Source organism: Microtetraspora sp. NBRC 16547 (assembly GCF_030268965.1).
Lineage (GTDB): Bacteria > Actinomycetota > Actinomycetes > Streptosporangiales > Streptosporangiaceae > Microtetraspora.
Map to the genome: position 1 here is coordinate 1 of NZ_BSSE01000018.1, position 56,442 is coordinate 56,442.

Annotated in this window: 56 protein-coding genes and 1 pseudogene (1 of these 57 only partly in view); 32 read left to right on the plus strand and 25 right to left on the minus strand. The window is 68.3% G+C overall.

What is annotated here, in order from left to right:
- Nucleotides 1–573 precede the first annotated feature (573 nt).
- The 4 genes from QSK17_RS22880 to QSK17_RS22895 all read left to right on the plus strand — a co-directional run bounded on the left by QSK17_RS22880 (nt 574) and on the right by QSK17_RS22895 (nt 3,794).
- A complete protein-coding gene (locus QSK17_RS22880; RefSeq protein ID WP_285707156.1) occupies nt 574–936 on the plus strand; it encodes a DUF5994 family protein in 363 nt (120 codons plus the stop codon).
- A gap of 74 nt (nt 937–1,010) precedes the next feature.
- Complete coding sequence (locus QSK17_RS22885; RefSeq protein ID WP_285707157.1) at nt 1,011–1,475, plus strand: STAS domain-containing protein; 465 nt, start codon at nt 1,011–1,013, stop codon at nt 1,473–1,475.
- A gap of 120 nt (nt 1,476–1,595) precedes the next feature.
- On the plus strand, nt 1,596–2,687 hold the full coding sequence (locus QSK17_RS22890) for a ferredoxin reductase (protein WP_285707159.1): 1,092 nt from the start codon (nt 1,596–1,598) through the stop codon (nt 2,685–2,687).
- A 6-nt stretch (nt 2,688–2,693) separates the two neighbouring features.
- Nucleotides 2,694–3,794 carry a fatty acid desaturase family protein gene (locus QSK17_RS22895; protein ID WP_285707161.1) on the plus strand — a complete coding sequence of 367 codons (1,101 nt, stop codon included), beginning with the start codon at nt 2,694–2,696 and terminating at the stop codon, nt 3,792–3,794.
- Between the two features lie 315 nt (nt 3,795–4,109).
- Here QSK17_RS22895 and QSK17_RS22900 read toward each other — a convergent pair whose 3' ends face one another.
- A complete protein-coding gene (locus QSK17_RS22900) occupies nt 4,110–4,793 on the minus strand; it encodes a TetR/AcrR family transcriptional regulator (RefSeq protein WP_285707163.1) in 684 nt (227 codons plus the stop codon).
- Nucleotides 4,794–4,917: 124 nt separating this feature from the next.
- Here QSK17_RS22900 and QSK17_RS22905 point away from each other — a divergent pair, with 124 nt between their 5' ends.
- Nucleotides 4,918–5,436: a hypothetical protein gene (locus QSK17_RS22905; RefSeq protein ID WP_285707164.1), complete on the plus strand. Its 519-nt coding sequence runs from the start codon at nt 4,918–4,920 to the stop codon at nt 5,434–5,436.
- A 103-nt stretch (nt 5,437–5,539) separates the two neighbouring features.
- On the opposite strand, the gene QSK17_RS22910 is transcribed toward QSK17_RS22905, so the two are convergent.
- Nucleotides 5,540–6,187, minus strand: coding sequence for a TetR/AcrR family transcriptional regulator (locus QSK17_RS22910; RefSeq protein WP_285707166.1), 648 nt, complete (start codon nt 6,185–6,187; stop codon nt 5,540–5,542).
- 112 nt (nt 6,188–6,299) lie between these two features.
- On the opposite strand from QSK17_RS22910, the gene QSK17_RS22915 reads away from it, so the two are divergent.
- The 3 genes from QSK17_RS22915 to QSK17_RS22925 are packed head-to-tail and all read left to right on the plus strand — an operon-like array spanning nt 6,300 to nt 7,201.
- Nucleotides 6,300–6,488: a hypothetical protein gene (locus QSK17_RS22915; RefSeq protein ID WP_285707168.1), complete on the plus strand. Its 189-nt coding sequence runs from the start codon at nt 6,300–6,302 to the stop codon at nt 6,486–6,488.
- A gap of 43 nt (nt 6,489–6,531) precedes the next feature.
- Nucleotides 6,532–6,921 (plus strand): VOC family protein, encoded by a 390-nt coding sequence (locus QSK17_RS22920; protein ID WP_285707169.1) that lies wholly within the window; start codon nt 6,532–6,534, stop codon nt 6,919–6,921.
- Between the two features lie 55 nt (nt 6,922–6,976).
- A complete protein-coding gene (locus QSK17_RS22925; RefSeq protein ID WP_285707170.1) occupies nt 6,977–7,201 on the plus strand; it encodes an LbetaH domain-containing protein in 225 nt (74 codons plus the stop codon).
- 203 nt (nt 7,202–7,404) lie between these two features.
- On the opposite strand, the gene QSK17_RS22930 is transcribed toward QSK17_RS22925, so the two are convergent.
- Nucleotides 7,405–7,998 carry a hypothetical protein gene (locus QSK17_RS22930; protein ID WP_285707172.1) on the minus strand — a complete coding sequence of 198 codons (594 nt, stop codon included), beginning with the start codon at nt 7,996–7,998 and terminating at the stop codon, nt 7,405–7,407.
- Nucleotides 7,999–8,739: 741 nt separating this feature from the next.
- Here QSK17_RS22930 and QSK17_RS22935 point away from each other — a divergent pair.
- The 6 genes from QSK17_RS22935 (at nt 8,740) to QSK17_RS22960 (ending at nt 12,244) form a co-directional block, all read left to right on the plus strand.
- Entirely contained in the window at nt 8,740–9,189 is a 450-nt protein-coding gene (locus tag QSK17_RS22935; protein WP_285707173.1) for a hypothetical protein, read from the plus strand.
- Between the two features lie 153 nt (nt 9,190–9,342).
- Nucleotides 9,343–9,681: a PadR family transcriptional regulator gene (locus QSK17_RS22940; protein WP_285707174.1), complete on the plus strand. Its 339-nt coding sequence runs from the start codon at nt 9,343–9,345 to the stop codon at nt 9,679–9,681.
- A gap of 382 nt (nt 9,682–10,063) precedes the next feature.
- Entirely contained in the window at nt 10,064–10,309 is a 246-nt protein-coding gene (locus QSK17_RS22945; protein WP_285707175.1) for a hypothetical protein, read from the plus strand.
- The gene (locus tag QSK17_RS22950; RefSeq protein ID WP_066939821.1) at nt 10,306–10,695 is read left to right on the plus strand and encodes a type II toxin-antitoxin system VapC family toxin; all 390 of its coding nucleotides are present in this window, start codon (nt 10,306–10,308) and stop codon (nt 10,693–10,695) included. Before QSK17_RS22945 ends, QSK17_RS22950 begins: the two co-directional genes overlap by 4 nt.
- A gap of 66 nt (nt 10,696–10,761) precedes the next feature.
- Entirely contained in the window at nt 10,762–11,076 is a 315-nt protein-coding gene (locus tag QSK17_RS22955) for a hypothetical protein (RefSeq protein WP_285707176.1), read from the plus strand.
- 4 nt (nt 11,077–11,080) lie between these two features.
- A complete protein-coding gene (locus QSK17_RS22960) occupies nt 11,081–12,244 on the plus strand; it encodes a hypothetical protein (RefSeq protein ID WP_285707177.1) in 1,164 nt (387 codons plus the stop codon).
- 509 nt (nt 12,245–12,753) lie between these two features.
- Here the strand turns inward: QSK17_RS22960 and QSK17_RS22965 are convergent.
- Nucleotides 12,754–13,269: a hypothetical protein gene (locus QSK17_RS22965; RefSeq protein ID WP_285707178.1), complete on the minus strand. Its 516-nt coding sequence runs from the start codon at nt 13,267–13,269 to the stop codon at nt 12,754–12,756.
- A 233-nt stretch (nt 13,270–13,502) separates the two neighbouring features.
- Between QSK17_RS22965 and QSK17_RS22970 the strand changes: the two genes are divergently transcribed.
- Complete coding sequence (locus QSK17_RS22970) at nt 13,503–14,021, plus strand: serine hydrolase domain-containing protein (protein WP_285707179.1); 519 nt, start codon at nt 13,503–13,505, stop codon at nt 14,019–14,021.
- A 259-nt stretch (nt 14,022–14,280) separates the two neighbouring features.
- Nucleotides 14,281–16,134, plus strand: a complete 1,854-nt coding sequence (locus QSK17_RS22975) for a serine hydrolase domain-containing protein (RefSeq protein WP_285707180.1) — start codon at nt 14,281–14,283, stop codon at nt 16,132–16,134.
- 168 nt (nt 16,135–16,302) lie between these two features.
- Here QSK17_RS22975 and QSK17_RS22980 read toward each other — a convergent pair whose 3' ends face one another.
- The gene (locus QSK17_RS22980; RefSeq protein WP_285707182.1) at nt 16,303–17,535 is read right to left on the minus strand and encodes an RNA-guided endonuclease InsQ/TnpB family protein; all 1,233 of its coding nucleotides are present in this window, start codon (nt 17,533–17,535) and stop codon (nt 16,303–16,305) included.
- Nucleotides 17,536–17,557: 22 nt separating this feature from the next.
- On the opposite strand from QSK17_RS22980, the pseudogene tnpA reads away from it, so the two are divergent.
- Nucleotides 17,558–18,000: pseudogene (gene tnpA, locus QSK17_RS22985) on the plus strand (IS200/IS605 family transposase).
- 261 nt (nt 18,001–18,261) lie between these two features.
- Here tnpA and QSK17_RS22990 read toward each other — a convergent pair.
- From QSK17_RS22990 to QSK17_RS23020, 7 genes are all read right to left on the minus strand, one after another.
- Nucleotides 18,262–18,624 carry a YybH family protein gene (locus tag QSK17_RS22990; protein WP_285707184.1) on the minus strand — a complete coding sequence of 121 codons (363 nt, stop codon included), beginning with the start codon at nt 18,622–18,624 and terminating at the stop codon, nt 18,262–18,264.
- A gap of 339 nt (nt 18,625–18,963) precedes the next feature.
- Nucleotides 18,964–19,362 carry a hypothetical protein gene (locus QSK17_RS22995; RefSeq protein ID WP_285707185.1) on the minus strand — a complete coding sequence of 133 codons (399 nt, stop codon included), beginning with the start codon at nt 19,360–19,362 and terminating at the stop codon, nt 18,964–18,966.
- A complete protein-coding gene (locus QSK17_RS23000) occupies nt 19,356–19,796 on the minus strand; it encodes an acyl-CoA thioesterase (RefSeq protein ID WP_285707186.1) in 441 nt (146 codons plus the stop codon). Before QSK17_RS23000 ends, QSK17_RS22995 begins: the two co-directional genes overlap by 7 nt.
- Nucleotides 19,797–19,798: 2 nt before the next feature.
- Nucleotides 19,799–20,431, minus strand: a complete 633-nt coding sequence (locus QSK17_RS23005; RefSeq protein ID WP_285707187.1) for a TetR/AcrR family transcriptional regulator — start codon at nt 20,429–20,431, stop codon at nt 19,799–19,801.
- Between the two features lie 302 nt (nt 20,432–20,733).
- Nucleotides 20,734–21,315: a GNAT family N-acetyltransferase gene (locus tag QSK17_RS23010; RefSeq protein WP_285707189.1), complete on the minus strand. Its 582-nt coding sequence runs from the start codon at nt 21,313–21,315 to the stop codon at nt 20,734–20,736.
- A gap of 314 nt (nt 21,316–21,629) precedes the next feature.
- A complete protein-coding gene (locus QSK17_RS23015; protein WP_285707190.1) occupies nt 21,630–25,334 on the minus strand; it encodes an FHA domain-containing protein in 3,705 nt (1,234 codons plus the stop codon).
- A gap of 49 nt (nt 25,335–25,383) precedes the next feature.
- Nucleotides 25,384–25,827, minus strand: coding sequence for a CBS domain-containing protein (locus QSK17_RS23020; protein WP_285707191.1), 444 nt, complete (start codon nt 25,825–25,827; stop codon nt 25,384–25,386).
- Nucleotides 25,828–26,013: 186 nt separating this feature from the next.
- Between QSK17_RS23020 and QSK17_RS23025 the strand changes: the two genes are divergently transcribed.
- Nucleotides 26,014–26,352, plus strand: a complete 339-nt coding sequence (locus tag QSK17_RS23025; RefSeq protein WP_285707193.1) for an alpha/beta fold hydrolase — start codon at nt 26,014–26,016, stop codon at nt 26,350–26,352.
- 81 nt (nt 26,353–26,433) lie between these two features.
- On the opposite strand, the gene erm is transcribed toward QSK17_RS23025, so the two are convergent.
- The gene (gene erm / locus QSK17_RS23030; protein WP_285707194.1) at nt 26,434–27,246 is read right to left on the minus strand and encodes an ErmE/ErmH/ErmO/ErmR family 23S rRNA (adenine(2058)-N(6))-methyltransferase; all 813 of its coding nucleotides are present in this window, start codon (nt 27,244–27,246) and stop codon (nt 26,434–26,436) included.
- 622 nt (nt 27,247–27,868) lie between these two features.
- Here erm and uppS point away from each other — a divergent pair.
- Together uppS and QSK17_RS23040 are read left to right on the plus strand one after the other, a co-directional pair.
- Entirely contained in the window at nt 27,869–28,573 is a 705-nt protein-coding gene (uppS, locus tag QSK17_RS23035; protein ID WP_285707350.1) for a polyprenyl diphosphate synthase, read from the plus strand.
- Between the two features lie 49 nt (nt 28,574–28,622).
- The gene (locus QSK17_RS23040; protein WP_285707195.1) at nt 28,623–30,104 is read left to right on the plus strand and encodes an oxygenase MpaB family protein; all 1,482 of its coding nucleotides are present in this window, start codon (nt 28,623–28,625) and stop codon (nt 30,102–30,104) included.
- A gap of 104 nt (nt 30,105–30,208) precedes the next feature.
- On the opposite strand, the gene QSK17_RS23045 is transcribed toward QSK17_RS23040, so the two are convergent.
- Both QSK17_RS23045 and QSK17_RS23050 read right to left on the minus strand, forming a co-directional pair.
- Nucleotides 30,209–31,759, minus strand: coding sequence for a trypsin-like serine peptidase (locus QSK17_RS23045; RefSeq protein ID WP_285707196.1), 1,551 nt, complete (start codon nt 31,757–31,759; stop codon nt 30,209–30,211).
- A gap of 304 nt (nt 31,760–32,063) precedes the next feature.
- Entirely contained in the window at nt 32,064–32,432 is a 369-nt protein-coding gene (locus QSK17_RS23050) for a nuclear transport factor 2 family protein (protein ID WP_285707197.1), read from the minus strand.
- A 34-nt stretch (nt 32,433–32,466) separates the two neighbouring features.
- Between QSK17_RS23050 and QSK17_RS23055 the strand changes: the two genes are divergently transcribed.
- Nucleotides 32,467–33,480 carry a P1 family peptidase gene (locus QSK17_RS23055; RefSeq protein ID WP_285707198.1) on the plus strand — a complete coding sequence of 338 codons (1,014 nt, stop codon included), beginning with the start codon at nt 32,467–32,469 and terminating at the stop codon, nt 33,478–33,480.
- Between the two features lies 1 nt (nt 33,481).
- Here the strand turns inward: QSK17_RS23055 and QSK17_RS23060 are convergent, their stop codons facing one another.
- Nucleotides 33,482–33,934, minus strand: coding sequence for an SAM-dependent methyltransferase (locus QSK17_RS23060; protein ID WP_285707201.1), 453 nt, complete (start codon nt 33,932–33,934; stop codon nt 33,482–33,484).
- Nucleotides 33,889–34,065, minus strand: a complete 177-nt coding sequence (locus QSK17_RS23065; RefSeq protein WP_285707202.1) for a hypothetical protein — start codon at nt 34,063–34,065, stop codon at nt 33,889–33,891. Before QSK17_RS23065 ends, QSK17_RS23060 begins: the two co-directional genes overlap by 46 nt.
- Between QSK17_RS23065 and QSK17_RS23070 the strand changes: the two genes are divergently transcribed.
- Together QSK17_RS23070 and QSK17_RS23075 are read left to right on the plus strand one after the other, a co-directional pair.
- Complete coding sequence (locus QSK17_RS23070; RefSeq protein ID WP_285707203.1) at nt 34,064–34,186, plus strand: hypothetical protein; 123 nt, start codon at nt 34,064–34,066, stop codon at nt 34,184–34,186. The two genes, QSK17_RS23065 and QSK17_RS23070, sit on opposite strands and share 2 nt — an antisense overlap.
- Before the next feature lie 117 nt (nt 34,187–34,303).
- Nucleotides 34,304–34,858: a hypothetical protein gene (locus QSK17_RS23075; RefSeq protein WP_285707351.1), complete on the plus strand. Its 555-nt coding sequence runs from the start codon at nt 34,304–34,306 to the stop codon at nt 34,856–34,858.
- A gap of 650 nt (nt 34,859–35,508) precedes the next feature.
- On the opposite strand, the gene QSK17_RS23080 is transcribed toward QSK17_RS23075, so the two are convergent.
- Both QSK17_RS23080 and QSK17_RS23085 read right to left on the minus strand, forming a co-directional pair.
- On the minus strand, nt 35,509–36,744 hold the full coding sequence (locus tag QSK17_RS23080) for a lipase family protein (RefSeq protein WP_285707204.1): 1,236 nt from the start codon (nt 36,742–36,744) through the stop codon (nt 35,509–35,511).
- A gap of 195 nt (nt 36,745–36,939) precedes the next feature.
- A complete protein-coding gene (locus QSK17_RS23085; protein WP_285707205.1) occupies nt 36,940–39,342 on the minus strand; it encodes an ExeM/NucH family extracellular endonuclease in 2,403 nt (800 codons plus the stop codon).
- 220 nt (nt 39,343–39,562) lie between these two features.
- On the opposite strand from QSK17_RS23085, the gene QSK17_RS23090 reads away from it, so the two are divergent.
- The gene (locus QSK17_RS23090; RefSeq protein ID WP_285707206.1) at nt 39,563–39,739 is read left to right on the plus strand and encodes a hypothetical protein; all 177 of its coding nucleotides are present in this window, start codon (nt 39,563–39,565) and stop codon (nt 39,737–39,739) included.
- Here the strand turns inward: QSK17_RS23090 and QSK17_RS23095 are convergent.
- Nucleotides 39,729–40,136, minus strand: coding sequence for a RidA family protein (locus tag QSK17_RS23095; protein WP_285707207.1), 408 nt, complete (start codon nt 40,134–40,136; stop codon nt 39,729–39,731). The two genes, QSK17_RS23090 and QSK17_RS23095, sit on opposite strands and share 11 nt — an antisense overlap.
- 143 nt (nt 40,137–40,279) lie before the next feature.
- Here QSK17_RS23095 and QSK17_RS23100 point away from each other — a divergent pair, with 143 nt between their 5' ends.
- Nucleotides 40,280–40,660 (plus strand): winged helix-turn-helix transcriptional regulator, encoded by a 381-nt coding sequence (locus QSK17_RS23100; RefSeq protein ID WP_285707208.1) that lies wholly within the window; start codon nt 40,280–40,282, stop codon nt 40,658–40,660.
- A 99-nt stretch (nt 40,661–40,759) separates the two neighbouring features.
- Here the strand turns inward: QSK17_RS23100 and QSK17_RS23105 are convergent, their stop codons facing one another.
- Nucleotides 40,760–41,854: a TetR/AcrR family transcriptional regulator gene (locus QSK17_RS23105; protein WP_285707210.1), complete on the minus strand. Its 1,095-nt coding sequence runs from the start codon at nt 41,852–41,854 to the stop codon at nt 40,760–40,762.
- A gap of 106 nt (nt 41,855–41,960) precedes the next feature.
- Here QSK17_RS23105 and clpX point away from each other — a divergent pair, with 106 nt between their 5' ends.
- From clpX to QSK17_RS23130, 5 genes are all read left to right on the plus strand, one after another.
- The gene (gene clpX, locus QSK17_RS23110) at nt 41,961–43,253 is read left to right on the plus strand and encodes an ATP-dependent Clp protease ATP-binding subunit ClpX (RefSeq protein ID WP_285707211.1); all 1,293 of its coding nucleotides are present in this window, start codon (nt 41,961–41,963) and stop codon (nt 43,251–43,253) included.
- Between the two features lie 66 nt (nt 43,254–43,319).
- On the plus strand, nt 43,320–44,093 hold the full coding sequence (locus tag QSK17_RS23115; RefSeq protein ID WP_285707212.1) for a hypothetical protein: 774 nt from the start codon (nt 43,320–43,322) through the stop codon (nt 44,091–44,093).
- 179 nt (nt 44,094–44,272) lie between these two features.
- Nucleotides 44,273–45,394 carry a hypothetical protein gene (locus QSK17_RS23120; RefSeq protein ID WP_285707213.1) on the plus strand — a complete coding sequence of 374 codons (1,122 nt, stop codon included), beginning with the start codon at nt 44,273–44,275 and terminating at the stop codon, nt 45,392–45,394.
- Nucleotides 45,395–45,488: 94 nt separating this feature from the next.
- Nucleotides 45,489–46,835 (plus strand): hypothetical protein, encoded by a 1,347-nt coding sequence (locus QSK17_RS23125; RefSeq protein ID WP_285707214.1) that lies wholly within the window; start codon nt 45,489–45,491, stop codon nt 46,833–46,835.
- Nucleotides 46,832–48,238 carry an AAA family ATPase gene (locus tag QSK17_RS23130; protein ID WP_285707215.1) on the plus strand — a complete coding sequence of 469 codons (1,407 nt, stop codon included), beginning with the start codon at nt 46,832–46,834 and terminating at the stop codon, nt 48,236–48,238. The genes QSK17_RS23125 and QSK17_RS23130 overlap by 4 nt, the downstream gene beginning before the upstream one ends.
- 56 nt (nt 48,239–48,294) lie before the next feature.
- Here QSK17_RS23130 and QSK17_RS23135 read toward each other — a convergent pair whose 3' ends face one another.
- The 4 genes from QSK17_RS23135 to QSK17_RS23150 all read right to left on the minus strand — a co-directional run bounded on the left by QSK17_RS23135 (nt 48,295) and on the right by QSK17_RS23150 (nt 52,455).
- Nucleotides 48,295–49,665, minus strand: coding sequence for a hypothetical protein (locus QSK17_RS23135; RefSeq protein ID WP_285707216.1), 1,371 nt, complete (start codon nt 49,663–49,665; stop codon nt 48,295–48,297).
- The gene (locus tag QSK17_RS23140; protein WP_285707217.1) at nt 49,662–50,144 is read right to left on the minus strand and encodes a SigE family RNA polymerase sigma factor; all 483 of its coding nucleotides are present in this window, start codon (nt 50,142–50,144) and stop codon (nt 49,662–49,664) included. Before QSK17_RS23140 ends, QSK17_RS23135 begins: the two co-directional genes overlap by 4 nt.
- 137 nt (nt 50,145–50,281) lie before the next feature.
- Nucleotides 50,282–50,704 carry a hypothetical protein gene (locus tag QSK17_RS23145; protein ID WP_285707218.1) on the minus strand — a complete coding sequence of 141 codons (423 nt, stop codon included), beginning with the start codon at nt 50,702–50,704 and terminating at the stop codon, nt 50,282–50,284.
- A 182-nt stretch (nt 50,705–50,886) separates the two neighbouring features.
- Nucleotides 50,887–52,455 (minus strand): trypsin-like serine peptidase, encoded by a 1,569-nt coding sequence (locus QSK17_RS23150; RefSeq protein WP_285707219.1) that lies wholly within the window; start codon nt 52,453–52,455, stop codon nt 50,887–50,889.
- A gap of 631 nt (nt 52,456–53,086) precedes the next feature.
- Between QSK17_RS23150 and QSK17_RS23155 the strand changes: the two genes are divergently transcribed.
- Nucleotides 53,087–54,406, plus strand: coding sequence for an ROK family transcriptional regulator (locus tag QSK17_RS23155; RefSeq protein ID WP_285707220.1), 1,320 nt, complete (start codon nt 53,087–53,089; stop codon nt 54,404–54,406).
- 110 nt (nt 54,407–54,516) lie between these two features.
- On the plus strand, nt 54,517–56,442 hold the 5' portion of the coding sequence (locus QSK17_RS23160) for a family 20 glycosylhydrolase (protein WP_285707221.1). The gene runs 540 nt beyond the window's last position; 1,926 of the gene's 2,466 nt are visible here — the first part of the coding sequence; it begins with the start codon at nt 54,517–54,519; its stop codon lies off the right edge, out of view.

Below are 56,442 nucleotides of genomic sequence, written 5' to 3' on the forward strand. Positions count from 1 at the left end.
AACGCTGGACCGCCTTGCAGCACACCACGCTCGGCCCCAGCCGGATCGGGGACCTTGCTCGGGCCGCCCTCGTCCTCGTCCACTTCGAGCACAGAAAGATCAGCTGAAAGTCGGTGAGAAAACGTCATTGAACTGTGCGGAACTACGGCAAGCCGAGCTTTTAATCCGTAGGTTCAGGGTTCGAATCCCTGGCGCCCCACCACGCTGGCCTGGGCCACGATGCTGGCGTGTCCAACCTGGTCCTGGACCACCGGTAGATCCACGGTCACATCCAGCGAGGTGGTGCACGAGCTGCCACCACGTGATCCGTTCCTGCGGGCGGGGACGCCCCGGTGCAGCGACCGCAGACGTCGCCTCACGGCAGGCCACCGGATCATGTGAAGATCTCCGCCGCATTACCCAAAGCGCCCCCTCCGAGAGGCTTTTGGGGGGATAGTCTTAAAGCACCGAGGACATTTCGTGCGTTGGCGTCAGGGTCGGCGTCGCCCGCGGCGATAGAGATCGCGGTCCGCGAAGACCGAGACAGACCGGTCGATCATGACGCCGAAACTTCTTTACCGCATCCAACCGTCCATGCCCTTCTCGGCCACCGTGATGGCCGGCTCGTACGCAGTGCGGCTGAATCTCGACTCAGTGCCCGACAGCCGCCGCGCCGTGGACGGCATGTGGCACCCGAGCACACGGGACGCCGCCGCGGAACTGCCCCCTCTCGTCGCGGCCGTCGACCAGCGGGTGGGACGAGTGACCCTGAGGGTGGACCTCGATCCCGATGTCTGGGACGACATCCCACGCAGCTTTCCGGCCCGAGGCCGCCTCGTCGAGGTGAACGGCTCGCGGGACATCGACTCCCGCCTGGTCGTACTGACCACAACGGGCGCAATGCGCATCAGCCTGCTCCTGACGGCGTCGGGTGCCGCGAGCGCCCCTACCGCCTGACCACCAGGTCGAGCCCGCGCTCCAGGCACCACGCCTTTCTGTCGACTTTCAGCTTTCTCGTAATTGGAGACATCATGATCGCCACCGCCCACTCCAGTGCCCGAACTCAAGCGAGCCTTCTGGCCGCGTGTCGGCCCGCTCACACCGTCATCGGACTCCACGGCGAGATCGACATCGCCACCAGCCCGGCGCTGCGCCAGCGCCTGCGCAACGCGCTGCAGCGCAGTGAGGATGTGCTCATCCTCGACCTGTCGAGGGTGTCCTTCTGTGACGCTTCCGGGCTGGCCGTGCTCGTCGGCATCAAGCGCCGTACCAGGCAGGTCGGCATCACACTCCGGCTCGCGGCACCTGGGCCCCGCATGATCGAATTGTTGCGCGTCACGGGGCTGGACCGGAGTTTCACGATCCACCCCACGTTGTCCAGCGCGATCGCCTCCAGGGATCGCGACACGGCCGCCAGGCGCCGCTCCATCCGGGAAATCGCGGGCGTTGTCCGGCGTGGCCTGCCCGGTGGGCTGGAGCACGGCGGTGGAGCGTGATCTTGTAGCCGTCGCTGGTCGATGTACTTACGAGGATTGATGATCTAAGCCCTCCTTGAGGAACCCCGCCCGTGGCCAAGGGCGGGCACGGGTAGTTCCCGTCTGGAAGGAGGGCCCTTTATGACTGGCCTGGCCAGAACTCCGATCGACGATGTCACGCTGCGCCTGGCGGACACGGCCGCCTGGCTGACGACGCCGCTCATGCCCGAGGACTACCTCACTCTGATCAACCCTTTATGGTCCTCACGAGAGCTCCGCGGCCGCGTCGAGGCGGTCCACCCTGAGACCAAGGACGTGGCGAGCCTCGTCATCCGTCCCGGCCGTAGCTGGAGCACACATCGAGCCGGCCAGTTCATCAGGGTGGGCGTCGACATCGATGGCGTACGGCACTGGCGCACCTACTCGTTGTCTTCGGCGCCGGAGCGCGGCGACGGTCGTGTCACGATCACGGTGAAATCGGTCCCCGGCGGTGTCGTCTCCACTCATCTCGTTCACCGGACCACGCCGGGGACCATCGTCGGCCTGACCCGGCCGGAGGGCGGCTTCGTGCTGCCGGAGCCGGTTCCGTCCCGCCTGCTGTTTGTGACCGCAGGAAGCGGAATCACGCCGGTGATGGCGATGCTGCGCAGCCTGGCGCGGCCCGGGGAGATGCCGGATGTGATCGTCCTGCACTCGGCGCCCACCCGTGAGGAGGTCATTTTCGGGCCTGAACTCCGCACGTTGGCGGGCCGGTTCCCCCACCTGCTCCTGCACGAGCAGCACACCAGGTCGAGCGGTCGGTTGAACCTGTCGCAGTTGCCCGACCTGTGCCCGGACTGGCCCGAACGTCATGTCTGGGCGTGCGGGCCGACCGGGATGCTGCGCGAGGCCGAGACGTACTGGCGCGAGGCCGGCATCGCCGACCGGCTGCGTATGGAGCACTTCCGTCCTGCCGTGACGACGTCGGCCGCAGGCGGCGGCGGACATGTCCGTTTTCTTGTGAGCGGGCGGGAGGCGGACGCGGACGGCGCAACCCCGCTGCTGGTGGTAGGCGAGAACGCGGGGGTCCTCATGCCGAGCGGCTGCCGCATGGGCATCTGTTACAGGTGCACGGGACGGCTGCGGTCGGGCCGCGTCCGTGACCTGCGGACCGGACGCGAATACGGCGAAGAGGGAGAACTCATCCAGACCTGCGTTTCGGCCGCCGACGGCAACGTTGAAATCGAGCTGTGAGGATTCATGAAGACCATCAGTGAGGCGGAAATCGAGGAGTTCGGCCGCGAGCTGGACAAGATCCGCGACGATGTGATCGCGAGCCGGGGCGAGGACGACGCGAGGTACATACGGCGCGTCATCGCCGTACAGCGTGCCTTGGAGGTGAGCGGTCGCGCGCTGCTCTTCGCCTCCGTCCTGCCTCCGGCCTGGCTCGCCGGGACCGCCGCGTTGGCCACCGCCAAGATCCTGGAGAACATGGAGATCGGCCACAACGTCCTGCACGGGCAGTGGGACTGGATGCGCGACCCCGCGATCCACTCCAGCACGTGGGAGTGGGATCTGGTGTCCCCGGCCCGTCACTGGAAGTACACCCACAACTACCTGCATCACAAGTGGACGAACGTGCTCGGCAAGGACCGGGACATCGGTTTCGTCCTGCTGCGTCTCAGTCCCGAGCAGCCGTGGCATCCCTACTACCTTGGGCAGCCGCTCTACAACGCGATCCTGGCGCCCTTTTTCGAATGGGGAGTGGCGCTACACGATCTCGAGGTGGAGCGCCTGCGCGGCGGGGACAAGAGCTGGGCCGAGGTGTTCGCTCAGGTCCGCGAGATTCTCCGCAAGGCCGGACGCCAGGCCGTCAAGGACTATGTGGCGTTTCCCTTGCTCGCTGGGCCGTTGTTCTTGCCCGTTCTGATCGGCAACTTCACCGCCAACATGACGCGCAACGTGTGGGCGCACACCGTCATCTTCTGCGGTCATTTCCCCGACGAGGCCGCGACCTTCACCGAGGAACAGGTCGAGGGCGAGACTCGCGGCGAATGGTACCTGCGCCAACTGCTCGGCTCCTGCAATCTCACTGGTGGCTCGCTCTTCCACATCATGGCCGGCAATCTCAGCTACCAGATCGAGCACCACCTCTTCCCGGATCTCCCGAGCAATCGGTATGCCGAGGTAGCGCCCCGCGTGCGCGCCCTGTGCGAGCGGTTCGGGCTGCCCTACAACACCGGTTCACTGCTCCGCCAGACCGCCCGGGTCTGGAAACGTGTCTTCCGGCTGGCACTGCCCACGCCCACACCGAAGTCCCGAGCCGGATGCCCCACGCCTGCCCTGACACAGGCGGCGTGATGGGAGAGGGAATGGCACCGGTTGCCCCTACGAACTGACCAGGACGGCAAAATGCCCAGTGGACCGGACACCGTTCTACTCGTTGAGGACCACGCCCTGTGCGAGGACGGCGAGGACCCGCGGCGCGCCGATGCCCTCCTTCCCGCCTCGCTCAACCTGCACCTCCTGGGCGCCTTCGCTCCGTCGGGTTGCGGAAGCAATCCGCACCATCCTCCGGGCCGCCTGAACGCCTGCCGGTTCGTCAAAAGACGAACGTTGACGACCCCCCCGCCTGTCGATATCCGAAGTCGTGTGCACGGATGTCCGCAGTTCTCTTCATCGCGGTTGTGGGGCGAGTTGCCGTTCCAGGCCGTCGAGGAGGGCTTGGAGGCCCAACTCGAAGGTCTTGTCGGGAGATGCGGCGTAGTCGGTCGCCGCTGGGGTTTCGAGCCGGGCGCGTAGGCGTGGGTAGTGCATGGCGATCGCCTGGGCCTTGGCCATCGCGTCCTGGAGTTGCTTTTCGGCGGTGGCACCGTCCTGGTTGAGTCTGCGGGTGAGTGAGGCGGTCGCGGCGGCACCGGCCGCGTTGCCGAGGACGTAGGTGAAGACGGCGGCGGCGGCTTGGTCGGCCTGGTCGGCGGTGAAGCCGGCGGCCTCGTAGACGGCGAGGCTGTGGTCGTCGTGGCGGGACTTGCCTTCGCCGTAGAGGACGTGTGCGGCGAACGCCTGCACCAGCCAGGGGTGCTGGGTGAACATCTGGTACAGGTCGGTGGCCATCGTGACGGCGGCGGTGCGCCAGTCGGCGGGGTTCAGATCGGGCTGCGCGAGTTCGCTCCACACGTGGTCGGCGGCGAGCAGGACGAGGTTGTCCTTGTTCTTGACGTGCCAGTACACGGCGGTCGCGGCCGAGTCGAGTCGCTTGCCCAGGGCGCGCATGTTCAGACCTTCGAGGCCCTCGGCGTCCAGGAGCTCGACGGCGGCGCGGACGATCTGGTCCTGGGTGAGGGTGTTGCGTGGCATGTCCCTACCGTACGCGGCGACTTGCACAAAGTTCAAGAAGGGACTTGCACAATGTTCAAGTCATGGCTTAGCGTTCTTCCCGTCATCCAGTTGAACTAAGTGCAAATCGAAGTGGAGCCCCCCGATGAACACCCTCGCCGCCGTCATGCAGCTGCTCGTCGCCGTCGCCTTCGTCAGCATCCCGGTCGTCCGCCACCGCTACGGGCCCGCCGCCAAGGCCGCCGCGGTCGCCGAGCTGCGCCGCCAGAACGTTCGCCCGGAGGTGCTGGAGGAGAACAAGCTCCGCTTCGACGCCGGAGGCCACGAGACCGCCGCTCCGGCCACCGTCGCCACGATCATGACCGCGACCGCCGCCCTGAACTTCGCCGACGCCGGTCTGGCCCCGCTGACGACCTGGATCTTCTCCTCGCTCGTCCTGCTGATGAACGCCGGGATCGTCTACAGCAACTTCACCGCGGTGAAGTCGGTGCAGGCCGCCTTCCGTCGCAAGGGCGACCCGGAACTGGCCCGCGTCGAGGTCGCGCCGTTCCTCAAGGCCGCCGAGAACGCCTTCCCCCGCTGGGTGCGCGCCCAGACCTACATCCGCAACACGATGGTCTTCGCCGGCTCCGCCATCGCCCTGGTCGCCGTCTCCTTCGCCTGACAACCCTCCTGGGGACTGTACGAATATGCGACAGAGCCCTTTTCTTGACACTCCCGCCCGCTACGGCCTCCGCGCGGCGGCAGAGCCGGGTGAGATGTTGGCATCAGGCCGTGGCGTAGTCGGACAGTGCGGGCTCCAGCAGGTCGAAGGCTTGGGTGGCGTCGATGGCGACAATGCGGGCGATCTGGTCGTTGGGGCTGCCGGCGAGGGTCAGCGCCTGGATGCGGTGGAACAGGACGCGGTGAAGGGTGCCCAGCAGTCCGGCGGCGGTCTGGACGGTGATGTCGTCGGGTTCGGTACCAGTGACATCGGCGAGTGCTTGGGCGAGATGGTGTTCGCGTTGGTCGTGCAGGCCGCGCAGGCAGGCGGTCAGGGTGGGGCTGTCGGCGACCATGCGGGCGAACTGTTCGCCGGAGAACCCGGCGACCGGGTCCTGGGCCGCGACGGCGTCGGCGAACGCGCGGCGCAGCGCGGCCAGCACCGACTCGCCCGGGCGCCGGGCGGCGACGGTGTGGGCCAGGGAGGCGGCGAACTCCTCCTGGTGGTCCAGGGCCAGGTCTTCCTTGCGGGGGAAGTAGTTGGTGACGGTCTTTTTGGCGACGCGGGCGGCGGCGGCGATCTCGGCGATGGTCGTCTGCTCGAAGCCCTGGGCGATGAACAGCCGGGTCGCGTGGTCGGAGATGAGCTGCCGGGTCTCGTGCTTCTTGGTCTCGCGCAGCCCGGTGGCCGGGGCGGGTGTCTGGGTAGCCATGACGCAATCTTACCCTCGTAGCATCTTTATGTTGACACCCCCGGACGCCTTGGGCTAAATTTACGTCCGTCGCAAGTTTGCGACGATGGAAGCCAAAATGAAGGGGACGCCCATGCGCAAGCACACCCACGATCTCGCCGCCCCCATGACCGACCTCGCCCAGCTGCTGACGCGACAGCAGCAGCCCAAGCGGCCCCAGCTCCGTGGCATCGAGCAGCGTCGTACGCCCTCCGAACACAGCATCCGCGCACGGCAGCAGCCCAGGGTCGTCCGCACCGTCCCCCGCCGCCGCAGCTACTGACCCCTGCCCCAGCCTCCGCCCCAACCCCCGCAAGGAGACCGCCGTGCAGTTCACCGCCTCCACCGTCTCGCTGACCGTCGACGACGTCACCGCCTCCCAAGCGTTCTTCACCACCCACCTGGGCTACACCGTCCAGCAGGCCGCCGACGGCTTCGCCTCCCTGACGCGGCCCGACGCGGTCGACATCGTCATGCTCGCCCGCGGCACCCAGGTACTGCCGCCCGAGCAGCGCGACCAGCACGCCGGCGGCCTGATCCTGGCCTTCACCCTGGCCTCCGGCCTGGCCGAGCAGGAGAAGCGGCTGCGCTCGGAGGGCGTGGAGATCACCATGCCGCTGCGCGAGGAGCCCTGGGGCGAACGCCTGTTCCAGGTCACCGACCCCAACGGCGTGATCATCCAGTTCGTCGAATGGGCCGCCCCCGAACACCGCTGACCCCTCTCGCCCACGGCAAAGGACCCTGAAGCTTGTCGCCCGATCCGACCACGCGGTGGCCACCAGCGACGTCCCGCCCTACACCGTCGTCGGCGGCAATCCGGCCAGAGTCATCCAGCAGCGCTTCACCGACCACGAAGTCCAACGGCTGCTGCGTGCCGCCTGGTGGGACTGGCCCGCCGACCTGGTCACCGAACACGCCCGCACCATCGTGGCCGGAACCCCCGCCGACATCGAACGCATCGCCGTCCGGCACCAGCTGATCGAACGCGACCGATAGACCCCGCGCGACAAGACCTGTCGTGTTAGGGGTCGGACCGGGGCGCCCTGTCGTGATTGCAATGGTGATCCGGACGCCGTCCTTCGCCCGTGTCCGGCCCGGCGACCCCAATCTGGCAGGGCCGTCGGCCGCCTTCGATCGGCCACGGTCCGTGGCTGGTTATGAGCGATCCAACTCATCGCCGGACCGCCGCGCGACGTCGCTCAGGCGACGGAGTGCATGACGGTCCCGGTGTAGACGCCCGGGGCGGCGGTGGCTGGGATGGTGACGACGAGCGTCGGCGCCCAACTGGTCGAAGTGGAAAACCCCGTCAGCTTGCGCCCGCAACTGAACGCGGTCACCGTCGAGGACAGCGGAACCCGCTGGGCGGCGGTCGCCTGCCCGGCGGACCGGGTGCCTGGGCCGGTGGCGGCGGTCGCCTGACCTGACCAGTACGCGATGTCGCCCTTCGGGATCGTCTGTGACGGTGATCCGGCCCCGGTGGTGAAGTCCGTGGCCGACACCGTCGCCGTCCAGGTCGCGACTCCCCCTCGGGTATCCGTCACGGTCACCGTTCCCATGGACGCGCTGATCGTGCCGCCGACGGCGCCGCTGCCGAGATTCACCGTGTCGGGCACGGTGATCTGCAGTGTTTCGTCGCGCAGCGCGACCGTGGCGTTCCAGGCGGCCGGTGAATCAGGGACCGAGGCCGAGGCGGCCGGTGCGGCCGGAGCGACCAGGGCGAGCAGCAAGCCGACCAGGGACGGCAGCGCCAGGGGGGTTCGCTTGGCGGAAGCACCGGCACGAGCCTTGCTCATCCTGATTCCTCCCGGGTTGTCTCAAGCCAGGCGCGTGGCGCCTATGCACTGGCGGAGGGAGGACAGCTCGGCAGCCTAGATCATCCGCGCTGAGCGTGTTCCCCTCCGCCATCCAGGGGAGGTAATCCCATGTCAAAAGTCAGGTTGAAAGCCGTGCCGGGGCTGCGAACGAAACGGGCAGCGTGCGCGGACATGGCCAATCTGTGCACCACGCTCACGGCGGAGCCACTGCCTTGGCGCGCGGCCTTCCTGGGATCCGTCCCGCCGTTCGGCATCATCTGCACAGGAGTCGCGAGCCTGGTGACGGCCATGGTCGCCGCCCTGCCTGCGGAGCGGGCACATGTCCCGCCTCCACCACATGTTCCACCACGGTGACCTTCACCGTCAACGCACCCGACGGGCTCACGATCACCGTGCCGAATGGGCCCGTCAGCAAACAGAAGTCCCGTCATGGCCCAGCCGACCGCGGTCGCCAGCTTGATCAGGCGGGTGACGTACGGCCCCGCTCGACCTGGTAGGTGTCCAGCAACCGCTCGTCGCCCCTTCCGGCAGCACGAGCGCCAGCTTCCGCCCCAGGTTGACCGCGTCCCGCAGTCCGCTGCGCGTGTTGGACCAGAAGTCAGGCAGCCACGCAGTTTCCGGGGAGTTAAGGATCTTGATCGTTTTAGGACATCCGGATTTTGGGGTCGAATCATACGATCTTGAGCTGACCGGCTTCGATAACTCCTAGAGGAGATCTCTGTGAAGTTCGCCAAGATCGGTATTGCTGTTGCGGCCCTCGTGGGCGCGAGCGTCGTTCCCCTCACGTTCGCCGAGCCGGCCAGCGCTGCCTCCTGCGGCGGTTCGCTCATCGACAGCATCGCCGTCAAGAACGGCAGCACGACCTACGGGACGCTGAAGCTCTACTACAGCTCCTCCACGGGCAACAACTGCGCCCAACTCGACCGCGTGGTGAACTACGGGACGAAGAAGGGCATGATCCTCTCCCTGTACGCCTGTGGCCAGGGCTGGTCGGCGACCAAGTGCCACATCGACTTCTACGACATTGGCCAGGACAGCGGCCAGTTTGGCCAGTACGCCGGCCCCGTGAGCGTGCGCGGCAAGGGCCGCTGCATCCAGGTTGGGGCCTCCGTCCAGGCCGCCAACAACACGTGGGCCAACTACAACAGCCCGGTCTTCCACTGCGGCTGACGCCCGGCGACGGAGCGGGTCCCTTCGTGAATGAGCTCATCCACCAAGGGACCCGCTCCCAGTTGGGGTCACAAAGATCGAGCGAGGCTTTCTTGTGCGCCTTCGAGGCGATCGTGACCACTCGATCGGTGATCTGCGGGAGCTCGCACGCGAATGGGGCGTGAGCAACAGCGCTCCACGCCGCCACACCCCCAGCCCCGTTCAGAACGGTCTCTGATCCTGGGAAGCCTCGCCGAGGGGCCCAAGCATGGGTACGCGATCATCAAGGATGTCCAGGAGCAGGCGGGCATCACGCTGGGCCCGGGGACCCTGTGTGCCGCGCTGTCACGACTCGAGGCTCAGGGCCTGGTCGAGGCGCTGCCGGGGGAAGAGCGCCGCCGGCCATACCGAATCACCGCGGCGGGGGCGGCGGCGCTGGCCGAGCGCCTGGCCGAGATGTCGCGCTTCGCGACCACCGGGTTGAGCCGGTTGTCCGCGGGCGTGGTCCGATGAGTGGGCTTTTGGCGCGCGTTGTCGCAGCAGGGCGAGGACGGCGAACCACCACTGCTGACCTCATCCCGCTCCACCACACCCTCGCCCGCCGAAGACGCCAGAAGAGATTGCACAGCCAAGCGACCGGCAGCCGGCCGTTTCGCACGTGCGCGCGTGGGCTCGTGAACAGGGGCTCCCGGTCGCCGCAGGCTCCGCCCGGAGATCTGGCGGGCCTGGCATGCCGCCGCTGGGGACTATGCGTGAGGAGAACCTGTGATGCGGTTCGAACGCAACCTCATGACGTGGACGTGGACGGATTCTATTCGTCGGCACGAGTAAGGCTTGGCCACCAGCTACGCTGAAAATGCAACTCAGGTGACGCGACCGAAGGAGTCGAGCGACGGTGAGCGTGGACCTCGAACACGAGCCCATTCACGATCTCGCCCGCCGGGTCATCCGGTTGGCCGAGGAAACCCAGCACGCCGCTCAAGTGCTCGAGCGCCGTTTGGAAGCGCTGGAACGCCGCACCGGAGCCGTCGGCAGAGCCGAACGCATCCTGAGCATTGCCGCCGATATGCGAACCCGCCTTGGCCAGGACAAGCTGTCCACCGATGACCTGTACGACCCGGACACCGGCCTTCCCGCATGATCATCGATTCCAGCGCCATCATCGCCGTCATCAACGGCGAGCCCGAGGCCACCCGCTTTGCCCACGCCATCGCCGCAGCCGTGTGTCGTATCTCGGCTGTCAACTACGTCGAAGCGGCCATCGTGGCGGACAACCGCGGCGAGACCATGCGTAACGCCTTCGACACGCTCGTCAACGAGATGGGGCTCATCATCGAGCCCGTAACACCCAATCAGGCAAGAATCGCGCGCCGCGCTTACCAGACTTACGGCAAAGGCAACCACTCCAAGGCCAAACTCAACATGGGCGATTGCTTCGCCTACGCTCTCGCCAAGGACCTGGACCAACCCCTGCTCTTCAAAGGCGAGGATTTTCCGCACACGGACATCACCCCTGCAAAGCCATGACGGTCAACGCATCCCCCTGCCCGAGGATGATCGCAGGGGTCCTCGGCAGGAGTATCGTGTGCGGTCATGACTCGCCGCCCCCCGAAAGATCACCTGGACGAGCTGATCGAGCAGGTGATTGTGGACGCCTACACCGACGATGAGGAGCTCTCCAGCTTCCAGGTGATGATCGGCGACAACCTGGCGGTGCCGTTCGAGACGAACGTGCTCGGCCTGCAGGTCACCGTCACCGCGATCGACTTCCGCGTAGGGAGCGGCATCGTGGCGATCTGCCGCCACGGCCAGCAACGGCAGGCGATCGGCATCCTTGACCTGCCATTGCCGGACCCACGCCCGGTCGGCGCCGAATGGATCGACGCGTACCGCCGCTGGGCCGGGTGAGAGCGTGAGCGAGTACCAGTACTACGAGTTCCTGGCCATCGACCGGCCGCTCAACGACCGGCAGCAGGCCGAGGTCCGCGCCCTGTCCACCCGGGCCCACATCACCGCCACCAGCTTCACCAACGAATACCACTGGGGCAACTTCCACGGCGACCCGCACCGCATGATGGAGCGCTACTACGACGCCCACCTGTACCTGACCAACTGGGGCACCCACCAGGTCATGCTCCGCCTCCCCCAAACCGTGCTGGATCCGGCGCTGGCCGAACGCTACTGCGCAGGAGACCAGGTCAGCGCCTGGACCAGCGGCGAACACCTCATCCTCAACTTCACCAGCGAGGCGGAAGAGGAGTACTGGGAAGACGGCGTCGAACGCTCCCTGTCGGCGATCGTCGGTGTCCGTGCCGAACTGGCCGCCGGTGATCTGCGGCCGCTCTATCTTGCCTGGTTGTCGGCCTACGGGACGTGGGAGCGCGATGAGGACGCCTTCGACTACGCCGAAGAGGACGAGCCGGAGCCTCCTGTCCCGCCGGGACTGGGCTCGCTCAGTGCCGCCCAACGTGCCCTGGCTGACTTCCTGCGCTTGGACGACGACCTCCTCGCGACCGCCGCCGAGGCCAGCCCACCGGCGCAAGCCGTGCAACATGATCGGGCCGCCCTGGCCGCCTGGATCGGTAGCCTGCCCGCCAAACGCAAGACCACGCTGCTGTTGCGGGTGGCCGAGGACGACGCCACGCGGGTCCGATGGGAACTGCTCCGCGAGTTCGGCGGCAACACCGCCTCCCAGGTGGAGGCCGGGCGGACGATCGCTGAGCTGCTGGACGCCGCCGGCGCTCGCCGCCACGCCCGTGAGCAGCAGGAGACAGCCCGGCGCGCCGAAGAACTGGCACGCCAGGAACAGGAGCGGCGGCAGGCCCGGGAACTTCATTTGAACCGGCTCGCCCAAGATCTCGAAGCCGCGTGGGCACGGGTGGAGGTGTTCATCGACACCAAGAAGCCACGCGAGTACGACCAGGCCGTCGATCTCCTCCGCGACCTGCAGGCCCTGGCCATCCGCGACGACCACGCCGGCACCTTCACTCAACGCTTTACCCACCTTCGGGAACGGCACCAGAGCAAGCCCAGTCTGATCAAGCGATTCACCGAAGCCGGCCTCGTCCCGGAGTGACCAGAAATCCCGGCCTTGAACATCGGCGATGTGAGTTCGGCGTGGAACGTATAGCCATACAGCGGTGTAGGTGATACGAGATGACATGTGAAGCCGCAGAACTGGATCTTGATCGACCTGTTCCTATCAGAGGCTTCACTCATATCGCCGCACACCTGTTCGCGGTCACACTCTGCACATGTGATGTTGCCGAAAAGGCCTCAATGGAGTTGCAGGTATTGAAGAGGTCCCCAAAGGATCGGGGCTGAGGAACGACTCCCCGGACCGTCGATTGCCCCCAGACTTGTACGCGAGAGGCCATCGGACTAGAAAGCGGGTGATCCTTCTTAGGGGCCACACGGCCTCTGATCAGCTAAGCAAGGCGTTGATGGATAGCCGACAGCGGACATCATCCCGCACATATCCCGTGAGCCAGTGCCCCCTGGTGAGCATCCGTGGCTAACTGACCACCTCGTGATGGACCGCCGTCACCGCGGACCTGTCCCATGACCGCATTTGGACAGCATCGATCACAGGCTGCTCCAGCAATAGAGCATCTCGTCGCTCGCCTTCGCCCGGCGAGCCAACTCAACGAGGTCTCCAACGAGGGACAACATGTACGCCCCGTCATCCGGACCGAAGTGGGAGAGCTCCTCGATCTTCGACCATCGTTCCGCCACCAGCGGGAGACGGGCATCGTCCGCGCCGGCAAGGACATCACGGACGTTCACCGTCAACTCCTCGATGCCCGGTCCCTCCACATAAGGGGAGTCCTCCGGCAACGCGGCCCACTCCTCCTCACTTTTGGGCGCCCCTTCTGGAGGCGGGTACAAGGTCACCATGCCGACCAGATCCAGAGAGAAGTCGGCATCACCGATGAACGCCACCAATTGCCCCAGGATCACCTTCGGCTCGATCCATTTGGTCTCCACAACATCGAACGCAGGAAACTCGCGAGAAGGATCGGCGACCACGCGGGGGCAGCCGGGCTGGACAACCGCCGCCTCCCGATCGGCAGCTCGGTAGTACTCATAGAAAACCCCCATAGGAGCGCTCCTCTCCAGGCGCACAAGGCGTGATCAGCTTCTGCGTTGACGAGCACGTTAAAGGAAACCACTACATCCCGCGAGGCGGCCTCTTTCAGGGTGCGGGGAAACGTCACCTAGCCTGGGTCATCGCGCGGAGAGCGAGCGACGGGTATCGAACCCGCGCTGCCAGCTTGGGAATCACCTGGATCACGGCCCGCAGGATCGCTGACCTGCGGTTGGGGTGGTCATAAGTGCCCCTGGAAGCCAAAGATTTCAACCACGATCACCTGGTCGCGTCGCCGCCTGAGGCGCGCGTGCGGCCCGGAGTGTGTCAGGACACCGACTACATCCTGCTCGGAATGATCATCGAGAAACTGTCCGGAAAGTCACTGGCGGCCGAACTCAACCGGAGGCTCTTCGCCCCACTCGGAATGCGCGATACCTACCTGCCCACAAAGGCGACCGAGGGCATCAAGGGCCCGCACGGGCACGGCTACGCCCCGGACGAGACGGGCACGCTGCGCGATGCCGACAAGATCAACGCCACCACCATGCTCGGCGCCGGCGGCGTGGTCTCCACCGCGCACGACGTCAGCGCCTTCAAGCACGCCCTCCGCCAGGGCAGGCTCCTGCCGGAGTCCCTGAACAGACTGCTCACCGACCCGCCGCCTGGCATGCCGCCGCAGCAGTCCTCGGGCGGCCCGTGCGCCGGCAACCCCGAGTTCGCCCCAGGCGGGGGCAGCGCCCCCGGCTTCTTCGCCTCGACCTAGATCGGTTCCCGGCGGTGCGGCGAGCCGGCGGAACAGCCGTAGCTGCGGTCGATGCCGGCCTTCTTCAGGATGAGCCACACGGTGGAGGCACCGACCCGGTGTCCCAGGCCCGCGAGTTCCCCCGCGCTGAGCTGGGGGTTCTCCTCGACGTTCTGTGATGGCGGAGCGGATCACTCGGCGGTCTGCCAGGATTTGACCTTCTTGACCATCGGCGTCCCGTACGCGGGGCCCGTCCTGTGCCGACCGGAGGAGTGCTCGCATGGACCGGAGACGTTTTCTCAGCTTGACCGCCACCACCGGAGCCGGCGTTGGTCTGGCCTCCGTGGGGTTCGGGGAGTCGGCGTGGGCGGCGAGCTACCCCTACTTCAACCGTCGCGTACCCGACGAGGCGCACACGAAGATGGGTGAGCTGGCGGCCTATGGCATCACCTCGTTCGCGTTCACGCCGTCCAACGGCTGGGTCATCGTCACCCTGGACGGCCGTTTCTTCGCGCGCGGCATCCCCGACGCGTGTTTCGCCGAACTCGGGAAGCTGACCAAGGCCGGCCGGAGGATCCATTGCGTGGCCTTCCCGCCCGAGGGCGGCGACCGGTGGGTGATCACCACGGACAAGGGAGTGTCCGCGCGTGGCATCCCCGCGGAGTGCCAGCAGCGGATCACCGCCTGCTACACCGCGGGCAAGCAGGTCGTCAACGTCGCCTTCCCCCCGGCGGGCGGCAACCGCTGGTCGGTGGTCGACACGGCCGGCTTCTACGTCCGGGGCATCGACGACGAGTGCTACCAGATGATGCGCAACCTGACCCAGGGGGGACGCCGCATCACCCATGTCGCCTTCCCCCGCGCCGGCGGGTGGGCGGTCGTCGCGCAGGACGAGTTCCACGCGCGCGGCATCGACGACGAGTGCTACCAGCAGATGGGCAAGCTCGCCGCGGGCGGCTGGCAGCTGCACAACGTCACCTTCTCGCCGACCGGCGGCTGGTCGCTGTGCACACGTGGCAAGGTTCCGTCCCTGCCCGCCGACCGGGTGCGCCAGGTCGAGAACTCGGTGGGGAGCGGGGGCATCTGGCAGCAGATGGGCTACCGGAAGACGCCGGGCGTGGCGATCGCGGTGGTGACCGGCAACAGCGTCGCCTGGTCCACCGGCTACGGCTGGCTGGAGGCGGGCAGCGGAGCCGCCGCGCACCCGGAGACCGGCTTCCAGGCCGCCTCCATCAGCAAGGCTGTGGCCTCGGTCGGCGTACTGCGCCTCATGCAGACGCTCAAGAAGCCGCTGAGCAGCGACATCCGCCCTCTCCTCGGCTGGACCCTGCCCAGCCGCTCCTGCGTCTCGCCCGACGCGGTGCCGACGATCGACCTGCTGCTGACCCACCGGGCCGGTGTCATCGGGCGCGGCTCCACCTCTCCGGCGGACGTCTGCTCCGGCTTCAACGCCTCCGCGGGTGGCGGCTTCGCCGGCTACGGGCCGAACGCGACCGTGCCATCACTGCTCCAGATCATGAACGGCGAGGGCAACTCGCCGAAGATCGAGCTCACCACCGACCCGGGCGCGGAGTACCACTACTCCGGCGCGGGGTTCGTGCTGTTGCAGCGGATGGTGGAGCAGCAGACCGGCCTGTCGCTGGCCCAGTACATGGACAAGGAGGTGCTCGCGCCCCTCGGCATGAAGACCAGCTCGTACGCGCTGGCTCCGACGTTCGAGCTCGCGTCGGGGCACACCACCACCGGCGCGGTGATCCCCGGCAAGCGGAACCGCTATCCGGAGTCGGCCGCCGCGGGCCTCTACACGAACGTCCTCGACCTGTCCCGTCTCGTGTGCTACCTCAACAAGGCGTGGACCGCGTCCGGTGACATCGCGGGCCCGCTCAGCAAGGAGTCGGTACGGACGCTGCTCAGCAAGGGGCCGCAGCCCGACATGGGCCGCGGCCTGTTCCTCGCCGGGTCGGGGACGAAGAACTTCTCCTTCACCCACGACGGCTCCAACTACGGCTTCAAGTCCGTGTTCAAGGGCTATCCGGAGCTGGGAGCCGGATACGCCGTCCTGGCCAACGGTGACAACGCGAACCTGGTCGGCGAGATCGCCGCATCCATCAGATCGACCTATGGCTGGGCCTGATCCGGGTTTCCACCGATTTTCACCGCGGCCCGGCTGCCGGAGCGTACGGGAAGCGAGAGCGTGGCCTCTACCTGCGTCCCGGGCTTCAAGAACGCGGCCACCGAGCACGGAGCCGCCTTGGTTGACGCGCTCCCCAGCCTGAAGGCTGGAGATTCAGCCCGTGCCGCTTCATGCGGCACCTCTGCGGCTTCCTGCTTCATCGGGCTGTGCCACCCGGTGGGGTGGTCTTACCTGCCCTCCACCGGGACGGCACGCGCCGTCCCGCCCACGAGTGTGGGAGGCGTTTAACCTCTCCGCCCGTCCGGCGGCGAGGATGTTCTTCGCCGCGTTCACGTCCCGGTCGTGGGCCGCCCCGCACGGGCAGATCCACGACCGGACGGAAAGCGGCATGGACTCGGCGAGCGCTCCGCATTCGGAGCACAGCTTGGAGGAGGGGAACCACCGGTCGATCCGGTGGAAGGTCCGCCCGTACAAGCGGGCCTTGTACTCCAGCATGCCGATGAAGGATGACCAGCCCGCGTCGTGCACGCTCTTGGCCAGCCTGGTGCGCGCCAGTCCCACGACGGCCAGGTCTTCCACGATCACCGTTTGGTTCTCACGGATGATTCTTGTGGATTCCTGGTGGTGGAACTCGCGGCGTGCGTCGGCGACCTTGGCGTGCTGGCGGGCAACCGCCGTACGGGCTTTGGCCCGGTTGTTCGAGCCCTTGGCCTTGCGGGACAGCGCCCGCTGGAGTCGCTTGAGTTTCTTCTCGGCTCGGCGCAGGAAACGTGGAGCGTCGATCTTCCGCCCGTTCGACAGAACTGCGAAGTGCCCTAAGCCCAGGTCGATGCCGGTCTCAGCACCGATCGGCGGGAGGGGTTGTTCGGCGACTTCCACGACGAATGAGGCGAAGTACCGCCCGGCTGCGTCCTTGACCACCGTGACCGAGGATGGGTCGGCGGGCAGGGTGCGCGACCAGCGGACGTTCACGTCGCCGATCTTCGGCAGGCGCAGTTTCCCGCCCGCAGTGATGGAGAACCGGGCGTTCTTGGTGAAGCGGATCGCCTGCCGGTTGTCCTTACGGGACCGGAAGCGGGGCGGGGCGACCTTACGCCCCTTCCGCGTGCCCGCCAGGGAGGCGAAGAAGTTGCGGTAGGCGGTGTTCAGGTCGGCGAGCGCCTGCTGCAACACCACGGCGGAGACCTCGCCCAGCCAGGAGCGTTCCGGCGTCTTCTTCGCCTCGGCGATGACCTGCCTGGACAACTCCCCGTCCGAGACATACGGCAGCCCGGCCGCGTGGGCGTCCCGCCGTGCGCGCAACCCGTCGTTGCACACCACCCGAGCGCACCCGAACGCCCGAGTCAGCGCTTCACGCTGGACGGGAGTCGGGTACAGGCGGACGTTGTACCGGAGCTGCACACCGTGATCCTACTCTTGGTGTATGGCCGAGCGTGGAGATATCAGAACAGGCAGGCATTGCGTTTTCGGCCTGCACGCCCACTTGGTTTTCCTCACCAAGTTCCGGCATCCGGTGTTCACCGGCACCCACCTGGAACGCATGGAGCAGATCATGCGGGACGTGTGTGCCGACTTCGAGTGCGAGCTGGCCGAGTTCAACGGCGAGGCCGATCACGTGCATCTGCGGGTGAACTTCCCGCCCAAGGTCGCCCTGTCCAGGCTCGTCAACTCACTCAAAGGGGTGTCCTCCCGGCGGATGCGCACCGAGTTCCCCGACCTGGCCCGCCACTACTACCGGGCGAACAAGCTGTGGTCGGGCTCCTACTTCGCCGGAAGCGTGGACGGTGCGCCGATCAGCGTCCTGCGCCAGTACATCGAGCAGCAGAACCGCCCTGTCTGAGCCACCCAGACGCCGGTTCACCATGACGGCGAATCGGCTTTTCCTGCCCCTCTACGCGGGAGAGTCCGCTTCACCCCGGCCTGAAGGCCGGAACACTACGGACGATCCCGGTAGCACAGTGGAGGCCGTCCACCGCAACCCGCAGATCAGAGGGTTCGCGCCGCTGCCCAAGCGGTGGGTGGTCGAGCAGGTCTACGGCGGTCTGATGCTGCGTGGAGGTCGCCCTGCACCTGGTGTCCCGCCTCCAGCTCACCCGGCAGACCCTGCTGGAGGTTGTTGGCTCTGACCTATCCCAGAAGGCTGGGCTGGTCGATCACCCACAGCCACGTGCCGTCATCCTGGCGACGGGCCACCTCGACGGTGACACCGCCGTCGGGCAGGCGCACCGAGGTGAGCGCCAGGTCGCCGTTACGCAGCGTGGGCTGCTGCTGCCCAGGAGCGAAGGTGGGCTTGTCTGCGACCAGATGCTCATACGCCTGGCGGATCTCCTGGCTGCCCGTGGCGACCTGGCCGTTCGGCAACGCCAGCACCGCGTCCGGTTCGTACAGCGCCACCAGCCCTTCAACGTCGCCCGCGTTGAGCCGCTCCACGATGAACCGGCTGAGATCCTCCGGCTGGACGGCACGCTCCCGGACATCATCACTGGCCATTACCTGTAACTCCCATCAGATCTGGCCAAGCTGCCTCGAACAGCAAGCGATCATGCCAGACAGGTACGACAAACCCAGTACTACTGAGAGGCTGTCGCCCTGGGATTGCGAATCGCCCATCAGCCCGAGCTCAGCCTGGATCCACCGCGTGATTTCTCGTGATCGATTCTCGGTCCGATTCCTCCGTGATGGCCCTATCGCGGCGGGTGACCTCGATATCGGCTTCGACCGAAGCGGGCAGGGCTCACAGCGGAGCGGCCTGCCCCAGGGATCGGTGCGGACGGTGCTCGCGTGGCGTGCGGTACGTCGGCGCGTCATTTGAACACGAAGTAGCCGTTGTCACGCAGAGCGCATTTGGGGCTCATCGCATGGACCCGAATGAAGGGCCCACAAGGCGGCTTGGTCCAGCGTGTCGATCTGCCAGGTGCGGGACCGGAGCGTGCCCCGGTGGCGATATTCGCGCATGATCTGCACGTGTGGTCGCAGTTGTACGAACGCATGGAGATCGTCTTCCCCACGCCACACCGACAGCGAGCCGACCCGGCGTCCGGTGAAGTCGGCCCAGAGCCACATGCCCACCGCGCCGGGCAGCGCCGGCCACAGGCGGCTCAGCGACAGGCCGTGCCGGGCTATGCCGGGCAGGTCGAGGAGGCGGTTCATGCAGTAGTCCGTCAGCGCGGCGACCAGTGGACCCGGTTGGTCGGCCGCCGGGCCGGCGATCCAGCGGGACCTCAGCATGCCGCCGCCGTTCGGCTGAGCAGGGGTTCGGCGGCGGTACGCAGTTCATCACTGAACGGCGCGGGCCGCAGTGTGGCCGGATCCAGATTGACGTTGACGCGGTAGCCGTCGGCGTGTACCACCGCGCGATCGGCCGACAGCACGCGAAAGCCGTAGACGCCGCTGGTGCGGCCCAAGCGCTCGATCCAGAAGTGCACCAGCGGCTCGCCCGCCCCCGCGATGGGCACGTGGTAGGTCACCTTGAACTCGCGTACGGCCAGGAAAACGTCCTTGAACGCCGACCTGGCCGGATCCGGCGCCCAGCCCAGGCGCTGCCAATACGCGCCGATCGCCCGCTCGACCAGCAAGGCGTACCGGGAGTTGTGCAACAGGCCCATGGCGTCGAGATCGTCGAAATGCACCTGGACCGGCTCGTGCACGCCGTCTTCAGTCATGATCAATCCTCCGGGAGAAGCGTTGGGTCGGGGCAGAGCGCGCGCAGGCGTTGCAGCACGGCGCGGCGGGCGTGGACGAGGGAGGCGGGCCCGTCATGCAGGCGGGAGTGGATGATCACCATCTCCCCGAGGGCGTCGATCTCGTACGCGAGCTGGGCCACATCCACGCTCTCGGCGAGCTCGCCCAGCGCCATGGCCTGCGCCACCTGCCGCCGGATGAACTCCTGCCACTCGCGCATGGCGCGCGCGACGCGATCGCGCACCGCGCCGGGACGGTCGTCGAACTCGGCCTGGACGGTGAAGAAGAAGCACCCGCCGGGAAGCACGGCCTCGCCGTAGAACCTCAGCCGCGCCTCGTGCAGCGCGAACAGCCGCCGCACCCCGGCCGGGGCCTTCATAGCGGGCGCCACCACCCGCTCGGCCCACTGGCGGCCGGCCCAGTCCACGGCGTCGAGCTGTAGTTGCTCCTTGTCACGCCAATGGGCAAAAAATCCGGACTTACTGGTGCCGGTCGCCGTCGCCAGTCGTCCCAGGGAGAGTCCGTCCAACCCTTCGACGGAGGCCAGGCCCACCGCCTGCTCGAGGATCGCCTCGCGGCTGCGCAACCCGCGCAGCCGCCGACCGTCTTGTGTCATGGGCACAAACTACATTAACGACCGATCGTTTGTATATCTGAAGCTCATGCTGTCCATGAGAGCGAGCCCGCGCAGGGAGAGGTCGTCATCGGGACGCATGGGCCGCCGACGGCCGCCCAGGGGCAGGGTGAGGAGAACATAGCGATACGTCCGGCACGTGGTCCGGAGCCTGCTCGCCGAACTCGACCTCACCCTGGGCCTGGCGGGCTTCCGCTCGGCCACCGAACTCGACCCCTCAGTACTGGAGGCAGGATGAACCTGGACCCGATCCCCACCGACCAGCTGACCTTCCGGCTGCCGCGCTACGTCTCAGACAGTGCACCGGTCCCGTCCACCTCACCTCGAGATGCATCGAACTCCGCCCGAGTGATCTCGTGAACCGCGACAGGCGTGCCATGCGCAGGCACTACGGTTTCGAACCCCAACCGCATACCGATCTTGTCCATGACTCGCTTCGAGCGCAGGTTATCGACGTGCCGGATGCTAACGATGCGATCGAGACCACGGTCGATGAAGCCCAATCGCAGTAGGGCCCCTGCCGCCTCCGTCGCGTAGCCCCATCCCCAATGACGGCGACTCAGACGCCACCCGATCTCGACAGCCGGAAGAATCTGAGGAAGGAAGGCCGGTACCGTCAGCGCCACCCACCCGGCGAACTGCCCAGTGTCTCGCAGGATCACGGAGAGCAGGCCGAAGCCACACTCTTCCCATTCTTCATGAGCACGGGCGATACCACCCGCAGTCCGATTACGATCCATCGGCAACACCGACCCATCGCCGATATAGCGCATGACCTCCGGGTCGGCGTTCATCTCCGCGAGCGGGTCGATATCGCTCTCGTTTGGCCTACGCAGTAAGAGACGATCAGTCGTCAGAGAGATCATTCACTCATAATCTCAGGCGGGTCTGATGGCGGGGTACATCAACAAGGAAGGTCAGTCGCGCACCACTGGCAGAGTTCTGCCTCCGGCGGCCTTCGTCTGGGTAAGAACGCGAGGCGTCAAGTTATGGGAGAAGCTCGGCACTCGCCACGGATCTCGGCCGTTCTCGCACCCCACAGGCTCAGGTCAGCCCGGAACTGCGGAACGCAGGTCGCTGCCGGCCCCTCCGACAGGGGTCGGCCGACGCAGCCACCTCGACGCCAGGTCGGTGCCGGTACGGCGGATCGGCGCCGCTGATCCCTTGTCGCGCTCGAGCGTCAATCGGGAAGCGGTAGTGGACCGCCGTGGCCGGGCAGGCCACGGTCCTCCGGGATCGTCTCCTCGACCGCACCGTCGGCGGTGATGCCCTGGCCGTGGGTCTGCTCGGCGAGGCGCTGATAGTAGGCCGAGACCGCAGCAAGCGCCTCGCGCGCCGCGTTCAGCAGCGTGGCTCCCGCCTGCTCGACGACGTCGGCCTCGTGGATCTCGAACGCCCGGATTCCTTCCAGCACAGCAGTTTTCAGGTCGCGCAGCAGTTGGACGTCGACGTGCGCGTAGATGCGGCACAGCGCCGTGACCCGCCGGAAGTCGTCCCCGGCGAGCAGTAGCCCCTTAACGGCGGATACGGAATGCCGGACCAGCCCGACATCCGACCGCGCGGACATGGCGGCGAGATCGGTGTCGAAGGACCGGATGTCCAGGTGCGGGTCGCAGAAGCCGACGGTGAATTGCCACAGGGTGCGCAGGTCCTCGTGCACCAGCCCGTCCAGATAGCTGACCAGGAACCGCCGATGCGCCTCGAGGACGTACTGCGCCTTGAAGGGCGTCAGCTCCCGGGGATCTTCGCCCAACGTGGTGACCGACGTGGTGAATCCGTAGTCGGCGGACAACGCGTTTTCCATGCCGACCAGCAGGTACACGAACCGTACCCAGGTCCGGAACAGTTCTTCCAGCGGCAGCGCGTGCAGACCGTCCTCGGTGAGCACCACGCCCCACCGGTCGCCGAACTGCAGCCGGCGCAGATGGCCGATCTGGTACATCGCGAGTTGGGCGTCGATCTCGGCCTGCGCGTGATGCAGCACTTTTCGATACGCCGCGGTCGCGTCGAGCCCGACGTGGTTGCGGATGATGTGCGGCCCGCCGATGTGCAGGTGCAGGAATTCGCTGACGTCGAACACCGCGCCGCCGATCGCCATCCAGTAGCCCGCGTCGGAGGTGTTGCGCTGCGCCAGATCCGACACCTCGAAGCGGGGACCTTGCTGGGCGTGGCCCAGATAGGTGGTGAAGACGTCCTGGCCCAGACGTCCGTCGGCCACCAGTCGGCGGAGGAATTCGCGGCCGTCGCCGGGCACGATGTCGGTCAATGCCTGGAGAACGGAGACGGCGAACCGTGCGCTGCCGCACACGTACACGAATGCGCCGCGACCGCCGTCGTCGGTGGACCGCAACAGCTCCCAGAGTGCGTCCGCCTCGGCGCGGATCACGTCGTCCACCCGGCGCCGCTGTCCGGCTTGGACGACGTGGCGCCGGCCGTCGAATCCGATCGCGTGATCGGCGCGGGAGAACGCGACGGAGAGTTTCAGCCGGCCCGCGGCCGCCGCCGCGGCCACGTCCGTGTGGTCGACGAAATCCTCCGGGGTACGGATCCCCAGGTAGAGCCGATTCTCGCCCGACCCGGTGCGCGCGGCAACGAACCCCAGGAACGGGGCGACCCCGGAACCGGCCGCGAACATGACGACGGGCCGGGCAGGATCGGCCGGCAGCCGGAACCGGGGCGTGGAGACGATCTGCAGCGACAGCCGGTGCCGACCCTCGACGCTCGCCCGGCGCAGGAAATGCGATGCCGTGCCCTGCCGTTCCCGGGGGTACGACCACGGCGTCCGGGCGGAGGTGTAGTCGAGGCCGGCGACCACCAGCTGCAGCGTGGTGGCCGGTTGGCCGGGCGGCGGTGCTGAGGCGATTGAATAAAGCCGGAACGGCTCGGGCGGAATCACCGCGCAGAACGCGTCGTCCTCGCCTGGATCGGCCTTCCACAGCCGGGTGACGTCATATCCGCCCGCGTACAAGAGGTTCAGGACGTCCCACAGCTCCCACTGGTCCTCCATGCGGGCGTCCACCACCCGCTGCCACGGGCCCACGGCTGTCAGTTTCACCAGCCGTTTCGCCACCTCCCGTCCGATCGGCCGGAGCCGGGCGAAGCGCAGCAATGTCCGCAGCGGCAGCACGTCGACCTCGCCGTAGCCTGCCCGGCAGGCCACCGCCGCTCGCCACTTCGGGGTGAGCCGCACCAGCTCGTCGCCGGTCGCCTGCAGGGCGGCGACGGTGCGGCGCACCAACTCGTCGTCGTTCTCGGCCAGCACGCCAACCCGGTCACCGGGCAAGTGGTGCACGCCCTGCCCGGTGACGTCGATCTCCAGATAACAGGTCCAGGCGCCGGACTCTCCGGTGACGACACGGCCCCGACGTGCGGTCCCGAACACCACCGGCGGACCCACCGATGGGCGGCGCTCATCGCGGACGACGGCCAGCTGGTCGTCCACCTTGTCCCAGGTCCGGTCCTTGAACAGTCCGGTGAACCGGGCGCCGGTCGTCACCTGCCGGCCGACCTTGAACGCCACCTCCAGGAAGCCGTACGCCTTGATGCGGTGCAGGCCCATCCAGCCGCGGTCGCCCACGTAGGCGTCGAGCATGGCGTTGTAGATGCCGCGCAAGGTGCTGTTGCGGGTGTCCTCGACGTACTGGCGCACCGACACCTCGCGCAACGCGGCCACCAGCTCCTGCCAGTGCCGCGGGAAAAAACCGGCAAGGTAGACGCTCTGTTGTCCGACCAGCGACCCGTAGTCCCGGCGCTCGAGAAACGCGTCCAGCGCGTGGATCTGCGGTTGCGCGGTGCCGCTCGGGCTGGGTGCGCCGTCGAAGATCGGGACGCCCGCGGTGCCGACCGTCTTGGCCCACAGCACCTGGTCGAGCGGATGCCGGGCGCGGGGGTTGGGATCGATCTGCGGATAAATGGCCTGGGTGACGTGCTGCAGCCGGTCGAGGATCACCAGTAACGCGCTCTCCAAGGCGGCCGGATCGTCCGCGACAACGGCCTCCTGAGCATCCAGCATGGCGCCCAGCACGGGCGTGATCCCCATCGCGAATTCGGTGGTGGCCAGGTAGAACACCCGCTCCGCCGCGTTGTTCCAGGTCGGCACGAGCAGGTCCATGTTGTCCAGCGCCCGCGGCCCGGCGGGATCGCGCAGCCGCCAGTTGTAGAAGAACAGATCGATGTAGGAGACGGCCGGGATCTTCTTGCCCAGTCGGCGCGAGACCGTGGTCCACGGTCGCAGCAGCGACTCGGGCAGAGCGGTCGGCGGATCGATCGCCATGTACTGATAGGCGTGGGCGAAAACGCCGAGCAACGTCGAGGCGCGCAACAGGTATCGGTCGGGCAACGCCTCGGGCCGGGCGTCGAGCACCGGCATCGCGTCGAACGCCCGGCGCAGCGACAGCCGACGGAACAGGTCGGGGAGCCGGTCGGTCATCTCGTCCCAGGCTCGGTGCGATTCCGGGAAGGCCAGCAGCGGCGGCTCGGCCGGCAGAAATCCGTGCGCAAGCGACAGGAATCCGTCGAGTTCGTGCCCGACCCGCCGGTTGTGCGCCTCGGCGGCCTCCACCACGCGTCGTGCGGCGACGCGCGGCGGCGCAACCGGCCGCAGCACGGTCATCTGGCCCGGATCGACGAGCGCCGTCACCTCCGGGTCGAGGAACGTCCACGTCAGCTCGTATCGGCCGATGCGTATTCGATCCCCGGGGACCAGCACCTGGCGCGTCACGCGCGTGTCGTTCACGTAGGTTCCGTTGGAGCTGCCGAGATCGGTGAGCACCAGCTGGTTGTCGACGACCTCCAGCCGCGCGTGGCGCCGGGAGACGGTGCCGTCGTCCAGCACCACCGCCGCCGCACCGCTGTCCCGGCCGAGAGTGGCCGGCAGCGCGCACACCCGCTCGCTGGCCTCGCGGGTGTGCCGATCGGTGAGGATCAGCCGGAGCTCAGGAATGGTAGATCACCGCCCGGCACAGATCCGCCCGGGACAGTGTGCCCACGAGGGTCCCATCGTCGACCACGGGAAGCCTTCGGATCCCACGGTCGATCATCACGATCGCCGCCCGGGCGAGTTCGTCGACCGATCGGACCGTCACCGCGTCGCGCACGACGAGGGGGTCGATGACGCGGTCGGCGAGGGCGCGGCCCCGCTCCAGGAAAACCTGGAACGCGTCGGCGAGCGTGCCGCCGGCGGCGGTCACGTCGTCGAAGCCGGGCAGCATGGCCCGCACCAGGTCCTCCTCGGACAGTGACCCGACGAACCGGCCGTCGTGGTCCAGGACCATCAACTGGCCGACCTCCGACACGCTGACCACCTCGGCCGCCCGCCGGATGGTCGCGCCGAGCCGTATGTAGGCCGGGAACGCCGTCATGACATCGCTGACGAGCACGCCACCTCCCAGGTCCGCCCCGCGGTCGTCCCGCACAATCGGTTACCTGGCCACTCATCCGAAACAATCACCCGCGAGTATAAATAATCACAAATGCGGTGTACATACACCCGGACGCGGTCGGCACGTACGTCGGGGTGACCACGGCGGCGTACGGCACCAGGCCGGTGCGGCTACTGATCGCCGGTGGCCGGGGACATCGGGGGCGGCACGGAGGAGGACACATTCTCCCTCGTGCTGCACGACACCCCGACTGACCTGGCCGCCGAGTTCGTAGCCGGGCACCAGCGGCACCAGGCGCCTACCCCATTCGGCAAGCCGTGGCCGCTTGCCTCCTGGCCGGATGTGCCGACCAGGTTCCTGCTGGCCGCCGACGACCGCTTCTTCCCGGCCGAGTTCATACGCGGGATCGTCGCCGAGCGTCTCGGTTTCCAACCGGACGAAATGCCTGGTGATCACTGCCCGATGCTCGGCCACCCGAAGGAACTGGCCAACCGCCTTGAGGCGTACCGCACCAGGCTCTGACCAACCTGGTCGGCGAAGCCGAGGTCGGCGACCGCCACCCCCGGGCGACGGCCAAGCCGGTGAACCGGGCCGCCGCCCTTCTCAGCGCTGCAGGGAGGTGAAGAGCGTGACCCACTGGTCGGGATGGACGAACGCCACCACCGTGTCACGGGCGAGGCCCGCTCGGTCGAAGGCCGCGTCCACCCCGCCGTAGTGCCGGTTGAGCGAGGCGTACAGTGAGCCGCCGACACCGGAAAAGCCCAGCTCCACCAGTTCCTGCCACGCGCCGCCGTCGTCGACGAGCGGCTCGGGCCGTCGCTCGATCCGCAGCATCGCGGAGTCGACGGAAGGAACCGGCCTGAAACTCTCCCTGCCGATCCTGCCCAGCAGCTCCCACGAGAACCACGGCCAGCTCTCCACCGTCACCAGGCTCCACCTGCCGAAGTCGCCGCTGCGCTTGCGGGCGTACTCCAACTGGGTGACCAAGGTGGCGGACGTCAACTGCGGCGCCCGCAGGCACCAGTCGACGATCTCGGAGGTGATCGAGTACGGGATGTTGCCCACGACCGCGAACGGCTCGCTCGGCGGCCGCATCGCAGTGAAGTCGCCCTTGACGATCTTCAGCTTGGTCCTGGCCCTGAGCTTGGCCACCAGCAGCGGGTCCACCTCGTAGCCCACGACCTCGGCACCCGCCCTGTCCAGCGCCATCGTGAGCACTCCCTCGCCGGCGCCGGGCTCGAGCACAAGACCGCTCGGCCGTGCCCTCTCGACCAGCAGCTTTACGGCATGCCGATCGACCAGGAAGTTCTGCGAGAGCTCACGCCGCGCCCGATCTCTGGGCGTGCGACCGCCACCGCTGTTCCTGGCCTTCTTCTGGGTGTGCGAATAATTTCCGTGCGCGAAGTTCTGCGCCACAGCAAAAGCCCTTTCGGGTCCTCGAGATGAACGGGATCTCGACGGGCCCTGGGCTCGCGTCCTGCGAAGCTAGCGAGCCAGAGCCCGGCCGCTGCGCAGACGCATGAAACATGTGCAGTACATGCGATCACGCTATGAGGGATCAGCTGAGGGTGCAATGCATTTTCCGCAGAGATCGTCACGCCGGCGGGAGCAGGCAACGGTCACGGCCATGTGCCTCCGGCGGGGGCCTCGGCTCCGGGGTGAGCCCGTCCGGTCTGCGCCCTGCCCCCGACGAGGACCGAGCCCTGACACCATGGCCACGCGGACGGCCCGTCAGGCGTCTCGGCCGGGCACCCGGCTCACCTCGCCGGCCCGTCCCGGTTCTCGACGTGGAGAAGCAGGCGCTTGAGCAGCTCGGCGAGCCGGTTGAGCCGGCCTCCTCGCACATGTCCGGCCGCGGCCCGACCTCAGTCGATTTCAATGTGTAGTTGACTGATTACAGGGTAATAGTTGGCGCGGCAGGTCATTGTGGTAGGTGCGGCATGGTTTCCCATTGCGCGCTTTTGAGGATTCGGCGAACGACGGGAGCGGTGATGTCCTCCTCCTTAGGGCGGGCGGTGTGAGAGGCCTGCCTCATCATGTGGCGTGCGTCATGGACGGGAACGGCCGGTGGGCCGCACAGCGGTCGCTGCCCCGCACCGCGGGCCATCAGGCGGCCGAGGCCGCCGTGATCGATGTCATCGAGGCGGCCCACACGGCCGGCGTTCAGTGGTTGAGCCTGTATGCCTTCTCCACCGAGAACTGGCGGCGCCCGGCCGCCGAGGTCGACGTCCTGCTGCGGCTGGTGCGGCGCGCCATCCGGAAACACGCCCTGACACTGCACACGCGCGGGATCCGATGCCGTTTCCTGGGTGTCACCGACCCCCGGATCCCGCTGCCGCTGGCCCGAGACATCGCTGACTTGATGGCGCTGACCCGCGACAACCGCCGGATGACATTGACGGTGGCGTTCGATCACGGCGGACGCCGCGACATCGTCGAGGCCGCCCGGTCGCTGATCCGCGACGGAGTGCCGCCCGAGCAGGTCACCGAGGAGAGTTTCGCCCGTTATCTGCCCCACCCCGACATGCCGGAGGTGGACCTGGTCATCCGCACCTCCGGGGAACAGCGGATCTCCAACTTCATGCTCTGGCAGGTGGCCTACGCCGAATGGATCTTCCCCCGGGTGCTGTGGCCGGACTTCCGCGCCGAGCACTTTTGGGAATGCCTGGACGACTACCGACGGCGGGACCGCCGGTTCGGCGGCGTACAGGTACCGACCGCGACCGGAAAGGGACTTTGTTGACTTACTCCCCAGGGCTGAAGCCCGGGCTCTCCACACTCAAGGAGATTCGATGAGCGACGCCGCGCCCGCTGGGACCGACGACGGCAGCACGCCCGCGGACCCCGCCGATCCGCTCGGCCCGGGATCGATGCTCTACCAGTTGGCCCACCAGACGCGCTGGGGGCTGGTGGCGACCCGGGCCATCGTCCTGGAGGCCGCGCATCCGCAGATCGGCGCGGCGTTGATCACCAACTCGACCTTCGTCGCACATCCCTGGCGGCGGCTGCGCAACACCGTGTTCAGCACACAGCGGATGGTCGACCCCGACGAGCGGGTGCGACAGCGGGAGGCGGCCCGGCTCAACCGCCTGCACACGCGCATCACCGGCACCGACGCCGAGGGCCGCCCGTTCAACGCGGCAGATCCCGAGGCGCGCGCCTGGGTGGTGGCGACGATGTTCGAGTCCACGGTCGTGATGTGCCGGCTGAGCGGCGAGTCCCTCGATGGCCCGGCCTTGGACCGGCTCTACTCCGAGTTCCGGGCGCTCCTCGCCATGATGGACCCCGACGGAGGGCAGCTTCCGCCCACGCTGCGGGAGTTCTGGCGCTATTACGAATTCATGATCGAGGAGCGGCTGGAGAACACCGAAGCGGTTCACATCATCCTCGACCGCCTGTTCGCGCAGGTACCCGCTCCTCCTCTGCTACGCGACCGTCCGGCCGTGTGGGCGGCGGGCAGGGCGCTCGCCGGCCCCGTGGCCACCGCGATCACCGTGGCGTCGCTGCCCGAGCCTCTTCGCGCACGGCTGGGGCTTCCCGAGCTGCCGGGCACACGCACGTTGATTCACACCGCCTACCTGTCCACAAGGCTCGCGACGCAACTGCTGCCGGAGGCGTGGACACGGCTGGACACGGTCATGACCATGCTCGACCCGACGTACGCTCCTCCGTCGGGCGGCGACGCCCTGGCAGGGCTGCGCCGCGGCGCGGCGAAGGCAGGGGCGCTTCTCCGCCTCCTCACGCCCGTCCCGAGGACGGCCGCCACCGACGACTCGACGCTACGGTCGGCCTCTCGGTTCTTCTCCGAGGTCCTGGACCAGACCGGCAACGGCTACCTCGACTGGCCCGACCTCGCCGCGATGGCCCGGGAAATCGCCACCCGTCTCGACCTGGACACCCAGGACGAGGACCGCCTGTTCACCGCCTTCGCCGACTGGTGGCGAGAGCTGCAGACAGAGCTGGACACCGACGGCGACGGGCGCATCACCGGCCACGAGTACGCCGCGGCGACCGCCGCCATGACCAGCTCCGCCCTCATCAGGGTCGCCGAGGTCCTGTTCGACGTCACCGATACGGACGGCAACGAGATCATCGACGCGCGGGAGTACCGGGTTCTCTTCCGCACAGCGTTCGATCACGACCCGGGCGACAGCGGCGATGCCGACGACGGTGACGAGCAGCTGACCCGTGCCGAGTTCGTCCGCCGATTCCTGACCTTCATGGCCGGTCGCCGGCACTCGGACGCCTACGACCGGCTGTTCGCCCAATCCTGACCGCGCCGAATGCGAAGAAGGGCCCGGCTGGTTGCCGGGCCCTTCTTCGTTGTGCTGGGGTGAGCCGGGGAGTTGACCCCGGCTCAGGATCGCGCGAGCGAGGCTCAGACGATCTTGCCGGACCAGAGGTTGGCCGCGGACTTGTAGACGCCGTACAACTCGCCGTCGAAGTACGGCGAGTAGCTGGTGTCGTAACGGTTGTTGTTGTCGGTGTCGGAGACGCCGATGGTCACACCGTTCAGGTAGCCCAGACGACGGCCGCTGCTGTAGTTCACCAGCCAGGAGGAGCCGAGGGCGCCCTCACCGGTGAACGACGACTTGGTCCCGACGAGCTCCTCGCCCTTGATGGCCGGGGCCTGGACCGCGAAGGTCTTGCCGTAGGTCCACTTGAGCGTGTGGCCGGTGAAGGCGTAGTTGCCGTCGGGGTGCGACCCGCTCGGGTAACCGAACACGTAGACCGGCTTGCCGACCTTCTGGTTGTAGGCCAGACCCTGACCACCGACGTTGTCGCCCAGGCGGCCGATGTCCCGCAGCGCGACGACGAAGTAACGCTCCGCCTTGTGGGTCCAAACCTCCTTCGTGGTGGCCTTGAAGCCGTAGTTCACCCAGAAAGTCCGCTTGTAGTACCTGGTCTCGCCGTTGACCTTCTTGTAGAAGTAGAGGGTCTTCCTGTCCTCGCTGTGGTAGCTGGGGTCACCCTCGTAGTCCTTGGGGTCCATCTCGACGGTGGTGACGCCGGTGCCGGCGGCCCAACCACCGTCGTCGCTGTCGCTCTTGCCCGGGTTGAAGGACAGGAACTCGTCAGCGGTGGCGCTCTCGTTGAGGGTCGAGTGCTCGGTGCCCTTGGGGACGACCTTGGTCTTGTCGACCTCGTAGGTCGTCTTGGTCTCCTTCGTGGACTTGTCGCTGGCCTTCGGGTTCGCCTTCAGGAAGGCGTCCAGCTCCTCCTTGGTCTTGAAGGTGCTGGTCACGACCTTGCGAACGTTCTCGGCGTACTTGGCGGCCTCGGCCTCCTTGACCTCCGAGGCACCGTCCAAGGTGACGCCGTTGTAGACCGTCACGAACGCGTAGTCGCGGTCGGCGTCCTCGTAGACGTCGAAGTCGTAGTGGGTGAAGGCCTGCTTACCCACGTAGATGCCCCACGGGGCCTTGGCCTTGTAGTAGCCGGGGATGAAGACCCACTTGTCGAGGACGTGGGCGTTCTTGCCGGTGTCGTACACGCAGTGACCGGCCGTGGCGACCAGGTTGCGGTAGCCGGCCTGCACCGAAGTGGCCGAGCACCAGTGCGGGTTGCCGTCGGCGCCGAGGAAGAACACCTTGCCGGTGGTCTTGGGCAGGTTGACGTTCTTGGACCTGGCGGTCGACTTCTTCTCGTCGCCGATCGCGGGCACGATGCCGGGCTTGCTGTCGGGAGCGGGGCCGCCCTTGGAGACGAGCTTGGCCGAGACGGGCTTGGTCTCCACACCGTAGGGGCTGGCGCCGATCAGGTTGGCGGCCTTCTCGCCCAGCCAGAACTGGGCGATCTGGTTGGCGGCGAAGGGAGTGCCGGCCAGCACGTCGGTCGCGATCTTGTCGGCGGCGTGGGCCGGGGTGGTGACGATGGCGGCGGCCAGGAGGCCGGCCGCCGCACCACCAGCGGCGATGATGCGCTTCATCGGAAACTCCTTGGTCTGTCGTAGGACAGCATCCGCGTTCCATGCGTCAGTAAAGGGATTATGGGAAAGCTAACCTGAATGATTACTGTGAGGGAAGGCCAAAAGAAGGAGAGGAATTCAACGGGAACCGCCGCCCAAATTGCAGACGCCTCAGATGGTCCGCCTCTCTCGCCTCGTTTCTGCTGATCACCGCACGAGGGTCGTCAGGAGTCAGCGAGCGGTGTCGGACAACCCCGAGCCCTGTGATGTGACGTAAATCACAGTTTGCCGCCGAAGGGTGGGGGTCAGGCGGTCCGGCAGACCCTCATTCAGCGCTCAGCGTCCCCTGATGGAAGTACACCCGCCACCCCTGCTCTGAGTGCCGCCATATGGAGCTCCGACGCACTCGGCGGCCGTTGCCGTCGGAGACATAAGTCAGGTGGACGATCCCAGGGGCAAGAAGCCTGCCCTCCATGTCGCTCACCGCGATCGGAACCACCGATGGATCCGGATCTTGAGAAATCGCGGTAATAAGAGAGCGCCGATCCCAGAGACGCCCAGAAGCCCCGATCTCAGTGAACTCAGGGTCCATAAGCTCACCCATGAGCACCGCCGAGGTACGAACCTCCCGATCAAGAAGACGGATCTCTCCCGCGATCGCCGCCTGAATCGAGTCATCATGCTCGTTGGCCATGCTGATCAACCTATAAGCGAGAAGGGTGACTTACATGGAGCAACGACGCTTGCGGGACTTCGGGCACGTGGTCGGCCGTCTGGATCCGGGGCCGCTCAACGCCATCACAGACGTGGCGGGAATCCTCGTCGGACAAACCACCGTCGTTGACGAGAACAAGGGCGTCTACTCGGGCGTCACCGCCATCGTGCCGGCCTCTTTGACCGATGACCAAGCTCGTGCCGTCCCCGCCGGACTTCACGTCGGCAACGGCTACGGGAAGTTCGTGGGTGCCACGCAGGTCATGGAGCTCGGCGAGTTGGAGACGCCCATCCTGCTGACGTCCACTCTGTCCACGTTCCGGGTCGCCGACAGCTTGCTGAGCTGGCTCATCGACCGCCGCAGCGAGCCGATCGTCTCGGTGAACCCGGTGGTCGGCGAGGTCAACAACGGCTGGCTGTCGACGGGAGACCCGCGCGCGGTCACCGCTGAGCACGTCTATGCCGCCCTTGACCGGGCATCCGACGGGCCGGTGGCGATGGGCAACGTCGGCGGCGGCACGGGCGCCTGCGCGCTCGGCTTCAAGGCGGGCATCGGTACGGCTTCACGCCGGGTGTCCCTGCGCGGCCGCGAGACGACGGTAGGCGTGCTGGTCCAGGCGAACATGGGCGGAGACCTGCGGCTCCTGGGCCGCACGATCACTCCGGAGAGCCTGGGTCTGAGGAGAGCGGGACCTTCCTGCGAGCGCGGCTCCTGCGTCGTCGTGGTTGCCCTCGACGTTCCGTGCAGTGCCCTGCAACTGTCCCGGATCGCGGCCAGGGGCGTCTTCGCCCTGGGCAGGGTCGGCGCCTCGTACAGCCATGGCAGCGGCGACTACGGGCTGGCCTTCTCCGCCGAGCCCTCTGACGCCCCCAGAACATTGAGCCCGGTCGAGCTCGACACCGTCTTCGCCGCCGTCCTGGAGTCGGTGGAGGAAGCGGTCGTCGACGCGCTGCTGACTGCACGAACCGTTCGCGCGCCGAACGGCCGCGAAGCCGTCGCCCTCCCGCACGGGGTCCTCCGCGTCTGAGTCACCTCGGACGGCGCGTGGCCGTCGGGACGGCGGCGAGGCCGTCGAGCACGTCGCGTTTGAACGCCAGGACGCCGTCGCGGTCGATCTCGTAGACGGTGTGGTCCGGCGACCAGTCGAGCCGGAACGCCCGCGTGTCGAGGCCCGCGCCGAGCAGAACGACCTGCCGGACGCCCGCGTGGGCCGAGCGGACGAGGAAGTCGTCGAGGACCCGGGTGCGCAGCCCGAAGTACCGTCCCAGCCTGCCCCACAAGGGGTTCCCATCGCCGTCCGGCACCTCCGCCGGGCGGACCGGCCAGGCCGCGGACGCCTCGGCCGCGCGAACGAAGTGCTCGGCGTAGGTGTCGCGGGCCAGGGCGTCGGGCCGGTGGGTCTCGATCGCCCGCGCGGCGGCGACCATGAGGGCGGTCAGGCCGACGCCGTCTTCGACACCGGTGTGCTGTGCGGCCGGCACGCGTCCTCCTCTTCGGCAGGCGGCGCCCATCCGTTCGGGTGGTCGTGAGTGGTGATGTGGGCGCCGTAGACGGTGGACATGAAGCGCAGGATGTCCGCATCGGACAGCACCCCGACCATCTTCCTGAACATGGGCGAGAAGCGACGGGCCGAGATCATGTTCAGCCCTGTCTACGCCAAGAAGTTCACCGGCGCCGAGGCGATCGACGCCGAACTGAAGAAGATCGCCGAAGGGCTCACCGCCGACAACTGAACCCCGTGGATGCCAGAAATCCGGACGGTGCTCGGGTCTCCCCCACGCGAGGGAGATCCCTGGCCCCTTGGGGGGAGGCGGGACCCGTCGCCGGCGAGCAGCCTGATGTTCGTGACCATGGACAAAGTCGTTCCCGTAGCCGTCGCGCCACCGCCTCGATGGGCCGTCCGTACGGCGCAGGCCATTCCGTTGCTGACGCTGCCGTCGGGGTTGTGGCGCGTCGCGCTGGTGACCGGTGTTCCGATCGGGTACGCCGCCCACGTGCCGGCCGGCGGAATCCAGCTCCTGCCTTGGGAGCCGTACTACATCCTCGGGTTGAGCGTGGTCAGCGAGCTGGCCGCGCTGCTGACCCTCGGTCTGGTCCGGCCGTGGGGTGAAGTGGTGCCGAGGTGGATCCCCTTCCTCGGCGGCCGAAGGGTGCGGCCGCTGGCCGCGGTCGTCCCCGCCTGTTTGGGCGCCGCCTTCATCACCCTGGTCTGTACGTGGGCTGTCCTCCGGCTGGTCCTCGGGATCGGCTCGGGGTTGGACGAGATCTTCTCCCCTGTGGGACGTGCCGTACTGGAAGTCTGCTATCTCCCTCTGATCGCCTGGGGCCCTCTGCTGTTCGCCGTCACCTTCTCCTATTACCGTCGGTCAAGGAAGGCCACGACGAACACTCGCCCGCCTTCCTGACCGGCCGGATGTGACGTGACGGCCGGAGTTGAGCGTCCCTACCCTTGGGCCGTGCACGCCGAACCGCATGCCCAACCGCATCAGCCGATGATCAGGCGACTCCGGCCCGGGCACTGGCTGGCGCTGGATCGCTCGCCGCGGTCGGCTACGCCTTTCCGGCCTTCCTGCGGCCCGTCACCGAGGTTCCCCGAGGTCACCGTCGTTCCGTAGCGCCGCCCACACAGCCGTTGGCCACGATGCCCACGGCCACCCGCCGCATGCGACGCGAGGGCGCCCGATAGACCACGCCAGGACCGGCCTGCGTGCTCCCGGACGGAGCCGATGCCGGCGCAAGTCCTCCCGATCAGGTGGCCGACGCCGCGGCGACGAGCGGCAGGCGCAGGCTCCATGCCCGCAGCCGCGGCGAACGCGTCAACTGTTATCGAGCGTTCCGGCGGAAACGCTCGCCCCCTCGCATCAATGCGCGTCGGCCTCCGCGTACGGATCGGCTTCGGGTCGTCGCCGGGCACAGCGTTGGTAACGGCAACAGTGGAGGGCGGGACCCCCGATCTCGGGGATCCCGCCCTCCGCGTGTTTGTGAGCTGCCGAACTAGGGAGTGTCTGACAAATACTGGGCCGTGCGCAGCAGGGCTTGATTTGTCAGACACGGCTTAAGGCAGCCGGTCGATGATCCAGGAGCTGAGCTCCTCGGTGATCGTGGTGTGCCCCTCGTTCTTGGACGCGAGCTTGAAGTCGTCCAGTTCGCTGTCGTCAGGAGAGAGTCTGTTGATGTCGACGTACAGATCGTCGTGGGTGGCGATGTCGCGGATGGCGACGGCGCTGACCGCCGGGACGAAGCAGTGCGAGCGGATCGGGTTGTCGACGGCCATGCCGAGGTGAGTGAGCTTGTTGAGTTCGTCGGCGAGGATTCCGAAGCCCTCCAGCGTTCCGCCGGGGGCGCCGTCGATGTCGGGCATGCCCGTGGCGTGGATATCCGGGCGCTGCAAGGTCACGACGCGAAGGGTGGCGACCAGCGAGTCGGTTCCCGTCGACTGGGCGCGCAGGTCGGTGCCGGTGACGGCCAGACCCGTGCCGCGCATGGCGGTCTTGCCGGGCTTCACGCCGTTGCCCTTGCCCGAGCCGACGCCGTTGGCGACGCCGATCAGCCGGGGGATGCGCGGCCAGCCGCCGACGCCCTCCAACGCGGCGAGGAACTCGGTCCGCTCCTTGGCGGTGGCGGGCGCGTCCTGCCACTCCGCGACGTGCCGCCACAGCAGCTGGCGCGAGGCCGGGCTGTTCATCTGGTCGGAGAACCGGCTGTCGAGCCTGCGGATGTAGTGCGCGAACGCCTGCAGGGCGATGGGAATCCACGCGCCACGGTGCGGGCTGTCGTAGGAGAAGTACAGCGCCGTCTGGTGGTCCAGCCTCTGGCTCTCCAACTTGGCCAGGGCGTACCGGGCGACCAGGCCGCCCATGCTGAAGCCGCCGACTGTGAGCGGGTGGCCACCGAGCCGCCGTGCGATCGCTTCCTGGATCGCCGCGATGGCGGTGTTCGCGTTGTTCAGAATCGATGCGCTGCGTTCGGTGAAACCGAGCAGGACGACGTCCCTGCCGCGCTTTCGCAGTTCGCCGATGAGCGGATATCCGCTGAACTGCAGGGCATTCCAGGAGAATTCAGGGGTGCTGGGCCCGGTGTTGAAGCCGTCCGCCATGATCACGGGCCTGACCAGGCTGTCGTTGCCCTCCCCGTAGTACACCCAGGCGGCGCCGCCGGGGAGAGACCACACGTCGTCGGGCGGCGGTGGGAGCTGCGTGGGGGCCTCCCTGGGGCCGGGAGCCAGGATGATGGGCGGCGCGGCCCGGAGCGCGTCCGCGATCTGCTGGTCGTTCTGTTCCTGTTCGCTCATACTGATCCCCTTCGGTGTTGATAACTGTATGTATGTCCATAACTACTCTTAGTAATCACAGAAGGGGTCGCGCCGGTCAGCCGTCATCACCATCAGGGGCGCCTTCTGCCGACACGCCGAAAACCCGCGGGTCGCGGCACGGGGTTCCGTGCCACGACCCGCGGGCCTCGTGTCAAGGCGTGGAGAACCGCTCCGTCAGAGGTTCAACCCGACCAGCAGCGGGTCGTGGTCGGAGGAGCGGTAGGCGTCCGGCGCGTACAGGTACGGCGGGTTGAACTCGGTGTTGTAGTCCATGAACCGGCCCTCGTCGCTGTTGATGTGCCAGATGGTGGCACCGGTCACCAGCTTGCTCAGCTTCCGGTCGGCCAGGGCGTGGTCGAGCTCGCCGGAGAGACCGTTGAAGACATAGCTGTAGCGGTCCTTCGCCGAGACGTACTTCTTGCTCAGGCTGGTCAGCCCGCCCACCTCCAGAGCGTGGATCGGGTCCTCCTCGCCGTACGCGTTGATGTCGCCGAGGACGAGCGTGTTCTGGAGCTTCAGGTCGTCGATCAGGGCCAGCATGGCCTGGGCCTGCTTGACTCGCTTGGCGTTGTAGCAGCTCTGGCCGTCGCCCTGGTCGGCGTCGGCACCGGTGGCGGCGCCGTCGACGTCGCTGCAGCCCTTGGACTTGAAGTGGTTGACCAGCACGGTGAAGGTCTGGCCGTCCCCGCTCGCCTTGCGGAACGTCTGAACCAGCGGCGGCCGGTTGAAGACCGGGTCGGGAGAGGACTGCGCCGCGCCGACCGGGGTGACCTTGGCCGGCTTGTAGATCAGCGCGGTCTGGATCAGATCGGTGCCCGGGTTGGGGTGGGTGATCGCCTTGTAGGTGCCCGCGCCGGCCTTGGCGTTGAGCGCGTCGACCAGGGCGTTCAGCGCCACGTCGGAGTTGCGCTCGATCTCCATCAGCCCGGCCACGTCAGGGTCGAGCCCCATGATGTTGGCGACCAGCTTGGCGAGCTGCCTGTCCCGTTCGACGGCGGTGGTCGCGCCCCGGGACTTGAGCGTGGTGAACCAGTTGAGCGTGTTGAGGCTCGCCACCCGGACGTCGCCGCCGACATTCGCGGGCATTGCGGGACGCGGGTTCGCCGGCTCGAAGACGACGGGCTGGGTCGGCTGGAGCCGGTAGGCCCCGAAGCCCTCGGTGAGCACACCGGTCAGGTTCTTGACCTCGTCGCCGAGCCGGACGGTGTTCGACCCCTCGGAGTGGTACGGCAGGGTCGCGGGGTTCTGGACGTTGGAACCGTCGTCGAGCAGGATCGTCCGCCGCGCGTCCTTCTCGCTGTCCACACCCTTGCGGTCGGTCGGCTGCCACAGGCGGCCGCCCTCCGAGAGGGTGATCTCGCCGAACCGGCCCAGGTTGTAGATCTCCGAGGCGGCCAGGTCGCCCTTGAAGGTGACGAGCATGCCCTCGTAACGCTCGAAGGTGATCCCCTTCTTGAGCGGCAGCTTCACCTCGGTCGGCTTGATGGTGCCGGTGCCGCAGATGTTGACCGCGGTGGCCGGCGAGATCTCGGTCAGGCCGTTGTACTCGATCGCCTTGCCGGAGACGAGGACGTGGTCACCGACCTTGACCGGCGACGAGGAGAACACGAACAGGCCCTCGGAGGTCGCCGGGTCCTTGTCCGGCTTCGGGTCCTGGACGTAGAAGCCGTTGAACTGGCCGGCCCCCTGGTAGGCGCCGACGACAATGCCCTCGACCCGGACGTCTTGCCCGGCGACCGGGCTGACGTCGCCGTCCCCCTGCACCTGCGCGATCCGGTGCGTGATCGGAGTGTCACACGTGTCGGTCGGCGTCGGGCTCGCGCTGGGGCTCGGGCTGGCCGAGGTCGTCGGAGAAGCCGACGGCGAGACCGATGGGGAGACGGTCGGAGAGGCCGACGGGGACGGGTCGCCGCCACCGCACGGCGCGGGCGGCGTGGCGGAGTTGCGCGGGGCGGGGGCCGTGACGTCGAAGTCGGCGCCGTTGTCCTCGGTGTCGGCGCAGCCGCCGTTCTTGCGGATCCCGGCGGTGCTGTTCGTGAGAGCGGGGGCGGGGGTGCCCTTGAAGAAGTTCGCCGCGCCGTACCCGACGAGGTCGGCGACGAGCGCCATCTGCTCGTCGGTGCAGGGGGTGGTGGAGCCGTTGCAGACCAGGCCGTCGGCGGAGCGGACCAGCGCCACCTTGCCCGCCGTGCCGCTCATGTTGATGGTGCCGACGTCATCGGGCGTGGGGAGCGAGCCGCTGGCGGTGGTACCCGCGGCGAGCTGGACCAGGTGGTACTGGCCGGGCGCGAGGGTTCCGGTCAGGGCCGTCTTGTTGGCGGAGAAGTTTCCGGTTCCGCTCGCGCTGGTGTACTGGACCGACCAGCCGTTCAGCGATACGGGGGCCGCGCTGCGGTTGAAGAGTTCGACGTAGTCGTTGGTGAACGGGGCGCCGGAGTTTCCGCCTCCGCCGTACACCTGGCTGATGACGACGGTGCCCTGCGCCGCGACGGCAGGAGTTGAGGGGAGGGCCGCGATCGAGCCGACGGTGACGCCGGCAGTCACAAGGATCGCGAGTGCCCGGGGCATAGCACGCATGTCTCGAAAGGGTAAAGCGCGAGCTATCCGGATACCGCTTCTAATGGATGGATAAATCGTGAATTCGAAATATCGACACTTCCTGTCGATGGCGGCACCGATGATCTGGCGTCATATGACCTGGCGCGGACCGCCGCGGTCGCGGAGCTCTACCCCAAGGAGGCGGGTACGGTGGCCCTCGCTCGCCCGCCGGATCGGTCTCAAGCGGGAGAACCAGTGGGTGAACCGGCTGCAGTACGGCAACCGGAAGATCGGCACCGTCGAGTTGCTCTGCGCGGCCGTGGTGATGCCGGTGGGCGGGGCGCTGTTCCACCCGGCCGCGCAGTCCCTACTGGCCGGGGTCGCCCCGGCCCGCCGCTCCCGGGGCCCAGGCCAGGAACACCTGTTCAGTCGATGACCGCGGTGGCCTCGACCTCGACCAGGAGGTCGGGCCCGGCCAGTGCGGCGACACCGATCCCCGTGAGCGGCGCTATCGGGGTGACGCCCAGCCTCGCGGCGGCCCGGGCGACCCCCTCCGCGAACAAGGGCATCTTCTCGGGTGTCCAGTCGACGAAATAGACGGTCAGTTTCACCACGTCGTCGAAGGAAGCGCCGACCTCGGCCAGGGCGGTGCCGATGTTGAGGTAGCACTGCTCGACCTGAGCGGCGAGGTCACCTTCGCCAACCGTGACCCCGTCGGCACCCCAGGCGACCTGCCCGGCGATGAAGACCAGCTTCGACCCAGATCCGATGGACACCTGCCGGTACAGATCGATTTCCGGCAGTCCGCTGGGGTTCACCAGGGTGATGGCCATGCTGTCTGTCTCCTTGTCATGAGAAGCCCGTGGGCTCGCTTCCGCAGAACCGAGACGCGTGTGCTCTCTTGCGGTTACTCAGGAACTGTAAGAGAGTGGCCGCTGACATGGAAGAACGCACTTTTCAGTGACTGGGGAACCTGATGGTGACCAAGCAGCTCAAGGGCTCGTCCAACGAAGCAGACCTGACGCGCGCGGACTCTTTGGCGCGGGAGATCTTCTCGGATGTCGCCAACAAGTGGGCGTTCCTGATCATCGAGTCCCTCGGTGAACGCACCCTGCGCTTCAGCGAGTTGCGGAACGAGATCGAGGGCATCAGCCACAAGATGCTCACCCAGAATCTGCGCATGCTGGAGCGCAACGGCCTGGTCGAGCGGAGCGTGTATCCCACCGTGCCGCCGCGGGTCGAGTACACCCTCACCACGCCGGGCCAAGCCCTACGAGCGACCGTCGATGGAATGTGTGCCTGGACCCACCGGTACCTCGGTCACATCGAGTCCTCCCGCCGCCGCTTCGACACCTGACGGGTGGAACACTCGCACGCACGCCATCGGCCGGGCCGCACTCGGCGGTTTCGTCGGGCCGGCATGGGGGCGAAAGCGGAGATCTAGCGGGTGCACTCCCTAACGGTTCTTCGCGGCGGGACCGCCCACCGTGGCGACGGCGTGGCAGGCGCCGCGGCCGTCGGCGCGGGCGACGATCCGGCCCGCCGCGACGCGTACGGCGGTCTCGGTCGCGTCGCTGACGGCGGGTACGCCGGCCACGGCGGCGAGGGTGCCCATCGCGTCGTGCACCACCTGCAGACGCGGCCAGGCCGCTGGTGGAAAGGCCTGACGCAGGCAGGTGCAGAGGTCGGCGACGGCCAGCCGCGCCAGCGGTCCCAGCTCGTCGGGGTCGCCGGTGACCAGGACGGCGGTGACCTCCACGTCGGGCGGCGCGGCCCGCACCGCCTCCTCCACGGCTTCGAGCCGGTGCAGCCCGAGAATCGCCACCACGCCGTCGCCGGTGAGCCGGGCGCTCTCGCCACGCACCGCGTCCAGCACGTGCGGCGGGGACCACGGCTCGTCGGCGGGCCGCGCCGGGGGGATCCAGGGCATGTGCGGGGGCGACCACCCGCCGTCCATGTCGAGGTCCGCCAACTGTTCGCAGACACTGACGGCGTCGAAGGGCTCGACGAAGCCGGGCGCGGCGGCGGCCATCTGGCTCACGCCGTGCAGGGTCGTCAGCACGGCCTCCGCGACGCGCACCAGGCGGTCGGGCGGCGCGCCGGCCAGGCGCAACCGCTCCAGGGCCAGCCCGAGGAGGATCGCGTCCAGCTTCATCAGCTGTGCGTACGGCTGGCGGATCCGCTCGTCGGAGGCGATCTCGGGCATCAGGTCCATGCCGAGCCGCGCCGCGCCGGGCCGGTCGTCGGCGGCGAGGGGAAGCCGGGTGACCCAGGCGCGGGCGAACGCCCCCAGTGCGTCGCGGGCGGTGCGGACGGACTCGGGGCGCGGCGGGCGGGGTGAACGCTCGGCGAGGTCGGCCAGGACGGCGAAGTAGAGGGCCCGTTTGCCGGGGAAGTTGGAGTAGACCGCGCCGCGGGTGAGCCCGGCGCGCTCGGCGATGCCGTCGATCTTGGCGTCGCGGAAGCCGCGTTCGGTGAACTCGTCCTGGGCGGCGGCCAGCACCTTGGCGCGGTTGCGCTCCTGGGTCTCCGCTCTGGTGAGCCGCCTCATCGTCCTCCTGGTCCCGGCGAATTGCCGCTTCTCCCGGTGCAAGATACCGTAGCCATCCAGATGATGGGATCATGTGTTGTCGTCATTTAAAAGGAGACGTTCCGGAGTGGCACGCATCGGTGATGGCGACGACCTGCTGAAATGCACATTTTGCGGAAAAAATCAGAAGCAGGTCAGGAGGCTGATCGCGGGACCGAGCCCCCTGTGCATCTGCGACGAATGCGTCCAGCTCTGCAACGAGCTCATCGAGGAGGAGAACGCCGAGTCCTCCGGCCCGGAACGGGGCGACCTGCCGAAACCGCGGGAGATCCACGCGTTCCTCGACCAGTACGTGATCGGCCAGGAGAACGCCAAGAAGGCACTCTCGGTGGCGGTCTACAACCACTACAAACGCGTCCTGGCAGTGACCGGACGGAACGACGCCACGAAGGAGGAACCGGTCGAGCTGGGCAAGTCCAACATCCTGCTGATCGGCCCGACCGGCTCCGGCAAGACCTACCTCGTCCAGCGGCTCGCCCGGATGCTGGACGTCCCGTTCGCGATCGCCGACGCCACCGCGCTCACCGAGGCCGGCTACGTCGGGGAGGACGTCGAGAACATCCTGCTCAAGCTGCTCCAGGCGGCCGACTACGACGTCAAGAAGGCCGAGACGGGCATCATCTACATCGACGAGATCGACAAGATCGCCCGCAGGGGCGAGAACCCGTCGACCACCCGCGACGTCTCCGGCGAGGGCGTCCAGCAGGCGCTGCTGAAGATCCTCGAGGGCACCGTCGCGAGCGTGCCGCCGCAGGGCGGGCGCAAGCACCCCCACCAGGAGTTCCTCCAGATCGACACGAGCGACGTGCTGTTCATCGTCGGCGGCGCCTTCATCGGCCTAGAGCAGATCATCGAGCAACGGGTCGGTCGCGGGGCCGCCGGGTTCGGCGCCGCGCTCCGCACCGCGCACGATCGGGAGAGGACGGATGCCTTCGCCGAGGTCACACCCCAGGACCTGCTGAAGTTCGGGCTGATCCCGGAGATCGTCGGCCGGCTCCCGGTGGTGTCCACCTTCCACCCGCTGGACCGGACCATGTTGACCCGGATCCTCACCGAGCCGCGCAACGCGCTGCTCAAGCAGTACCAGCGGCTCTTCGAGCTCGACGGCGTCGAGCTGGAATTCACCGCCGACGCCGTCGGCGCGATCGCCGACCAGGCACTGCTGCGACGCACCGGCGCCCGGGGAACCCGCGCGATCCTGGAAGAGGTCCTGCTCAACGCGATGTACGAGGTGCCCGGCCGGGACGACGTGGCCCGCGTCGTGATTGACCGGGAGACCGTGCTCGACAACGTCAACCCGACCCTCGTACCGCGCGAGCGCCCCGGCCGCAGGCAGCAGGGCCACGAGAAATCCGCCTGAGGCGTCTCCTTGGAAGCGAGCGGAATACCCAGGTTTTGACTGGGGCCGCTGCTACGCTCCCCGACCGTGGAACTGGATGCGCTGGAAGCACGCATCACCGAACTACGCGGAGAGATACGGCTCGCGAAGGCCGGCGGCGACGACGACGCGAAGGTCCGGCGGCTGCGAGCCGAACTGCGCACGGCCGAGCGCGCCTGGGACGACGCGCTGGATCGCGGCTCCGAGCCGGACGACGCGCCGCCGCTGCTGCCGATCCGCGAACAGGTCCACCAGGCGCTGACCCTGCTCGGCGCACCCTCCGCGAGCAGGGTGATCGTCGCCGTCAACGATGCGTTCTTCGCCGGCCGGGTCGCCGCCACACAGCTGACCAGCCTGCGGCGGGACGAGGAGAGGTCGTTCCGCTCCTCGCCCTATGCCCGGCCGTACTATCTGTGCGCCGCGCTCACCGCGGAGCTGCTGTCCCCGGCGCGCGGCCTGCTCGCGATCAGCACCTGGCCGGTGGCCGTGCGGATCATCGGCCCGCTCAGCCCGCGCACGGACTTCCTCACCTCCGCGATCCGCGTCGCGGAGCATATGACCAGACTCACCGGCGCGGGTGGATCCGCCTCTTCCGGGGCGTACCGGCTGCTGACGAGGATGGCGCGGAACATCCCCGGCGCGGTCGAGGGCTTCGGGCGGGCCGATCCCGCCCGGGTGGTCGGCGCGGCCAACGCCGAGCTGGTCGTCCATCAGGAGAACGACCGGCGGGATCGGCATGCGGCAGCGGAACGCGCCACCACGCGGTTGGACGAGGTCACCCGCCTCTTCGGGGCCGGGCTCAGGTCCGCGTCCGCCTCATGAAACGCCGCCTCCTGAACCCGATCCAGACCGATCCAGAGGAACCCATCCCGAACCGACCATCCCGAACCAGCCACTCCGAACCGGCCAGTCCGAACCGACTACCGCAAGCGACCGGTCCGGAGCGACCACTGCGAAGTGAGCGCTTCCCGACCACCGATCCCACGACCCACGAGGACCGAGTGAACAGCCCCAACCACCGGCTCGACGCCCTGCGAGGCGGCGTCGCGCCCGTCGATCACAACGCCCGCACCATCGCGGCCCTCGCCGGCAACCCCGGGTGCGACCGGCGGGCCGTGCTGGACGCGGCCGGGATCCACAAGCAGAGCATCGCCGTCCACCTCGGCCACCCCGCCCCCTTCGGGCAGTCCCCGTTCGCCCTGGACCGGGCCCGGGCGTTCGAGGAGCTGGTGAAGGCCGACGGCTGCGCGCACCTGGTACGGCTGCTGCGTGAAACGCTCGGCCTGTCGGTCCCCGAGGTGGCCTACACCGACATCGCGGACGTCGGCGGCAACACCGCCCACCAGCTGCGGCACACCCGTACCCTGGCCGAGCTGCGGCGGGCCGCCGAGGACGGCGAGAGGAGCGGCACGCTCTTCGACCACCCGCTGCTCAAGCTTCCGGTCGCGGGCCACGAGGTCTACCTGGAGCCGTCCGTCATCGCCTTCCAGATCAGGGGCCGCTTCCACATCGTGGAGATCAAGTCGTTCGCGGTCATCGACGGGACCGCCGACTCCGGGCAGGTCGCCGCCGCCTCCCGGCTCTCCGCGGTCTATGTGTACGCGCTGAAGGCGCTGTTCCGGGCCGAGGGCATCGATCCCGACCGGGTGTCCCACGAGGTCGTGCTGGTCTGTCCCAAGGACTTCGCCAACCACCCGACCGCGACCCTGCTCGACGTGCGCCAGCAGCTCGCCTCGTTGAACCGGCAGCTTTCGCGGCTCACCAGGATCGACCGGATCCTCGACCACCTCCCGCCGGAGCTCACCTTCAGCCTGGAGCAGTCGCCCGCTGAGCTGGCCCGGGCGATCCGCACGGTCGAGGCCCGTTACGCGCCCGAATGCCTGTCCGCCTGCGAGATGGCGTACTTCTGCCGGGCCGACGCCCGCGTCTGCGGCTCGGTGGACGTCCTCGGCCGCGCCACGCGCGACGAGCTCGGCGGCCTGGAGTCGATCGACGCGGTACTCGACCTCACCGCCGGCGACCGCCTCACGTCGCCAGAGCAGGCCGAGATCGCCGACCAGCTCCGCTACGTCCGCGCCGTCTACCGCGAACACGCGTCGGCGGGGGCGGAGGCGGTCGCATGAGCATCGTGACCTCCTACGCCCGCGCGCTGGCCGCGCACGAGGGACGCGCCCAGCCGATCGCGACCGTACGCACCTGCACCTGTCGGCCACACCCATGGTGTTCATCCCGCTCAAGCTCGCGGGAGAGGCCGCCGCGCCGCTGGGCGCGATGGTCGGCACCGATCCGGCCGAGCCCCACCTGCTGGTCGTGCCGCAGCCGCGCAACCGGGATCTGCGGTTCGCCTTCATGTCGGAGCTCGCCCAGATCATGCTCCCGTACATCGAGGGCTTCGCCACCGCGAAGGAGACGGTCAGCGGCAGGAACGAGCGCGAGCGCTACCTCGACGCGCCGCAGGTCATCGTGCCCGGGCGGCGCGGGGTCGAGTTCGTCCGGCTGCTCGGCCGCTCCACCAGGTTCCGCCGGTCCGACGGCCCCTACCCGGTCGATCCCTCCGTGCCCGTCCTCGGCCAGTGGCTGACCTTCCTGTACGAACGCGGCGAGTTAGCCGGATCGTCGGCGTTGCTCGCCATGACCGACGCGCTGTCCCTGCACTGGGCGACCGGGCAGAGCCCGATGGAGGACGCCAACCTCGCCACGCTGCTGGCCTGGATCTCCCCGCCGCCCGGTCTCACCGGCCAGGAGGCGGCGGCCGCGGCCGAGAACCCGATCGACCGGCCCCCGGCGGGCCCCGACACCGATCCCGGTTTCGACGCCCAGGTCCTGCAGCCCGCGATCCGGGCGTACGACGCCTCCGGCTCGCCCGCCCTGGTCCGCCAGGCCCTGCGCACCCAACTGGAGCCGACCTGGCGGCTCATGTGGGAGGCCGTGGACCTGATGCGCGCTCTTCCGGAGGCGGCGAGCGTCGCCGAACGGTGGGCCATCGACAGGGACCAGTACACCCGCGAGGTCACCCGGCTCGCCGAGGGCGGGCCGCCCCGGGGGCGCCGCGACCAGGCGGGGCCCGCCGCGATCCGGCTGTGGGACATGGAGGGGGCACAACAGTCCTACGACGCGCAGCGCGCCTACGACGACCCCCTGGTCATGACCGAACACCGCGCGGCCGGCAAGGCGTTCACCGGCGAGGCGGTCCATGTGGACGCGGACCGGAAGATCCTGCTGCCCGGAGGGAAGAAGCCGGTGCCGCGACCGCTGGTCACCGTCCGCACCAGCGACCCGGTACGGCTCACGCCGGGCAAGAGGGTCTTCTCGGTGCACCGGCGCAGGCAGTCCGGGGAGATCGTGGAGATCGACGGCGATCTCATCGTCGTCCAGCTCAACGACCAGCTCGCCAAGGGCGCGGGCGTACCCACCCCCGGTGACGCGGTCTGCTTCACCGAGCTCGACCTCGGCGGGCGGATCCGGCCCGGTTTCCCGACCGGTGAGGAGACGCCGTGGACCCATGGCGGCCCGCCCGCCGCGTACGTGCCGACCGACGAGGACGCGGTGGAGGCCTGGTCATGACCGTTCCCCACTCGACCCCCTACTCGACTCCCCACTCGACCCGCTTTCCGACCGGCGGCACAGCCGAGACCGCAGACTCGGCCGACTCAGCCGGCGGCACTGGCGGCTTCGGCAGTGCGGCCGAGGCCGCCGGCCGGGCCACCGCCGCGATCCTGGCCGACTTCGCCGGCGGCGGCCACCGGGGCGTCATCGTGGACTCCCCGCCCGGAGCGGGCAAGTCCACGCTCGTCGTGACCAGCACGCTTGAGCTGGCCGGGGCCGGGGAACGCCTGATGATCGTCGCCCAGACGAACGAGCAGGTCGACGACCTGGCCGACAAGATCGCCATGCGGAATCCCGCGCTCACGGTCGGCCGCCTCCACAAGGACGGCTTCCAGGTCCCCGAGCGGGTGGTCCGGCATCCCGGCGTCACCGCGTCCAAGAAGATCGACGACGTGGCCTCCTGCGCGGTGGTCCTCGCCACCGCGGACAAGTGGGCCTACGTGTCCGGCCACACCTGGAAGTGGGCGATCATCGACGAGGCCTACCAGATGCGCTCGGACAAGCTGCTGGCCATCGCCGCGCTGTTCGAGCAGGCATTGTTCGTCGGCGACCCCGGCCAGCTCGATCCGTTCTCCGTCGTCGACACCGAGCGCTGGGCGGGCCTGGCCTGGGATCCGATGCAGAGCGCCGTGGCCGTCAGCGCCCGCCTCAACGACCTTCCCGTACACCGGCTGCCGGTCTCCTGGCGGCTTCCGGCCTCGGCCGCCCCGCTCATCTCGGAGGCGTTCTATCCGTTCACCCCGTTCCGGTCCGGCACGGCGCACGGGGACCGCTCCCTGGAGTTCACCGCCGCCGGATTCCCCGCCTCCTGGGACGGCACGCTGGACGAGGCCGCCGCGACGGGATGGGCGCTGCACGAGCTGCCCAGCCGCCACACCATCCGGACCGACGCCGACGCCGTACAGGCATGCGCGGCGCTGGCCACCCGGTTGCTGCGGCGCGGCCCGGTCGCCCACGACGAGCACGGCTCCCACGTGGTCGACGCCACGCGGATCGCCATCGGGGCGGCGCACAACGACCAGGTGGCCGCCATTCGCGCCGCGGGCGTCCCCCCGGGCGTGACCGTGGACACCGCCAACCGGCTCCAGGGCCGCGAGTACGACGTGACCATCGTGCTCCACCCGCTGTCGGGACGGCGCGACGCGACCGCGTTCCACCTCGAATCCGGCCGCCTGTGCGTGCTGACGTCGCGCCACCGCCACGCCTGTGTCGTCGTCGCCCGCGCCGGGATCCCCGAGCTCCTCGACGCCCACCCCAGCACCGGGCGGGTGCGACTCAACGTGCCGGTCAAGTTCCCCGACGGCTGGGAGGCCAACCACGCCGTCCTCGCCCATCTCGCCGCCCATCGCGTTCCCGGCTGAACGCGCCTGGCCGGCGCGGTGACCGCGGTCACCGCGCCGGACTGTGTCAGCCTGCGTCAGCCGGCGTCCGGGACGGCGGCCAGGTTGAGGACGTCGTATTTGTCACCCAGATCGATAAACTCGGTCATGCATGTCGTGGCGCCCGGGGACGGAGTCGCCCCCGCCGACGCCATCGTCTTCCGATCCTCTTCTCTCATCGGGACGCAGGTCCGCTTGGCCTTGATCTCGCCCGCGTTCCAGTAGAAGACCAGGGTGGGCGACGACGAGACGCCGCGCCCGTACGAGCCACCGGCCCCGTCCTTGGTGATCGCGCTGACCCCGGCGACCTTCCCGGTGTTCAGGTCATAGAGCGCGTGATGCCTCTCGCGCAGCTGGACGAAGTGGCCACCGTGGATCTCCGGCATGTAGGCGCGCCCGGGCAGCTGCTTTCCCTCCGTGCCGTCGGGCCGCATGGCGAAGACGTTTCCGTCGGATCCGTCGGAATTGCCGACGCACCACTCGGTGGCGCAGCGCAGGCCCGTCACGCCGGAAGGGGCGGTGATCGATCGCCGGGCGCCGGTCTCCAGATCGACCAGCAGGGTCTGGTTCCTGTTCCGCTGCTCCTCGTCGGGGCCGGCGTCGCCCAGTACGTCACGCGCCCACGGCCAGGAGGCAAGCCACAGTCCGTCCGTTCCCGCGACCTTCTCAGGCGGGCCCCCGCTGATCGGCATGCGGTACACCCCACCGGACTTGGGCGACCAGACGATGTGATCGCCGGTGACCCCGATGCGGTCCACCAGGGCCAGGTCCCCGGTCACCTCGCCGACCCGGATCGGCTCGCCGCCCTGTCGGGGGACGACCCAGAAGTCCGCCCACTTCCGGTCGTCGTTCGGGGTGGTGCCGTACCAGGCGATGTAGTCGCGGCCCGGCTCGACGTTCTGCACGTAGTAGCCCTTCCCGCCGGGGGTCATCGTGGCGAGCACCCGGGCCTCGCCCGTCCTGGTGTCATAGACCTCAAGCCGACCGGCCTTCTCGAACGACGCCTCCGCGGTGAGCAGGATCTCCGTGGGGCTGAGCGCGGTGACCGGCCGATATTTGAAGCCGTCCGCTGCCTTCTTGGGGAACGTCGAGACCGCCTCGGGCCACACCTCACGGGCCGGTCGCGCCCGCTCCTTCGGCAAGGTGGGCCTGTCGGCCGGGCTCGGATCGGCCGCGCTGGGAACGGCCGAGGCCATCGGCCTGACCTCGTCCGTACGGTCTCCACCGCGGACGACGGCCGTTCCTCCCAGGGCGACGGCCACGACCCCGGCGGCGGCCAGGGCCGACTGGTAGCGGCGACGGGTCCTGCGCCTGCGACGGACCGCGAGGAGCCGATCGAGATCGACCGGTGCGGGCGCGCCGCTCGCGGCGTTCCTGAGCGCTTCGATGAGGTCCTGTTCGGTTCTCATACTTCCTCCATCAGGATCGCGCGACGCTGGATCCGCAGCTTGTCGAGGGCGCGGGATGCCTGGCTGCGTACGGTCCCCGATGAGATGCCGAGGATTCTGGCGATCTCGGCGTCCGGAAGGTCCTCGTAGTAGCGCAGCACGAGCACGGCCCGCTGTTTCGGCGGCAGCCCGCCGACCTCCGCCCACAGCCCCGCGTCGCCGTCGAGCCGCACGTCGGTGTAGCCGTGCTCGGGGGTGACCGCGACCAGGCGTTCTCGGCGCCTGCGCCGCCACCAGCTGATGTGTTGCCGGGCCATGACCGTACGGACGTAGCCTTCGGGGTCGTCCTTGCGGATGACGCGCGTCCAGGCGTCGCCGAGCCGCAGCAGCGCCTCCTGAACGAGGTCGGCCGCGTCGTCCGCGTTGCCCGTCAGCACGACGCCGTAGCGGAACAGCGCATCGCTTCGTGCCCGGACGAATTCGTCGAAAGTGTCGTCCACGAACCCAAGGACGTCCGATCGCCCGGTTTCGTTGCATCACCCGATGGCGACGGATATGAGGCATCGGGGTGGCGCACTTCGGCCGGGAACGGCTGCCGGACATGTGACGGGCTCTCCGGCTTGAGCGCTTCGAACGGTCAGGCGGGCGCCCAGTACTTCTGGAGGATCTTCTCCAGCCGCCGCACCACCGGGCTCCAGGTGCTCGGCAGCGTGTAGCGGGCGGTCCGGTGGCCCTGGTAGGAGAGCGTGTACTGGATGAAGTCGGCTCCCGGCGGCTGCGTCTCGGAGCTGCCCAGGCGCAGCTGCTTGAGGTCGCGGCGCAGTCCGCGGATCTCGCCGCTGGTGAGGCACGCGTCAACGGCCGGCCCCGTACGGCGGCTCAGCCGGACGCATCCGTCGGTGTACACGGTCACGCGGTCGTCGATGCCCGCGAAGCCGCCCTGCTCACGGAGCTGCACCAGCACCTTCTTCTGCGCGGTCACCGCCTGCGCCGGCGACGTCATGGTCGCGCCCAGGAACAGAACGAGTGCCGCCAGAAGCGCGATACGCCAAATTCCCATACTCCTTGGACGTATCGGATCGCCGAGCGGCTCAAATCAGGACCGGCGTTTTCTCGCGGGCGTGGTCGCGGGCCGGGAGAACGGGAGAAAAGGAAGCGGGGCCCGGCGGTGACCGCCAGGCCCCGACCAAGGGGGTTCCCCAGAGAGGCCCTGACCTCTCGATCCCTCAGTCGCTGGTCCGGTTAAAGGATGGATCCGGACCAGACGTTCGCCGCCTGCTTGTACACGCCGTACGTCTCACCGTCGAAGTAGGGCGACAGGCTGGTGTCGATGCGGTTGTTGCCGTCACGGTCCGCGATGGCGATGGTGACGCCGTTCAGGTAGCCGAGGCGGCGGGCGTTGCTGTAGTTGAGCAGCCACGCCGACCCCATGGAGCCCTCACCGGTGAAGGACGACTTGACGCCCTGCAGCTCCTCGGCCTTCATGGAAGCCGCGGACGCGGCGAAGGTCTTGCCGTAGCTCCACTTCTGGGTCTGCCCGGTGAAGGGACGCGTGCCGTCCGGGTGGGAGCCGCTCGGGTAGCCGAACAGGAAGATGTTCTTGCCGAGCTTCTGGTTGTAGGCCAGGCCCTGACCGCCGACCTTGTCTCCCAGGCGACCGGCGTCGCTCACGGCCCGGATGATGTAGCGGTCCTTGTAGTACTTCTCCTGGACGTCCTTGACCCACTTCTTCACGAAGTACTGCTTCTTGTACGCCTCGACGAACCGCTTGCCGCGCTTGACCTGGAGGTCGCCGAGGAACTTGCCGGCCTTCTTGTCCTTGCTCAGCTGGTGGTACTCGCGCATCGAGATGCGGGTCCACTGGTCGCTGCTGTTACCGCACCAGGACGGGCACTTCTCGCCGTTCTTCATGGCTTCGGTGCCGTTCGGGGCGGCCTTGTAGTCGGCGGCCTTGACCTCAACGGCGGTCAGCCTGATGCCGTTGATGCCCTTGGTGTAGTACTCCTCGTGCTTGGCATAGCCGTCCGCCGGAGGGTCGACCTCGACCGCGTCGCTCCCGGCGACCTGCTTCCAGTACGGCCCGCCCTCGGTGTACTTCTCGGCGAACTCGGCGGCGCTGACCTCCTCGGAGAGGATCTGCTTGTCGCCGGTGTAGGCGTCGTAGGTCTTCTTGTCGACTTCCTTGTCACCGGCGATGCTGATGCCGTTGTAGACGGTGACGAACGCGTAGTCGCGGTCGCCGTCCTCATAGACGTCGAAGTCGTAGTGCGTGAAGGCCTGCTTGCCCACGTAGATGCCGAAGGGCGCCTTGCCCTTGTAGTAACCGGGGACGAAGACCCACTTGTCGAGGGTGGCCTTGCTGCTCTTCGTGTCGTACGCGCAGTGCCCGGCCGTGGCGACCAGGTTGCGGTAGTTCGCCTGCACAGAGGTGCCGGAGCACCAGTGCGGGTTGCCGTCGGCACCGAGGAAGAACACCTTGCCGGTGGTCTTCGGCAGGTTGACGTTCTTCGACTTCGAGGTCGTCTTCTTCTCGTCGCCGATGGCGGGGACCGTGCCGGGCTTGGTGCTGGCCGCCGGGCCGCCGCCGGAGACGTGCTTGGCCGTGACCACCGGGTCCACGTTGTACGGCGTCGCTTCCTCCAGCGACTGCGCCGTCCAGAAGAACGCGACCTGCTGTGCCGCGTTCGAGGTCCCGGCGAGGGTCTCCTTGACCTTGTAGTCGGCCGCCTGGGCCGGGGTGGAGACCAGGGCGGTCGCGAGGAGGCCGGCGGCGGTTGCGAGGGTTCCGCCGATGGCGAGGGTGCGCTTCAAGGGGGGATATCTCCTTGGGCTGTCGTGGGACGTCATCTACGCCCCATCCGTCAGTTAAGGACAGGCCCAGACCGTACTAGCCGCATCGATGGTTCGTAAGGGTCGCGGTCCACAGCGTTTTCCCAGGTAAAGGCACGTTATCGTTTCGTGATCACGGCCGATTCCGGCACTGGACGACGGCGCACCCACAGGTCACCGTCGATTTCCGGCCACCTGGACCGACCCTTCGGCGAGCTGCCAGAGAACGTTCAGGATGTGAGGTGAATCACATTTGTTTTGCGGCACGGATTCGCCACTGAAACCGTCTAAGACTGCCCGCGAAGTCGCGGCTGTCGCGGAAGGGCGGGGTTCGCACCCGTGCTCAGGCCGTCGCGAGCCGGTCGTGTGGCCCACTGTCCGGCTTCGTGACCGCCGGTCACCACGAGTCAAGGACGTCGGCCGAATCGTCACCGGGAGACCATCGACGACGTTGCGGCGGGATGAGACCGGCGGTTAGTCTCGCCGGAAGTATCGGCGTGGCTCGCCCGCTCCCCCGGCTCCACGACAGACGACCGGGATGACGCGGTCGGCACGGCGGAGGGGCGGTGTCGAAAGCGGGCTGGACGTGCGGGGACGAGACCGGTGAGCACCGGTGAGCAATGACGGCGTGCTGCGCAACCTGCGTCGACAGCACGAACTGCGCGTCCTGACCACGCTGGCGGAGCGCGGCCCCTGCTCGCGCAGGGAGCTGGAGATCGCCACCGCGCTCTCGCGGACCACCATGTCGGCCATCGTCGCCGACCTCGTTCGGCGGCGCGCGGTCGTCGACGACGCCCAGCGACCGGCGTCCGGCCGGGGGCGGCCGACGACACTCGTACGGCTCAACCCACGGGCCGCGTCCGCGGTCGGGGTCGAGCTGGGCCGCGGTCACGTCAGCGTCGCCGTGGTCGACATCGCGCGTACGGTGCTCGCGCACGCCACCGAGCCGGTCGCGGGCGGCGACGGGCTACCCGCCAGGATGGACGCCGCCCTCGCGCTCCTCGACCGGGTCACCAGCGAGGGCGGGCTGGTGATCGACGGGCTGAGGGGCGCCGGGCTCGGGCTCTGGGGACACCACCCCGATCCGCGAGCCGGCGCGGAACCGTCCGGTGGTCCGGTCGGCGAAGAGCCGGACGGCGATCCGGTCCTCGCGGAGTCGGCCGACGGTTCAAGCGTCGCGGGGCCGGACAGCGATCCGGTCGTCGCGGGGTTGGTGGGCCGCCTGTACGGCGCGCTCGGCGCCCCGGTGGTCTGGGACCACAACATCCGGCTCGCCGCGGTCGCGGAACGGCACGCCACCCAGGCGCCCGCCTGCGCTGACCTGGTCTATGTCGCCCTGTCCCACGGCGTCGGCAGCGGCGTGCTCGTCAACGGCACACCCGCGCGCGGCGCGTCGGGCACGGCGGGCGAGCTCGGCCACGTCAGCGTGGAACCCGAAGGGCCGCCCTGCTGGTGCGGCGGCCGCGGATGCCTGGAGCGGTACCTCTCGGTGGACGCGGTCCTCAGGCGCGCCGGGGAGGTCGCGCCGGAGGTGGCCGACATCGCCGGTCTGGTCGCGGCGCTGGACCGCGGCGACCGGCCCGTACGCGAGGTGGTGGACCGGAGCGCCGAGCTGCTTTGCCGGGCGCTGAGCATGGTGGTGACCCTGCTCGATCCCCGCGAGGTGGTCATCGGGGGCGAGCTGGCCGAGCTGGGGGAGCATCTGCTCGGCCCGGTCCGGGCGTCGCTGGCGCGGCGACGGCTGTCCACCCGCGACCGGCGGCTCGATCTGCGCACCGCGCGGGTCGCCCAGGGCGCGGCCGCCGTCGGCGCGGCGCTGATCGCGCTCAACGAGTACGCCTCGATCCACGACCTCGATGACCAGGCCGTACCGGCTCCGGCGTCGGATGGAGCGGTCGCGTCGGCAGCGGCCGATTTATGTTCAGGCTCTTGACGTAAAGCGTCCGCGACGCCCAAACTCTGGCGTTATCACCCGTCACCGGCGTGCCGGGCGTCACCTCGGCGCGCGTGCCGGCGACGGCCCGGGCGTCGCGAAGGAGCCCCATGTCCGCATCCCCCCACCGTTCTTCCACCCGATCGAGGAGCCGCTCGGTCGCGGCCGTCCTGTCCGCCGCGCTCGCCGCCGCACTGCTGGTGCAACCGGGCGTCGCGACGGCACGGGTGTCCCCCTCGATCAGCCTTCCGGCGGCGACCTCCGCGTCGCCACCGGCTCCGGTCAACCTCGCCCGCGCGGGCATCGCCACCGCGTCGAGCGTCGAGTTGGACCGCCAGGACTTCGTCGCCGCGCACGTCAACGACGGCGACATCAACACACGCTGGTCGTCGAAGTACCAGGACGACAACTGGGTGCAGGTCCGGCTCGCCCAGCCCGCCACAGTCGACCACGTGACGCTCACCTGGCCGAACGCCTGCGCCCGCGACTTCGCCCTGCAGACCTCCACGGACGGCGTCACCTGGACCGACGTCACCCGGCTCCAGCGCGACACCTGCTCCCGTACGGACATCATCGACGTGAAGTCGTCGACACCGGTGTCCTACGTCCGGATGCAGGGGTACAAGCGGTGGGGTTCGTACGGGTACTCGATCTCCGAGTTCGAGATCTGGGACCGTCCGCCCGCGCCGCCGGCGCCGACCCTCGGCCTGGTCCCCCGGCCGGTGTCGGAGGAGACACGCGACGGCACGCCGTTCACGCTGCACAAGAACACCCGCATCGTCGCGATCGGCGAGGGCGCCGACGGTCCGGCGCGCTACCTGGCCGGGATCCTGCGCCCGTCGACCGGATACCGCCTGAACGTGGTCGGCCGGGGATGGGGTCCGGCGCCGATCGTCATCGAGGTCGGCGCGGGCAAGGCGCCCGCCGGCCACGCGGACGAGGGCTACACGCTGACCGTCGAGGCCGACCGCGTCCGGATCGGCGCCGACACGCCCAACGGCGCGCTGAACGGCGTGCAGACGCTGCGCCAGCTCTTCCCGCAGTGGGTGGAGTCCCGCACCGCCGTGTCCACCACGTGGACGGTGCCGCAGGTGACGATCAGCGACTACCCCCGCTTCGCGTACCGGGGCATGATGCTCGACGTCGCCCGCAGCTTCTATCCGATGGACGAGATCAAGACCTACATCGACGCGGCGGCGCAGTTCAAGATCAACCGGCTGCATCTGCACCTGGCCGACGACCAGGGCTGGCGCATCGCGATCGACACGCCGGAGGACAACCCGTCGGGCATCGACTACGGCCTGCTCACCCGCGTCAGCGGCGGCACCGCGATGACGTACAACGACAGCGGCCAGCAGATGGGCACCGAGCTCGGCGTCACCGGGTTCTACACCAAGGCCGACTACGCCGAGATCATCCGCTACGCCGGAGAGCGCGGCATGATGGTGGTCCCCGAGGTCGACATGCCCGGCCACACCAATGCCGCGCTGCATGCGATCCCGCAGCTCAACACCGCGGGCGCCCGGCCGCGGCCGCAGCCGGGGCAGCCGACCGTGCCGTCCAACGGCACCGGCAACGTCGGCTACTCCTCCTTCGACGCGAACAGCGACGCCACCTACGAGTTCGTACGGACCGTCCTCACCGAGATCGCCGAGATGACGCCGGGGCCGTACCTGCACATCGGCGGTGACGAGGCGCACGTCACGAGCCGCGCCGACTACACGAAGATGGTCGAGGCCTTCACGGAGACCGTCGCGTCGCTCGGCAAGACCGTCGTCGGCTGGAACGAGTACGCCCAGACCGCGCTCCCGAAGGATGGCGCCGTCGTCCAGTTCTGGAACGGGGACCGGAACGCCGTGGCCAACGCGGTGAACACCCGCGGCGCCAAGGTGATCCTCTCCCCGGCCGCCAACACGTACGTGCCGCAGAAGCAGGACTCGCGCCAGCCCCAGGGCGGCACCTGGGCGTGCGGTGGCGTGTGCGGGCTGGACCGGCACTACAACTGGGATCCGGGCACGTTCATCCCCAACATCAGT

Coding starts and splice junctions, on each gene's coding strand:
- QSK17_RS22880 (WP_285707156.1), top strand. CDS start 574: ATGCCCTTCTCGGCCACCGTGATGGCCGGCTCGTACGCAGTGCGGCTG.
- QSK17_RS22885 (WP_285707157.1), top strand. CDS start 1,011: ATGATCGCCACCGCCCACTCCAGTGCCCGAACTCAAGCGAGCCTTCTG.
- QSK17_RS22890 (WP_285707159.1), top strand. CDS start 1,596: ATGACTGGCCTGGCCAGAACTCCGATCGACGATGTCACGCTGCGCCTG.
- QSK17_RS22895 (WP_285707161.1), top strand. CDS start 2,694: ATGAAGACCATCAGTGAGGCGGAAATCGAGGAGTTCGGCCGCGAGCTG.
- QSK17_RS22900 (WP_285707163.1), bottom strand. CDS start 4,793: ATGCCACGCAACACCCTCACCCAGGACCAGATCGTCCGCGCCGCCGTC.
- QSK17_RS22905 (WP_285707164.1), top strand. CDS start 4,918: ATGAACACCCTCGCCGCCGTCATGCAGCTGCTCGTCGCCGTCGCCTTC.
- QSK17_RS22910 (WP_285707166.1), bottom strand. CDS start 6,187: ATGGCTACCCAGACACCCGCCCCGGCCACCGGGCTGCGCGAGACCAAG.
- QSK17_RS22915 (WP_285707168.1), top strand. CDS start 6,300: ATGCGCAAGCACACCCACGATCTCGCCGCCCCCATGACCGACCTCGCC.
- QSK17_RS22930 (WP_285707172.1), bottom strand. CDS start 7,998: ATGAGCAAGGCTCGTGCCGGTGCTTCCGCCAAGCGAACCCCCCTGGCG.
- QSK17_RS22940 (WP_285707174.1), top strand. CDS start 9,343: ATGGGGCGTGAGCAACAGCGCTCCACGCCGCCACACCCCCAGCCCCGT.
- QSK17_RS22950 (WP_066939821.1), top strand. CDS start 10,306: ATGATCATCGATTCCAGCGCCATCATCGCCGTCATCAACGGCGAGCCC.
- QSK17_RS22955 (WP_285707176.1), top strand. CDS start 10,762: ATGACTCGCCGCCCCCCGAAAGATCACCTGGACGAGCTGATCGAGCAG.
- QSK17_RS22965 (WP_285707178.1), bottom strand. CDS start 13,269: ATGGGGGTTTTCTATGAGTACTACCGAGCTGCCGATCGGGAGGCGGCG.
- QSK17_RS22975 (WP_285707180.1), top strand. CDS start 14,281: ATGGACCGGAGACGTTTTCTCAGCTTGACCGCCACCACCGGAGCCGGC.
- QSK17_RS22990 (WP_285707184.1), bottom strand. CDS start 18,624: ATGGCCAGTGATGATGTCCGGGAGCGTGCCGTCCAGCCGGAGGATCTC.
- QSK17_RS22995 (WP_285707185.1), bottom strand. CDS start 19,362: ATGCTGAGGTCCCGCTGGATCGCCGGCCCGGCGGCCGACCAACCGGGT.
- QSK17_RS23000 (WP_285707186.1), bottom strand. CDS start 19,796: ATGACTGAAGACGGCGTGCACGAGCCGGTCCAGGTGCATTTCGACGAT.
- QSK17_RS23005 (WP_285707187.1), bottom strand. CDS start 20,431: ATGACACAAGACGGTCGGCGGCTGCGCGGGTTGCGCAGCCGCGAGGCG.
- QSK17_RS23010 (WP_285707189.1), bottom strand. CDS start 21,315: ATGATCTCTCTGACGACTGATCGTCTCTTACTGCGTAGGCCAAACGAG.
- QSK17_RS23040 (WP_285707195.1), top strand. CDS start 28,623: ATGAGCGACGCCGCGCCCGCTGGGACCGACGACGGCAGCACGCCCGCG.
- QSK17_RS23045 (WP_285707196.1), bottom strand. CDS start 31,759: ATGAAGCGCATCATCGCCGCTGGTGGTGCGGCGGCCGGCCTCCTGGCC.
- QSK17_RS23050 (WP_285707197.1), bottom strand. CDS start 32,432: ATGGCCAACGAGCATGATGACTCGATTCAGGCGGCGATCGCGGGAGAG.
- QSK17_RS23055 (WP_285707198.1), top strand. CDS start 32,467: ATGGAGCAACGACGCTTGCGGGACTTCGGGCACGTGGTCGGCCGTCTG.
- QSK17_RS23070 (WP_285707203.1), top strand. CDS start 34,064: ATGGGCGAGAAGCGACGGGCCGAGATCATGTTCAGCCCTGTCTACGCC.
- QSK17_RS23065 (WP_285707202.1), bottom strand. CDS start 34,065: ATGTTCAGGAAGATGGTCGGGGTGCTGTCCGATGCGGACATCCTGCGC.
- QSK17_RS23075 (WP_285707351.1), top strand. CDS start 34,304: ATGGACAAAGTCGTTCCCGTAGCCGTCGCGCCACCGCCTCGATGGGCC.
- QSK17_RS23080 (WP_285707204.1), bottom strand. CDS start 36,744: ATGAGCGAACAGGAACAGAACGACCAGCAGATCGCGGACGCGCTCCGG.
- QSK17_RS23085 (WP_285707205.1), bottom strand. CDS start 39,342: ATGCGTGCTATGCCCCGGGCACTCGCGATCCTTGTGACTGCCGGCGTC.
- QSK17_RS23095 (WP_285707207.1), bottom strand. CDS start 40,136: ATGGCCATCACCCTGGTGAACCCCAGCGGACTGCCGGAAATCGATCTG.
- QSK17_RS23100 (WP_285707208.1), top strand. CDS start 40,280: ATGGTGACCAAGCAGCTCAAGGGCTCGTCCAACGAAGCAGACCTGACG.
- QSK17_RS23105 (WP_285707210.1), bottom strand. CDS start 41,854: ATGAGGCGGCTCACCAGAGCGGAGACCCAGGAGCGCAACCGCGCCAAG.
- QSK17_RS23125 (WP_285707214.1), top strand. CDS start 45,489: ATGGTGTTCATCCCGCTCAAGCTCGCGGGAGAGGCCGCCGCGCCGCTG.
- QSK17_RS23130 (WP_285707215.1), top strand. CDS start 46,832: ATGACCGTTCCCCACTCGACCCCCTACTCGACTCCCCACTCGACCCGC.
- QSK17_RS23135 (WP_285707216.1), bottom strand. CDS start 49,665: ATGAGAACCGAACAGGACCTCATCGAAGCGCTCAGGAACGCCGCGAGC.
- QSK17_RS23145 (WP_285707218.1), bottom strand. CDS start 50,704: ATGGGAATTTGGCGTATCGCGCTTCTGGCGGCACTCGTTCTGTTCCTG.